Genomic DNA, 57,671 nt, shown 5'->3' with positions numbered 1-57,671 from the left:
GACCGGGCGGGTGCCTCAGTTCTGCGCGGGGCCCTGGCCGTACGGGTACTGGTCGGCGTCGTACCGAGGGCGGGGGTGGCCCTGGGGGTGCTGCTGCGGGTGCGCCTGGCCCTGGTCGTAGCCCTGCTGGTAGCCCTGGTCGTACTGCTGCTGGTCGTAGCCGTAGCCCTGGTCCGAGCCGTACGGCTGCTGGGGCTGGGGCTGGGGCTGCTGGGGCTGGTACTGCTGCTGGGGCTGCCGGGGCTGGTGCTGGGACGGCTGCGGGTGCTGGGGCTGCTGGTACTGCTGCTGAGCCGGGTACGGGTCACCCTGTCGGCCGTAGCCCTGCCCCGGGTTCCCGTAGGGCTGACCCTGGCCCTGGTTTCCGTACGACTGGCCTTGGCCCTGGTTGCCGTGGGACGGGCCCTGGCCCTGATGACCGTACGACTGGTCCTGGCCCTGATGGCCGTACGACTGGTCCTGGCCCTGATGGCCGTACGACTGGTCCTGGCCCTGGTTGCCGTACGGACGGGCCTGGTTCCGGCCGCCGTACGACGAGTCCTGGCCCTCGTGGACCGGCGGCACGCGCAGCGGCCTGGTCGCGTCGTCCATGACGGGCGCGGCGGGGCGGGTGCGGGCGGCCTCGGACGGGTCCGGGAAGGGCTCCTGGAAGTCCTGGAGGTCCTGGAGGTCCTGCGACTCCTCGGCGTGCCGCGACGGGTTCTTCTTGGCCTGGGAACGGGCCCGCAGGAACTCGACGAGGATCGGGATCACCGAGACGAACACGACCAGGATCAGGATCAGCTCGATGTGCTTGTTGACGAACTCGATCTTGCCGAGCCAGGAGCCGAGCAGCGTCACGCCCGCGCCCCACAGGACGCCGCCGATGACGTTGAAGGTGAGGAACGGGCGGTACCGCATGCTGCTGACGCCCGCGATGATCGGCGTGAACGTGCGCACGACGGGCACGAAGCGGGCGAGCACCAGGGACTTGGGACCGTACTTCTCGAAGAACTCGTTGGCCTTCACCACGTTCTCCTGCTTGAACAGGCGGGAGTCCGGGCGGGTGAACAGCGAGGGACCGACCTTCTTGCCGAAGAGGTAGCCCGCCTGGTCGCCGAGGATCGCGGCGAGACAGATCAGCGGGACCGCCGCCCACAGCGGGAAGTCCATGGCGCCCGTGGCGATCAGCAGACCGCAGGTGAACAGCAGCGAGTCACCCGGCAGGAAGAAGCCGATGAGCAGGCCGGACTCGGCGAAGACCACCAGCAGCAGGCCCCAGATGCCGAAATTGTCCAGGAGCGTGTTCGGATCCAGCCAGCTGGGACCGAGGGCAAGCGTCATCACGGGTCCGGGCTCCTGAGGGGTGAAGGGAGTTACGGCGGTCCTGTACGGCCGGCCAAAGCTATCAACGCAATGTGTCAACGCCAGGTTCCACCCGTGACTCCAGGATGCACTGTGCGACGACTGGGACAAAGCTGTGGACCATGGGCATCGATGAATACGGCGGCGGCCAGCGTCCCCACGCGGACGTCCTGGTCGTGACGACGAACGACGTTCCCGGCCATCGCGTCGAGCAGGTCATCGGCGAGGTCTTCGGCCTCACGGTCCGCTCACGCCATCTGGGCAGCCAGATCGGCGCGGGCCTGAAGTCGATGATCGGCGGTGAGCTCAAGGGACTCACCAAGACACTGGTGGAGACCCGCAACCAGGCCATGGAGCGGCTCGTCGAACAGGCACACGCGCGTGGTGCCAACGGCGTGCTCATGTTCCGCTTCGACGTCTCCGAGGCGGCGGACGTGGGCACGGAGGTCTGCGCCTACGGCACGGCCGTGGTCCTGGTGAAGGAGTAGACACGGCCCGCGACGCCCGGCGTCGGTAAGGGTCACGCGCCGGTAAGGGCGTGCATCGGTGAAGGCTTGCACCGGTAAGGGGCGCCCGCAGTGGCGGACGCCCCTTACCGATCAGGCTTCCCCGGGATGCCGGGCGGCGTTCGCCGTGATCGCGTCCCTCAGGTGTTCGGCCAGCCCCGGCCGCATGGAGTCGTAGAACGCCTTGAACCGTTCGTCCACGACGTACATCTCACCGAGTCCCCGGTGGATCTCGTACGTGCAGGTGTAGAACCACTTGGTGATGTGCTGCCGGTGTTCCTCGGCCATGTCCATGGCCCGCGCGCCGTCCGGCCGCTCCCCGTCCGTCATCAGGGCGTCGTACCGCTCGCCCCAGGAGGCCACCTCGGCCTGCACGCGCTTCCAGTCGTGCTTGGTGTAGCGGGCGGTGCGGCGCTGCGACTCGGCGTACGTCTCCGTGCCGCCCCAGCGGCGTTCGGCCTCCTCCGCGTGCTCCTCGGGGTCCTTGTCGCCGAAGACCTCGAACTTCTCCTCGGGCGTGAGATTGATGCCCATCGTGCGTGCCTCCATGGCGTGCTCCACGGCCGCGGCCATCTTCTGCAGTGTCTCGATCCGGGCGGTCAGCAGCTCGTGCTGGCGGCGCAGATGCGCGCGCGGGTCCGCATCCGGGTCGTCGAGCAGGGCGGCGACCTCGTCGAGCGGGAAGCCGAGCTCCCGGTAGAACAGGATCTGCTGCAGCCGGTCGAGATCGGCGTCGCTGTAGCGCCGGTGGCCCGCGTGACTGCGTTCGCCCGGCGCGAGCAGACCGATCTCGTCGTAGTGATGCAGCGTGCGCACCGTGACTCCGGCGAATCCGGCGACCTGGCCCACTGAGTAGCCCACTTCCGCTCCTTCCTCGGTACGCCCTTCACGATGGGCCCTGACGTGACGTGAGGTGCAAGCCCGAAGTGCCGGGCCCGGCCGGGCCGGTGACGCCGCTCGGGATGTTATGTCCGATTCGCGCGTTTAGGGTGAGCCCGTGACCCACGAAGCGGCTCCCCCGGGACCGGCCCCCGCCCGGGCGACGCCCGCACGGACGCTGCTGCCGCTGTTCCTCCCCGCCGTGGTCGTCGGCGGGGTCTCGAGCCTTCTCTACGTCGGGGTGAGCAAGCTCGCCGACCAGCTCAAGGACGTGTTGTGGACCGACCTGCCGGACGCGCTCGGCATCGGCGGATACTCCTCGCTCTGGATGATCGTCATGCTCACCGTCACCGGTGTGCTGGTCGGTCTGGTGGTGTGGAAGGCGCCGGGTCACGCGGGCCCCGACCCGGCCACGCTGGGCCTCCAGGCGGAGCCGATGGCCCCTTTCATCCTGCCCGGGCTGCTGGTGGCGACCGCGCTGATGCTGGCGGGCGGCCCGAGCCTCGGCCCCGAGAACCCGATCATCGCCACCAACGTCGCGCTGGCGTTCTGGGCGGGCCGCCGGTTCGCGCCCGCGGCGCCCGGCGTGCTGTGGGTGACCCTGGCCGAGGCGGGGACGATCGGCGCCCTGTTCGGTACGCCCGTCGCGGCGGCGCTGGTCATCTCCGAGGCGCTCGCCGGGCGGCAGATGAGGGGGCTGCTGTGGGACAACCTCTTCGCGCCGCTGACGGCCGCCTCGGTGGGCTCGATCACCACGGCACTGCTGGGACACGCGAGTTTCGACCTGGATCTGCCCCCGCTCGGGAGCCCGGGCTGGGCCGATGTGCTGTCCGCGCTGGTGGTCGCCTCCGCCGCGGCGGTCCTCGGCATGGCCGGGGTCTACGCCTTCCCCTACGTCCACAAGGCCTTCGGCCTTCTGCGCCATCCCATGGCGGCCCTCCCTGTCGGCGGGCTCGTCCTCGGCCTGCTGGGCTGCCTGGGCGGGCCGCTGACGTTGTTCAAGGGCCTGGACCAGGTCGCCGAGATCGCCCATGACCCGGACGGCTGGTCGGCGGGCCGGTTCGCCCTGATGGCCGTGGTGAAGCTGGCCGCCCTCGTCGTCGCGGCGTCCTGCGGATTCCGCGGCGGCCGGATCTTCCCCGCCGTCTTCATCGGCGCCGCGTTCGGTCTGTGCGCCCACGCGCTGGTGCCGGCGGTCGAGCCGTCGCTGGGACTGGCTGCGGGGGTTCTGGGCACACTTCTCGCGATCACCCGCCAGGGCTGGGTGAGCCTGTTCACGGCAGCCGTCCTGGTGGCCTCGCCGTCGATCATCGCCCTGCTCTGCATCGCCTCCCTGCCCGCCTGGCTGCTGGTGACCGGGCGGCCGCAGATGCAACTGCACAAGGACGGGAGCTCGGTCCGGTGAACCGCCGGGGCGCCCTCATCCGATGAAGAAATGGGACGCCCGTCCCGCAGACCGTTGGGAGAAGCCCGTGCCGCTCCACCAGGGCCAGCAGCAGCCCGATGCCCACCCCCACTCCGTCAACCCCTTCTACGGCGAGGCCAACCCGGTCAGCGGCATGGTCGAGGCACCGCCCAAGCATCGGCTCCCGGACGGCCCGCTGCCGCCGACAACCGCGCTCCAGCTCGTCCACGACGAGCTCATGCTGGACGGGAACTCCCGGCTGAACCTCGCCACCTTCGTCACCACCTGGATGGAACCGCAGGCGGGCATGCTGATGGCGGAGTGCCGGGACAAGAACATGATCGACAAGGACGAGTACCCCCGGACGGCCGAACTGGAGCGGCGCTGTGTGTCGATGCTCGCCGCCCTGTGGAACGCGCCGGACCCGTCGGCCGCGGTGGGCTGTTCCACGACCGGGTCGAGCGAGGCGTGCATGCTCGCCGGCATGGCGCTGAAGCGGCGCTGGACCCTGCGCAACGCGGACCGTTACCCGGGCACCCGGCCCAACCTCGTCATGGGCGTGAACGTCCAGGTGTGCTGGGAGAAGTTCTGCAACTTCTGGGAGGTCGAGGCCCGCCAGATCCCGATGGAGGGCGACCGGTTCCACCTCGACCCCGAGGCGGCGGCCGCGCTGTGCGACGAGAACACGATCGGGGTCGTCGGCATCCTGGGCTCCACCTTCGACGGGTCCTACGAACCGATCGAGGAGCTGTGCGCGGCGCTGGACCGGCTCCAGGAGCGCACCGGACTCGACATCCCGGTCCATGTCGACGGCGCGTCCGGCGCGATGATCGCGCCGTTCCTGGACGAGGACCTGGTCTGGGACTTCCGGCTGCCCAGGGTGTCGTCGATCAACACCTCGGGCCACAAGTACGGCCTGGTCTACCCCGGCGTCGGCTGGGCGCTGTGGCGGACGGCGGCCGAGCTGCCGGAGGAACTGGTCTTCCGGGTGAACTATCTGGGCGGCGACATGCCGACCTTCGCGCTCAACTTCTCCCGCCCCGGCGCGCAGGTCGTCGCGCAGTACTACACGTTCCTGCGGCTGGGCCGGGAGGGCTACCGAGCCGTGCAGCAGACGACCAGGGACGTGGCACGCGCCCTCGCCGAACGGGTGGACTGCCTGGGCGACTTCCGGCTCCTCACCCGCGGGGAGGAACTGCCGGTGTTCGCCTTCACGACGGCGCCCGAGGTGAAGGCGTTCGACGTGTTCGACGTGTCCCGGAGAATGCGCGAGAAGGGCTGGCTGCTGCCCGCCTACACCTTCCCCGAGAACCGCGAGGACCTGTCCGTACTGCGGGTGGTGTGCCGCAACGGCTTCTCGTCCGACCTCGCCGACCTCTTCATCGAGGACCTGACCCGGCTGCTGCCCGAACTGCGCCGCCAGCCCCACCCGCTGACCCACGACAAGGAGGCGGAGACGAGCTTCCACCACTGAAGCCCGGCCCGGATCACCTTGCGCGGCGGCCGGCTCCGGGCCGGGCCACCCGAGGCCGGAGTGCACCCCCAGGCAGCCCGGCGGCCCGACTGCCCGGCAGCCCGACTGCCCGTCGGCCCGGCCTCGCGGCCTTCCGTCAGCGGCTCATGCGGGCGAAGCGCCGTACGGCCAGGGGGAAGAAGACCGCGAGCAGGGCCAGGGGCCACAGGATCGCGGGGCCGATATGGCCCGGCTCGCCGCCCGGTCCGCCGAGCAGTTCACGGACGGCCGTCGCCGTCTGGGACATGGGGTTCCAGCCGACCACCGTGCCCAGCCAGCCGGGCATGGAGTCGGGGGAGGCGAAGACGTTGGACAGGAAGCCGACGGGCCAGACCAGGATCTGTACGGCCTGCACCAGCTCCGGCTTCCCGGCCACCATCGCCAGGTGGATACCGATCCACAGCATGGCGAAGCGGAGGAGCAGGAGCAGCCCCATCGCTCCGAGGAACGCGCCGGGGGTGGTGTCGGGGCGCCAGCCGAGCGCGTACCCGACCCCGGTCAGCACGGCCAGGCTCGCCACCGACTGGACCACGTCGGCGGCCGAACGGCCCACGAGGACGGCCCCGTTGGCCATCGGCAGGGAGCGGAAGCGGTCGATGACGCCCTTGCCGAGGTCCTGGGTGACGGCCAGCATCGTGCCCTCCAGGCCGAACGCCATGGTCAGGGCGAGCATGCCCGGCACCAGGTAGTCGACGTAGTCGCCCTCGACGTCCCGGCCGCCGCCGATCAGATAGCCGAACATCAGGAGCAGCATCACGGGGAAGACCAGACCGACCGCAGCCTGGACGGGCTGCCGTGCCCAGCGGGCGAATTCGCGGCGGGTCATCGTCCAGCAGTCGGAGAACAGCCTTGCTCCCGCGCCGAGTTCGAGCGGCCCACGGGGTCCCCCCGGCCGCCCGGACGCCCGGTTCCCTTCGCTGACGGTGTCGTACGTCGTGCTCACACGGCCTCCTTGGTTCGCGATGTCTCCCCGGTGAGGTGCAGGAACACCTCGTCCAGCGTCGGGCGCCGCAGCGCGATGTCCTCCGCCTCGATCCCGGCCTCCTCCAGAGCGCCTACGACCGCGGCGAGGGCCGCCATGCGGTCGGTGACCGGAGCGCTGAGCAACCGGCGGTCCGCGTCGACCGAGACCCCCTCCCCCGCGAACGGCGACAGGGCCACGGCGGCGCCCAGCAGGCCCGCGTCGCGCAGCACCACGTCGATGCGTTCGCCGCCCGTCCGGGACTTCAGTTCGTCGGCCGTTCCGTCCGCGATGAGCTGTCCGTGGTCGACGACCGAGATGCGGTCGGCGAGCTGATCCGCCTCCTCCAGGTACTGGGTGGTGAGCAGCACCGTCGTGCCGCCGCCGGCCAGGGAGCGCACCGCCGCCCACACCTCCGCCCGGCCGCGCGGGTCGAGCCCGGTCGTCGGCTCGTCCAGGAACAGGACCTCGGGATCGGTGATGAGCGACGCGGCCAGGTCCAGGCGACGGCGCATGCCGCCGCTGTACGCGCGGACCGCCTTGCGGCCTGTGCCGGCGAGACCGAAGCGCTCCAGGAGTTCGTCGGCCCGTGTCCGCGCGGCGCGGGAGCCCAGGTGGTGAAGGCGTCCGAACATCTCCAGGTTCTGCCGGCCCCCGAGCTCCTCGTCGAGCGCTGCGTGCTGGCCGAGCAGGCCGATGCGCGACCGCACCCGTCGGGCCTCGCGCACCACGTCGTGCCCGGCGACCTCCACCCTGCCGGCGTCCGGGCGCAGCAGCGTCGACAGGACCCTGACCAGGGTCGTCTTGCCCGCGCCGTTGGGGCCGAGCACCGCGTGCACCGTGCCGCGCCCGACCAGCAGGTCCAGTCCGTCCAGCGCGTGATGGTCCCCGTACCGCTTGCGTACGCCTTCGACGACGATCGCCCCGGTCATCCCGCTCCCTCCGCTCCGGCCCGCTTCCGAGCCGGTCTCCAGCCGGTCCTCCATGCCAGTAATCAAACTTGACTACCGACTCACGCCAACGGAGGGTAGGCCCGGCCAAGGCATTAGTCAAACTTGATGAGTGACGGGGCCAGCGCGGGTCAGCGCGCGTCCTCCGGGTGCCGCTCCCCCGTCGCGTACGGGTTCTCCTGGTCGTCGCGGAGGACCCCGACGAACGGTTCGCCCTCCCCGGCGAAGGTGTAGGCGCCTCCCTCGACACGGGCGATCAGGCCCCGGGTCCACGCCGCGTCGGCGTCGGCGGAGTGGACCCAGAGGTCCATGATCTCGCCGATGTGCCCGAGCTGGGCGGGGCCGTCCTCGGGCACGTAGTGCTCGGTGACGGCCGTACGCCACTGCTCGATCCCGCGGATCCGCTCCTTCAGGAGAGCCACCGCCTCGTCCCTCGGCAGGTCGACGATGAAGCCGATGCCCGCCGAGCGGACGTCCATCTTCTGGTCGTACGACGTCAGGGACTCGCGCAGCAGCGCCAGGAACTCCTCGGTCCCCGCAGCCGTGATCTCGTACTCGGTGCGCGGCGGCCCCCCGGCGGTGGACGGCGCGATCTCGTGGGCGCGCAGCAGTCCCTGCTTGGCCATCTGCTTGAGCGCGTGGTAGATCGAGCCGGGCTTGGCGCTGGACCACTCGTGCGCGCCCCAGTACTCCAGGTCGTTGCGCACCTGATAGCCGTGGGCCCGCCCGTGCTGACGGACCGCGCCGAGCACGAGGAGACGGATCGCTGACATGCCGTCCAGCCTAGGGGTGCCGCGGTCAGCCCCAGGTGGAGCCCTGCTCCAGTGCCACGAGTTCGAAGGCCGTCTTGCCGTCCAGGGACTCGCGGATGATGTCCGCGTGTCCGGCGTGCCGGGCCGTCTCGCGGATCAGGTGGAGGGCCAGCCAGCGCATCGAGACGCGGCCCTCGGGCGGGAACCAGGGGTCCGGCGGAAGCGCGAAGGTGTCGTCCAGGCTCGGCACCGAGCGCAGGAAGGCCTCCGTCTCCGCGGCGACCTTCTCCCAGTAGGCGAGCTGCGACGCGACCGTCTCACCCTCGGCGAGGACGAAGCACTCGTGCCAGTTCGACTCGTCCCGCTGCACGGCGGGCGGCTCGCCCTTGGCCCGCGCGATCCAGCCCTGCTCGACCTCGGCGACATGCTTGAGCAGTCCGCCCAGGGACAGTTCGCTGGCGCTCGGCCGGCTCGCGGCCTGCTCCTCCGTCAGCCCGAGGAGCGACCGGCGGATGCCGCCGCGCTGCTCCTCGATGAACGCGAGCAGTGCCCCGCACTCGTCGCCCCGCTCTTCCGCTCGCACATGCGTGACCATGACCGGCCGCCTTTCATCGGGTCCTTCCGACTGACACCGACGACGCTACGGACCCTTGCGGTCAGTTTCTGTCCGCAAGGGTCCGGGCACGCTGAACGATCACGCGAAGACGGCTCAGAAGGGGAAGCGGCTCCGCCCGTGCTGCACCGAGATCCACTTCGTCGTGGTGAAGGAGTCGACCGTCGTCTCGCCGTTCAGGCGACCGATGCCGGAGTGCTTCTCGCCACCGAAGGGGACGAGGGGTTCGTCGTGAACGGTGCCGTCGTTGACGTGGAACATGCCGGTGTCGATCTGCTTGGCGAAGTTCACGCCGCGCTCGATGTCAGCCGTGTGGACGGCGCCCGAGAGGCCGTAAGGGGTGTCGTTGACGATCCGGACCGCCTCCTCCTCGCCGTCGAACGGGACGAGGAAGACGACCGGGCCGAAGACCTCCTGGCGCAGCAGGTCCGAGTCGGCGGGGACACCGGTCAGGACGGAGGGCTCGACCAGGTTGTCCGTGGTGGTGCCGTGCACCAGGGCGGTGGCGCCCTCGGTGATCGCCTGCTCGACGACGCCCGCCAGCGCGTCCGCCTGGGAGGAGTTGATGACGGGCCCGATGACCGTCTGCGGGTCCCTCGGGTCGCCGGTCTTCAGCGTCCTGACCTTGGCGACGAACTTCTCGGTGAACTCGGCCTCGATCGAGCGGTCCACGAGGACGCGGTTGGCCGCCATGCAGACCTGGCCCTGGTGGACATAACGGCTGAAGACCGCCGCGTCGACCGCGTAGTCGATGTCCGCGTCCTCCAGGACCACCAGGGCGCTGTTGCCGCCCAGTTCGAGCACCGAGCGCTTGAAGTTCGCGGCGCAGACCGTGGCGACGTGCCGGCCGACCTTGTCGGAGCCGGTGAAGGAGATGACCTTCGGGACCGGGTGCTCGATGAAGGCGTCGCCGATCTCGGCGATGTCGGTGATGACGACGTTGAGGAGACCGCCGGGCAGGCCCGCCTCCTCGAAGACCTTCGCGACCAGCGAGCCGCCGGCGATCGGGGTGTTCTGGTGCGGCTTCAGGACCACGCCGTTGCCGAGCGCGAGCGCGGGGGCGACGGACTTGACCGACAGCAGGAACGGGAAGTTGAAGGGGCTGATGACGCCGACGACACCGACCGGTACGCGGTAGAGGCGGTTCTCCTTGCCGTCGACCGGCGAGGGGATGATCTTCCCCTCGGGGCGCAGCGCGAGCTGGACCGACTCGCGCAGGAACTCCCGGACGAGGTGCAGTTCGAAGGCCGCCTTGAGTCGGGTGCCGCCGAGCTCGGCGATGATCACATCGGTGATCTCCGCCTCGCGCTCGTCGATGACGGCGAGCGCCTTCTCGAAGACCGCGCGGCGCGCGTACGCGTTCGTCGCGCCCCACTTCTTCTGGGCGCGCTCGGCGGCACGGTAGGCGTCATCGACCTCTTCGACCGTGGCTATCGTGATCGACGCCAGCTTCTCGCCGTCGTACGGGTTGAAATCGATGATGTCCCAGGAGCCTGTTCCCGGGCGCCACTCGCCGTCGATGTACTGCTGGGCCAGGTCGGTGAAGTAGGACGACATGTGCTCCCTCAATCCCTGTGCTGCCGAGGCAGTCCTTGGCCCGGGTCAGCAGACATCCGATCACGGTCTGATCACACGTCATCGTACTTGTGTTTCAAGGGAGTTGAGAGAGACCGGAGAAGTCCGTGGCCGCTCTCGGGAAAGTCAGGAGAGCTGGAGCAGCCCGCGCAGCAGATCACGGCTCTCGTCCGGTCCGGGGCTGTCCTGCTGGAGCTGCTTGAGCGCGCCCTCGTACTGGTTGACGTCCTCGCGCTTGTCCAGATAGAGCGCGCTGGTGAGCTGTTCCAGATAGACGACGTCCGACAGATCGGACTCGGGGAAGCTCAGGATGGTGAACGCGCCGCTCTCGCCCGAGTGCCCGCCGAAGCTGAACGGCATGACCTGGAGACGCACGTTGGGCCGCTCGGAGACGTCGATCAGGTGCTGGAGCTGTCCGCGCATCACCTCGCGGTCGCCGTACGGGCGGCGCAGCGCGGCCTCGTCGAGGACGATGTGGAACTCGGGGGCGTTCTCGGAGACGAGGTACTTCTGCCGCTCCAGCCGCAGGGCCACACGCCGGTCGACGTCGGCGGCGGAGGCACCCTTCATCCCGCGCCGGACGACAGCGTGCGCGTACGCCTCGGTCTGGAGCAGGCCGTGCACGAACTGCACCTCGTACACCCGGATCAGGTGGGCCGCGCCTTCCAGGCCGACGTAGGTGGGGAACCAGCTCGGCAGGACGTCGGAGTAACTGTGCCACCAGCCCGCGACGTTGGCCTCCTTGGCGAGCGAGACCAGGGAGGTGCGCTCGGCCTCGTCCGTGATGCCGTAGAGCGTCAGCAGGTCCTCGACGTCGCGGGTCTTGAAGCTCACCCTTCCCAACTCCATACGGCTGATCTTCGATTCGGAGGCGCGGATCGAGTAGCCGGCCGCTTCACGGGTGATGCCACGCGCCTCACGCAGGCGCCGCAGATGTGACCCCAGCAGCATGCGCCGCACCACCGAGCCGCTCGACTCACCAGCGCTCACGTTCGTCAGCCTCCCCAACCGTCTTCCAGACGCCGCAGTCTGCCACTAAAACACTTCAAGCAGTACTCGTTCAGTTACGGAAACGGAAAGCGGCCAAAGCAGATGCACAGGAAAGGATCAGTGAAGCGTCGAGAACTGAGAATAAGGTGAAGGAAGAAATGAGCAAGAAGTAGGAGAGGAAGGTCCAATTCGGGCGCGTGCACGTGCATCTGCCCTTGCATCTGCTGTACGCATTCGGAACCATGGTCCCCGCGCCACCGCTGCATCGCAACGACCGCGAACACCCGGGAGTGCCTCGCATGGGGACGAATGGATCGACCATGCTCGAACCCTTACGGCAGGGACTTCCGCCTCTCGATCCCGCGGCCGTGTCCAGCGCCGCCTCGTGCGCCTTGCCCGCCCGCTACGAAGCGGTGCGCGAGGCCCGGCAGTTCACCCGCGGAACGTTGGACCAGTGGGAGATCGGCGACCGTTTCGACGACGTCTGCCTGGTGGTCTCCGAGCTCGTCACCAACGCCCTGCGGCACGCGCTGCCCGCGGACACGCCCCGCAAGGACGACCAAGGGCCGCCCGTACGGCTGCACTTGATGCGGTGGAGCTCACGACTGGTGTGCGCGGTGCGCGACCCCAGCCACGAGAGTCCGGTCGCCGGCGACTCGGACGACTTCGCGGCGGAGTCGGGGCGCGGCCTCTTCCTGGTCGACTCGTTCTCGGACAGCTGGGGCTGGCACCCACTCGCCGGGACGCTCAGCGGCAAGGTCGTTTGGGCGCTGTTCCGGCTGGGCGCGCAGCCGGACACGACCGGGCTCTCCCCCGAATAGCAACCGCGGCGCCTTTCGGCGCCGCGGTTCTACGCGCGTTACGGAACGCAGAGTGAAGTTCACCCTCGGTTTAAGCCGCCCGCACCGTCGCCGGCTTCCCGTGACCCATCGGTTCGGGACGGCTCGGTTCTGGACAGCTCGGGATCACGGCGTCAGCCCGCGATCAGGTGGTCGAACTCGCCGTCCTTGATGCCCAGGAGCATGGCCTCGATCTCGGCGCGCGTGTAGACGAGCGCGGGCCCCTCGGGGAACCGCGAGTTCCGCACGGCCACGTCACCGCCGGGCAGCCGCGCGAACTCCACGCAGGAACCCTGTGAGTTGCTGTGCCGGCTCTTCTGCCAGGCGACACCGTCGAGCTCGGTGGCGGCCATGCCGTTGTACACGAATTCAGCCATACCGTCGTACACGTCATCCACGTCGAACACGTCGTGGTCCACAGGTCGCTCCCCGGTCGTGCAGTGGCTGAGGTGGCCATAGATGCAGTAGTCAACTGACTCGGATCATAGCCCTGTTCATGTGCAGATGCATGGGCAGATGCACGTGCACGCGGGGTGGTCCTGCGGTTACAGCTTTTACCGGCCCTTGACTACCGGTTGTCGTACGCCTGACTACGGTCCGCACCTCACCGGAGTGCGGGTGCGGCCCTCATCCGGTCCAGCGCATTCCCCGGAGATCGCATCACATGCGACCGCCGGCCCCCCGTCCATGATCTTCCGCGCCATCATCCGTGCGGGATCGTCCGGATCGGATCCCGCGTGTACTAGGAAGAGACGCGTACCGCGCCCTTCCTGTTCCAGTGTCCGGGTAACGGGCCAGTCCGTGGGCCGCCGCGCGTTCACGTCGACCCGGCGGACGCTCAGCCTCCGCTCGGGCTCCGCTCGGGCTCGAAGGCGAGAACGCGCACGTCGACGGTGCCGGAGAAGGTCGCGTCGGGACACGGGACGGCGGCCGGCGTGTTCCGGTGACCGACCTCGGGCCGGACGTTCTCGGACCCCGGCATCTGCCACCGCGCGAGCAGAGCAGGCCGGTGAGCGCGCACTGCGCAAGCAGTCCGGGCCCGGTGAGCGCCCGCCGGACCTCGGCGGGCGGACGCGGCAGGAGCCGAGGCGACGCGCTTGGTCGCCGGATTCCCTGAGGGGGTCCCCAGGTCCTCCTGATAGCTTGCTGCGATCGTCCGGGCGACCCGCATCCATCCCACCCTTGGGGGCTTCAGTGACTACGGCGACCTTCCCGTCCCGCCACGCGCGTATCGCGGCCGCGGCCGCGGGACTGGCGGCGGCGGCCGTGCTGACCGGCTGCAGCAGCGGAAGCGGCGACTCCGGGGGGCCGTCGGCGACCCCGAGCGCGTCCGCGACGGACGGCGCCGGTACGGGCGGCGGTTCCGGGGGCACGTCCGCGGCGAGCGGCAAGCTCCAGGGGAGCTGGCTCACGACCGCGGGCGGCAAGGCCGTGGTGCTCATGATCAACGGCAAGCAGGCCGGCCTCTTCGCGACGGGCGGCACGGTGTGCAGCGGCACCTCGTCCGACGAGGCGAGCATGCAGATGATCCGCCTGGCCTGCACGGACGGCAGCAAGAAGCGCGCCGTCGGCATGGTGGACTCCGTCAGCGGTACGACTCTGACGGTCACCTGGCAGGGCGGCGTCGGCAAGGAGACGTACACCAGGAGTCAGGGCGGAAAGCTGCCCACGGGGCTGCCGACGGCGAGCCTGGGTTCCTGATCGCCGGATCAGCCGCGATCGCCCGACGCGAACCCCACGGGATCGCGTCGGCCATCCCGACAAGGTGGGAACGTCCGCGGACAATATCGGGCGATACCCGTCCCGTGCGGGTGAACAGCGAGGGGTGCGCAACCTCGGTGGACCCGAGTGCGTGATGATCCATGCACATCGTCACGACTCCCAGGGGAACCCATGCGCGCTCTGCCCATCGCCGTCACCGTCCTCGCGGCGGCCCTCGCCCTGACCTCATGCGACGGCGGCGGCTCCGGCAGTTCCGAGAAGTCCGGTGACACGGCCGGCTCGGCGAAGAAGGCGACCGTCGCGGCCTGCGCGATCGCTGACACCGCGATCCAGGTCGGCCCCGCGAACGCCGCCACGGCAGCCGGGGACACGGGCAACATCCCCGTCACCCTCACCAACAAGGGCGCCGGGTGCACCCTGAAGGGCTTCCCCGGACTCACCGTGGAAGCGGGCGGCACCTCCGCGGACATCGAAGGGGACAAGTCCGCGGCGCCGGAACCGCTGACCCTCGCCAAGGGCGACACCGCGACCTTCACCATCACGTACGTACGGGGTGCGGAGGGCGACGCCAAGACCCTCGCCGTGAAGACGCTGAAGATCGCTCTGCCCGGCGCCGGCACCACACAGAGCTTCCCGTGGTCGTACGGCCCGGTCGCCGGGAAGGGATCGGCGAGCGAGCCGAACGCCTCCGTGACACCGTTCCAGCACGCGGGCGACTGACGTACGGCACCCCTTCGCGGGCGCCCGCCGACGACCGTCTCCCCCCTCCGGGAGGGGCGCCCCGCCGACCAGCTCGGCCGCACTGCGGGAGCGCGCACCCCGCCGACCCCCTCGGCCGTACGCGGGAGCGCGCAGCACCGTCGGCGGCCATGGCTCGGGCCTAAGGGAGCGGGCGTCTGCCCCGGACCTGGGCGCGGTCCGCCGCCGCGGCGCCCTCGTGCCATCCGGCCTCGTCGGTGATCCCGCGCATCCTGGTCGTCCGCGTCTCCGGGAACATCCGGTCCAGGTGGTCCGCGACGGCCACGTCACGGGCCGCCAGGACCGGCAGCAGCGCCCCCTCCGTCTCCGCGGCGGTCACCTGCTCCTCGGCGACCGACGCGAGCCGGTCGCCGATCCGGTGCGCGTACGCGGCCAGGAACGACTGCCGGAAGGTCTTCGTGCGCTTGCGGCCGCCCGCCCGCTGCGCCGCCTCCGCCTTCGTCATCGCCGCCGTGGCCTGCACGAGGAGCGAGGTGTAGAGGAGCTCGACCGCCTCCAGGTCGGGTTCGAAGCCGACGACGGTCGAGAAGCAGAGGGCGTCGTCCCACACGGCCCGACAGCGGTTCGCCCCCGCGACCGCGTCCAGGAGCACCGCCTTGGCCGTCTCGTAGGGCGGCTCGACGCCGATGCGGCAGGCGCCCGGCGCGTCCTTCGCGTGGGTCCGGGCCGCCAGCAGCGCCTCGTCGATGGTGTGCCGCGCCATCAGCTCCTGCGCCTTGGCGCTCAGCGCCTCGGCCTCCTCCGGGAACCCGGTCGCCTCCGCCTTCGCGAGGAGGGCGCGGATGCGGGTGAGCATGCGTGTCTCCTGCGGGGCACCGGCCGTCGCCGGCGCCCGGGGCGGGTCCAGCGGCTCGATGGAGGGCAGGCGCAGGAGCAGCCGGTAGAGCTCCAGGGTCGCGGTGGCGCGTGAGAAACGGTCGGTCCGGAGGTCGTGGGGTTCGGCCCCCAGCTCGTCGAGCTGGGCCGCCCAGCGTGCGCCCCGGAGCTCGCGGTCGCCCTCCCGCTCCGTGAGGATCGAGGAGATCACCAGGTGTACGTGTACGTCGTCCAGGTCACGCCGCACGATCCGTACGACATCGGCGGGCTGCCAGCCACGCCGCCAGGCCGCCGCCACGAACTCCTCACCACGCCGGGCGAGTTCGGCGTCGGAGGCCGGGTCGGCCGCGAGCACGGAGGCTCCGGTGTCGAGCGCCGTGTCGGTGTCGGCGTAGAGGGCTGCCGCGAAGGCGCGCTCCACGGTGCTGGACGTACTCATCCCACGATCGTGTCACGGGCGGACCGGGGGCCGGTGTCCGCCTCGGCGCCGCGGCCGCCGGCTCGTCCACACCCTGTGGACAGTGCGTCGGCCGTCGGCATCGGGGTCGCCGGAAACAGCGCGGACGCCGGGCCGCCGACTGTCAACTTCGGGTTGACAGTCCGAGGCTGTCAACCTACCGTTGACACATGACGACGAACTCTCCCGGCAAGGCGTCCGTGCGTCTCGACGACCTCATCGAGGCCATCAAGAAGGTGCACAGCGACGCGCTCGACCAGCTCCAGGACGCGGTGATCGCGGCGGACCACCTGGGCGAGGTGGCCGACCATCTGATCGGACACTTCGTGGACCAGGCACGGCGTTCCGGGGCGTCCTGGACGGACATCGGCAGGAGCATGGGCGTCACCCGGCAGGCCGCGCAGAAGCGGTTCGTGCCCAAGGCGGAGACGGACCTCGACCCCAGCCAGGGCTTCGGCCGTTACACCGATCGGGCCAGGAAGGCCGTCGTGGTCGCGCACGACCGGTGCAAGGCCCTGGGCGGGACCGAGGGGCTGCCCGAGCACCTCGTCCTCGGCCTGCTCAGCGAGCCCGACGCGCTCGGCGCACGGGCCATCACCGCGCAGGGAGTCTCCCTGGACGCCGTCCGCGAGGCCGCCGTCGCCGCGCTCCCGCCGGCCGCCGACGAGGTCCCCGAACTGGTCCCGTACGGACCTGCCGCCAAGAAGGTCCTGGAGCTCACGTTCCGCGAGGCGCTCCGCCTCGGCCACAACTACGTCGGCACCGAGCACATCCTGCTCGCCCTGCTGGAGTTCGAGAACGGCGAGGGCGTGCTCAGCGGCGCGGGCGTCGACAAGACGGCGGCCGAAGCGCACATCGGACGCATGATCACGGAGCTGGTGAGGGAGAAGGCGGAGGCGGAGGCTGGGGCGAGAACAGCGGCGGAGGAAGAGGCGAAGGCGGAGGGCGCGTCCTAGGTCGTGTCCGCAAAGTAGGGGCCACGACCTAGGGGCAGCCGTCGGGGCGCCGCTCGGAGGGGGCGCCTGATGAGCAGCCGCTCGGTCGGAACGGCCTCGTCGAAACGGCGTTGTCAGACCCTCCTGCGAGACTCGGAGGCATGACCGAGCGCTGGGCTCTCGCGCCGGCCGAGGACGGTGGCGTGGAGCTCGCCGCCCTCGGCCCGGACGGGCTGCCCAGGGGAGGGGTCCGCCGGGAGGCGGACCTCGCGGAGGCCGTACGGGCCCGGCCGGACGTGAGCCGGTGGGTGTGGCGGTCGACGGCCGATGTCTATCCGCGACTGCTCGCCACGGGGGTGCGAGTGGAGCGGTGTTATGACATGGAGGCCGCCGAGACCCTGCTGCTCGGACACGAGGGGCGGCTCGGCGAGCCCCGGTCGGCGGCCGCCGCGCTGGCGAGACTGCGCGGCGGCCCCGTGCCGCCGGACCCGCCGCAGCGTTCCGCCGAGCCCGGTTCGCAGTCCTCCCTCTTCGAACCCCGCCCGGTGCACGTGCCGCTGGCGGACCTCCTCACGGTCTACGCCGACCAGCAGCGTCGGCACGACGCGGCAGCGCACCCGGACCGCATGCGGCTGCTGACGGCCGCCGAGTCCGCGGGGATGCTGGTCGCGGCCGAGATGAACCGGGCCGGGCTGCCGTGGAGCGCGGACGTCCACCGGGACGTGCTGCACGAACTGCTCGGCGAGCGGTACACAGGCGGCGGTGAGCCCCGGCGCCTCGCCGAGCTCACCGACGAGGTGTCCGCCGCTTTCGGACGACGGGTCAGACCCGACCTGCCGGCCGATGTCGTCAAGGCGTTCGCGCAGGCCGGGATCAAGGTCAAGTCCACCCGGCGGTGGGAGATCGAGACGATCGACCATCCGGCCGTGAAACCGCTCATCGAGTACAAGAAGCTGTATCGGATCTGGGTCGCCCACGGCTGGTCCTGGCTCCAGGACTGGGTGCGCGACGGGCGGTTCCGGCCCGAGTACCTGCCGGGCGGGACCGTCACCGGACGCTGGGTGACCAACGGCGGCGGCGCGCTCCAGATCCCCAAGGTGATCCGGCGTGCCGTCGTCGCCGACCCCGGCTGGCGGCTGGTCGTCGCCGACGCCGACCAGATGGAGCCGCGCGTCCTCGCCGCCATCTCCCGCGATCCCGGCCTGATGGAGGTCGCGGGCCGGGAGAGCGACCTCTATCAGTCGGTGTCGGACCGGGCGTTCTCCGGCGACCGGGCGCAGGCCAAGCTCGCCGTGCTCGGCGCCGTCTACGGCCAGACCTCCGGCGACGGCCTGAAGAACCTCGCCCTGCTCCGCCGCCGTTTCCCCACGGCGGTCGCGTACGTGGACGACGCGGCCCGCGCGGGCGAGGAGGGGCGGCTGGTGCGGACCTGGCTGGGGCGGACGTGCCCTCCGGCCGCCGGGTCGGGCGACGACGGCGGGGAGGAGGCGGGCATCCCGCAGGACGATCCCGTGGACACCGCCGCCGACCAGGGCTGGGTGCCGGGGTACGCGTCCTCCGACTCCCGCGCCCGCGGACGGTTCGCGCGCAACTTCGTCGTGCAGGGCAGCGCCGCCGACTGGGCCCTGCTGATGCTGGCGGCGCTGCGCCGCACCTGCTCCGGGCTCGCCGCCGAGCTGGTCTTCTTCCAGCACGACGAGGTGATGGTGCACTGCCCGGCCGAGGAGGCCGACACCGTGGTGGCCGCCATCCGCGACGCGGCCGAACTCGCGGGCCGTCTCACGTTCGGACGGACGCCGGTGCGTTTTCCGTTCACGACGGCGGTCGTACGGTGCTACGCGGACGCGAAGTGACGCGGTCGGCCTGTCGCCGGACGGTGCGGGACGCCCGCGCCCGGGCCGGTCGGGACGCCGGAGGACTTCACGGTCCGCCCGCCACCACCGCTCTGCCTGCTCCGTCTATTCCGTCTGCTCCGTCTGCTCCGTCTGCCAGCAGATTCCGCAGTTCGCCCGTCACCGGGCTGTCCGTCTCCGCCAGTGCCTCCAGAGCCGACGTCCACTCCGCGTAGGCCGCCTCGGCGTCGCCGCGTTCCCGCAGCAGCAGGCCCGCCTGGTGACGGGCGAGGCCTCCGGTGTACCGGTCGGCACGGCGGTCGGCACGGCAGCGCAGCAGATCGCACTCGCGCGCGGCACGTTCCCAGTGACCGACACCGCGCAGGGCCCGCACCAGGCCGAGCCTGGTCTGCGACTCGCCGTGCCAGTCGCCGTGGCCGCCGAGGATGCGCAGGCTCTCCTCGAAGTGCGGTACGGCGGCGGCCGGTTCGCCGAGCGTGAGGTGGGCGTAGCCGATGTTGCAGTGCGCCGAGTGCCGGATGATCACGTCCTGCACGGCGTCGCCGATCGCGAGACTGCGCTTGTGGTGATCGATGGCGGCCCGCGGGTCGGTGTGCTCGTACAGGTTGCCGAGGTGGCTGTAGGTGATGGCCTCCATGTGCGGGTCGCCCAGCTCCCGCGAGAACTGGAGACTTTGGAGCAGAGCCTCACCGGACTCGGCGTGGCGGCCGAGGGATTCGAGGAGCATGCCCCGGTTGTTCAGGGCCCGCCGCTGGCAGGAGCGCACCCCGAGGCGGCTCCAGATCGCGAGTGCCTCGTCGTTCAGGGTGAGGGCTTCGCCCACGCGGCCCGTCACGAAGTGCAGACCTCCGAGGTCGCCGAGCGCGTACGCCTCCGCGGCCTCGTCGCCGAGCAGGCGCGCCGCGTCGAGCGCGGCCCGCTGAAGGACCTCCGACTCGGCTGCCCGGCCACTGCGTTGGACGTACGGGTTGAGCAGGCGGGCCAGCAGGGGGAAGTACGGCGAGGCGTGCGCGTGCCGCTGCGCGAGCGCGACCACGTTCGCCAGTTCCGTGTCGCCCCAGGCGAAGGCCTCCCGCCCGGAACAGAACGGGGGTGTGGCCGCCACGTCCGCCGCGTGCCCGGCCGGCTGCGAGGCGGTCGGCCTGCTCCGGTCCTCCCTGTCGAGGCCGGGTTCGAGAATCGCCTCCAGGGAGCGGGCGGCGACACCGGCGTACCAGCGCAGGGCGCGCTCGGCGACGGCGGCGTCATGACCGAGAGGTGCGGACCCGGTCGCCACGAGACCCGCGCCGGTGGCGGCATCGGCGTCGGCGTCGGCGGCCAGGGGCGTTGTCGCGAGGACGCACTCCGCCTCGCCCGCGATCTCCCGGGCGAAGTCCCGTACGAGGTCGTGCGGCGCGTACCGCCCGTACGCGGTCTCCTCCAGGAGGGCGACGTCGACGAGGCGGTCGAGCGCGGCCTCGGCGCGGCGTTCGCCGGTGCCGGTGAGGCGGGCGACGAGGGCGGCTCCGTACGCGGGCAGGTCGAGCGCGCCGATACGGCACAGGGCGAGCGCCGCGTCCCGGTCGGCCTCGCGTTCGGAGGCGCGCAGCGCGTCGTGCGCGACGGCGAGCGAACGGCGCACGCTCAGGTCGTCGTACTCCAGATGGTGCAACCGGCCTTCCGTGGCTGCCAGTTGACCGGCGAGAACATCGGGGGTCAGCGCGCGGCGGGCGGCGAGCCGGGCCGCGACGACCCGGAGGGCCAGCGGCAGCCGGCCGGTGAGTTCGACGAGGGGGTGGCCTCCGTCGAGTCCGTCCTGGCGGCCGGAGACCGCGCGGAGCAGGGCCGCGCTGTCCTCGTCCGTCAGCGGCGCGAGCGGGAAACGGTCGGCGCCGTCCAGGGCGGTGAGCGGTGAGCGGCTCGTCACGATCACCGCGCAGCCGGCGCCGGCCGGCAACAGCGGGCGCACCTGGGCTGCGTGCGCCGCGTCGTCCAGCACCATGAGGGTGCGGGTGGGCGCGAGCATCGACCGGAGCAACGCCGCTGCGGCGTCGGGGTGTTCGGGGATGCGGCGGGGTTCCGTCCCCAGGTCGCGCAGGAGCGCGGCGAGCGCCTGACCGGCGGTGAGCGGGGTCATGCCGGGGGTGGCGCCGTGCAGGTTGACGTACAACTGGCCGTCGGTGAATCGTTCCCGCAGTCCGTGCGCGACGTGCAGCGCGAGCGCGCTCTTGCCGACGCCCGCCATGCCGCTGATCACCGCTACGCGCGGCAGCACGGTGGTGGGTTCACCGCCGAAGGGCCGGCCGTGCGCATCGCCCCGGGCGCCGTCACCGGACCCACCGGCGGACGCCCCACCGTCAGTTGCCCGGCCGTCAGTCGCCGGGCCGCCGGCCGTCCGGTCGGCCGCCTGGGCTGTTGTCCGGCCGGGCGACCCGGCGAACGTCGTGACACCGGGCTTCCCGCTGTCCGCACGGGCGGATGCACCGGCGAACACGCCTGCGGATGCTCCGCCGTCGGGGCCGCCGATCGAGTGTGCCGGGTCCTCCGGGTGCGGGCGACGCGGGACGCTCTCCGGGTCCAGGACTCGGAACAGGCGGTCGCGGACGTCCTCACGTCCGGTGAAGTGAGCTGGAGGCGGGGGGAGTTGAGCGGGCCGGGGAGGCGAGGCGACGCCCCGGCCACCCCGGGCGCCGTCGCCATCGCGATCAACGCTCCCGGCAACGCCGGTACCGCCGTCGCGGCCGGCAGCCCGGGCGCGACCCACGTTCGCGTCGCGGCCGACAGTGTCGTCCCGGCCCTCATCGCCACCGCTACCGGCACTCCGGTACCGGCCACCGTCGCCGCCTGTGCCGTCGTTCCGGCCGGCACTCCCGTCCCGCCAGGCACTCCCGGCCCGTTCGACGTCCCCATCCCGGCCACGGTCACCGTCACGGCCGACGCTCCCGGCCCCGTCGTCAGTCCCGGCCCTGTCGCCGTCGCTGCTCCAAGCCCGATCGCGACCCCCGTCGGTGTCGCCGCCCGGGATCTGGTCGGCGCTCCCTGCGCGGTCGCTGTCGCCCTCCGCCCGCCGGTCCCGGCTCCGGCCGTCGTCCCGGCGTCTGTCGCCGCCCCTTCTCCGGTCCGTTCCCACGCCCGGAATCCAGGCGCTGCCCTCTTCGCCACTCCCGATCCCGCTCACGGCCCGGTCTCCGGCGTGGCCCCCGCCCGGGGGCACGTCGGTGGCACGGGCCTCGCCCGGAACCCGGTCGTTGTCCCGCAGGATCTCCAGGTGGGCCCTGCGCACGGCCGGCCCGGGCTCGATGCCGAGCTCGTCGAGCAGGCGGGCCCGCAGGTCGCGGTGGACGGCGAGGGCCTCGGCCTGGCGTCCGGTGCGGTGCAGCACCAGCATCAGCAGCCGGTGGAACGACTCGCGGAGCGGATGCTCGGCCGTGCGGGCGGCCAGCTCCGGTGCCAGCCGGTCGAGCCGGGACGCCGTCGGATCGAGGCGCAGCTCCGCCTCGTACCCCCACTCCAGGACGAGCAGCCGGCCCTCCTCCAGACGCTGGACGAAGGCGTGTCCGCCGGTCTCGGGCGGCAGGCCGCTCAAGGGGGTGCCACGCCACAGTGCGAGCGCGGCGGTGGACTCGCGCAGCGCCCGCTCCCAGTCGCGTTCGGCGTGCGCGTCACGCGCGGAGGTGGCGTGCCGCTCGAAGACACGGACGTCCAACTCGCCCTCGCCGACCCGCAGGACGTACCCGGGCGGTACCGCGCGCAGCCGTTCGGGATCGTCGAGGAGCCGGCGCAGCCGGGTCGCGTGGTTCTGCAGGGACGCCTGGGCGGAGGCGGGCGGCGCCCCGCCCCACAGCGCGTCCTTGAGCGCGTCCACGGAGACGACCCGGCCCGGTTCGAGGAGCAGCGCGGCCAGCAGGGCACGCATCTTCCGGCCGCCGATCGAGACGACCTCGCCACCGGCGTCGTACAGGACCGGCGGCCCCAGCAGCCCGAACCGCAGCCCGTTCCGCATACGCCGCCCCACTGCCTTTCCGCCTGGCCGCGCCGACCGGGCACCACGGCGGTTTCGCGCCCTCCCAGGACGGGTTCACGCCGGTCAAGTGATCGTCCCCGAGGGAACCGTTGGCCATATGTTAGCGATCCGTTGGCGCGGGCTGATGTGATCAAGCCATCGGATCTGGCCCGACGGTGCGCGCGTACTACGCGTAACTCGGGGGAGTGTCGCCGCCGTGGCCGGATCCGGGGACGTCAGAGGCCCCGGTCGTTGAGGTGATCGACCGGGGCCTCCGTCCGTACCCGGCCCGGTGAACCGCCCCGGACGTCAAGCCGTGCCACTCCGGCCGACAAACCCGTCACTCCGGCCAACCAGCCGTGCCACTCCGACTGACAAACCCTGCCACCCCGAAAGACCAGCCGTGCCACTCCGGCCGGCGAGCGGCTCGGAACGGCGAGCCGGCTCGCGGGACGAGCCGGCTGTCGACGTGCGGGGTCAGATGACCGGCGGGCGGCCGAGACGGGTCAGCCGCCAGACCGTCCGCCACCGCATCGGGCGCCGCTCTCCGCCGGGCCGCCGCAACCCCTCCGCGAATCCGCCGAACCAGGCCCTCAGCCCGCCGGCCGACCGTGTCCGCAGCAGCGTGAGCACGATCCAGATCCCCAGGTGCACGGGGATCAGCGCCAGGGGCAGCCGGCGGCGGGTGAGCCAGACCCGGTTGCGGGCGGTCACGCGGTAGTAGATGGCGTGCCGGGCCGGCGAGGTCTTGGGATGCTGGAGCAGCAGTCCGGGCTCGTAGAGCACGGTCCAGCCGGCGTCGATGGCCCGCCAGGCCAGGTCGGTTTCCTCGTGCGCGAAGAAGAACTCGGCGGGCCAGTCCCCGGTCTCGGCGAGCATCGGCATGGACAGCGCGTGGCCGCCCCCGAGGAACCCGGTGACCGGGCCGCCGCGCATCGGGTCCTTGGCGCCGACCCTCGGCACATGGCGGCGCTGCGTCTCCCCGTGCTCGTCGGCGATGCGGAAGCCGACGATGCCGAGCCGCGGCCGGGCGGCGTACAGGTCACGCACCTTGCGCAGCACGTCGCCGTCGACGAGGAGCCCGTCGTCGTCGAGTTCGACGACCACGTCCACGTCCCCGAACTCACGCAGCCGGCTCAGGCCGACGTTCCGGCCACCGGGGCAGCCGAGGTTGTCGTCCAGCTCGACGCCGGTCACCTCGCCCGGCAGGCCGAGGCGTTCGGCGAACTCGGGCAGCGGGCAGCCGTTGCCGACGATCACGATCCGAGCGGGGGCCACGTCCTGCTTGGCCACGGAGGTGAGCAGCGCGTCGACCTCGACGGGCCGGTTGCCCATGGTCACCACGGCAACGGCGATCCGTGGCCCCTCCTCCGCCTGCGACACGACACCCACCCCATCCCGGCCGACAACTGTGCCGCGATGCTAGTCGTTCACCCGGATAACCCCTCAAGTACGCCGTCAGGTCCGCCGTACGTACGTCCTGATCTCCGCCCATAAGTACAGGATCAGGAGCGCCGGTTCTCCTTGCGGCGGACGAATTTCAGTCCCGACCAGTCCTCCCCCAGGGCCGCCACCTTCACGTCCACGAGTCCGAGCGGCAGGAAGAGGTCCCGCAGATCGTTCTCCGCGATGTCGCTGCGGTGCCCGGCCGCGCGGCGGGGCCAGGCGATCCACAGCATGGCCTCGTCCGCGAGGCCGCCGGCCAGTCCGGCCGCCCGCGCCGCAAGGCCGGCGCGCTCCCGGAAGAAGGCGAGGGTGACATCCGCCCCTTCCGGGCCGCGCTCCCCTACCTCGCAGTCCTCGGGCAGCCCGGGAATCTCCCAGCCGGGCGGAGCCTGGACCAGCCGCACCCGATGCCCCGCCTTGATGCCGATCTTCCGGGCGAGCGGTGTACCGGAGTACCCGCCGCCCGCCGCGCTGGATCCCGTCATCCCCGCAGGATGACACCGCCCGGCCCGGGCGGCCCGCACACACGGCGCCGACGGCTCCCGGCACACGGGAGCGCGAAGGTGTCCGCGCAGGTGTGGCAGCCACCCGGGACACGCTCGACTACCGGTTGTCGGCGAGCGGGTTCATGCTGGTGAGAGCGACCCGGTCCCCCGGACGTCCCCGGTGATTCCCTGGATGTCCGAGGCTCGCGGGCCGGGGACAGCGTGCGCCCGGTCCACCCCCGGCGGGCGCCACCAGGTTCCGGAGGGCGTCATGAGCTCACCATCCGTCCCGCCGCCCGCGCCACTGCCTCCGTGTGGCCCCGGGGCCACGGACAAGGGCCTCAAGAGCGGTGCCCTGGGCCTCTTCTCCAGCACGGTGATCGGGCTGGCCTCCACGGCCCCCGCCTACAGCCTCGCGGCGACCCTCGGCGTGATCGTGGGGATCGTGGGCTTCCAGTCGCCGATCGTGGTCATCCTCGCGTTCGTCCCGATGTTCCTGATCGCCTACGGCTACAAGGAGCTGAACCGGGCCGACCCCGACTGCGGCACCACATTCACCTGGGCGGCCCGCGCCTTCGGCCCCCGTACCGGCTGGCTGGGCGGCTGGGGCATCGTCGCGGCCGACATCATCGTGATGGCCAACCTGGCGCAGATCGCCGGCGCGTACGGCTTCCAGCTCATCGGCGCGGACGGGCTGGCGGAGAACACCTTCTGGGTCACCTTCGTCGGCGTCCTGTGGATCGCCCTGATGACCCTGATCTGCTACATCGGCATCGAGCTCTCGGCCAACCTGCAGAAGGCGCTGCTCACGATCGAGATCGTGGTCCTGTTCCTGCTGGCGATCACCGCGCTGGTCAAGGTGTACGGCGGGACGGCGCCGAACGTCTCCTCGGAGATCTCGTGGTCGTGGTTCAACCCCTTCGAGATCAACTCGTTCGACGACCTGACCAAGAGCATCCTCGCCGGAGTGTTCATCTACTGGGGCTGGGACACCGCGGTGTCCGTGAACGAGGAGACCGTCGACCGCGACCGCACACCCGGCCGCGCGGCCGTCATCTCGACCGTCATCCTGCTGCTCGTCTACGTCCTGGTCACCACGTCCGCGCAGGCCTTCGCCGGGGTCGGCGACAAGGGCATCGGCCTGGGCAACCCGGACAACTCCGGAGACGTCCTCTCCAGTCTCGGCGCCGAGGTCTTCGGCACCGGGGGCTGGGGCACGGTCGCCACCAAACTCCTGATCGTCATGGTCCTCACCTCGGCGGCGGCCTCCACGCAGACGACCATCCTGCCGACCGCCCGCACCACGCTGTCCATGGCCGCCTTCAAGGCCATCCCGCAGCGCTTCTCCCGCATCCACCCCCGGTTCCTCACCCCGACCTGGTCCACGGTGGGCATGGGGATCGCCTCGATCGTCTTCTACATCATCCTGACCAGGGTGAGCGAGAACGTCCTGGCCGACTCCATCGGCTCGGTCGGCCTGATGATCGCCTTCTACTACGGGCTCACGGGCTTCGCCTGCGTCTGGTACTACCGCAAGGTCCTCACGCGCAGCGCGCAGGACCTGTGGACGCGCGGGATCATGCCGGGCCTCGGCGGTCTGATGCTGCTCTACTTCTTCATCAACGCCTGCATCGTGTACGCCGCCGCCGACTACGGCAGCACCTCGTGGACCCTGCCGTTCCCGCCGCACTGGCAGCTCGGCGGCGTGTTCGTCACCGGCATCGGCGCGCTTCTCCTGGGGGCGATCCTGATGTTCGCGTACAACGCGATCCGCCCGGCCTACTTCCACAAGGAGACGATCCCGGTGTCGTCCCACGACCGGGACGGCCACTGACCCGCCCACGACCGGAACGGCCGCTGACCCGCGCGGCAGGGGCGCGGGTCAGGAGAGCGGTGAGCCGCCCCGGCGGCGCGGGGGAAGTGACCACCGGGGCGGTGCTGAGGGGCGACGACGTCAGGCCGACGCGCCCACCGCGACGTCCGTCGAGCCGTCGGAGCGCACTTCGCCGTCCTCGTCGACGTCCGGCGGAATGGTCGACAGCGCGCTGGCGTGGAGATCCTTCGTACGCAGCATCGTGAAGCCGATGACCGCGGCGACGAACCCGAGGATCGCGCTCAGGGTCATGGCACCGTGGAAGGCGCTCATGAACGCGTCCTGCCCGGTGGCCAGCACCTTGTCGCGGAGCGGTCCCGCGGCCTGGGCGACGGCGTCGAGAGAGCCGGCGCTGATGCCGTGCGCGGCCTCCTCCGCGGCGCCGCTCCCCATCTGCTTGCCGACCGCCGAGGACGTGAAGTCGTCGGCCACGCTGTGCTGGAAGTACGCGCCGACGCCGGCGATACCGACCGCGATACCCACCTGCTGGAACGTCTCGTTGATGCCCGAGGCGACACCGGCCTTGGCCGGTTCGGTGACGCCGATGGCCAGCGCCGCACGGGCCGGGTTGAAGGCGCCCATGCCGAAGCCGGAGATGACCAGCGCCGGGACGAGGACCGTCCAGGACGAGTCGGCCTCGGTGAGGTTCAGGAACAGGATGCCGATGGCCATCACCAGGGTCGATCCGCCCAGCAGCACCCGGAAGGGGACCTTGCCGATGAGCCCGCCGCCGAGCGCGCCGGCGACGAACATCGCGCCGGTCAGCGGCAGGAACCTGAGGCCTGTGCCCCAGGCGTCCACGTGCAGCATGTTCTCCAGGTAGCTGGTCTCGAAGAACACCGACGGCAGGGCCCCGGCGTTGCCGATCATGGCGACGAGGGAGATGCCCACGAAGGTGGGGCTGCGGAAGAACGCCAGGTCGATCAGGGCCCGCTCGCCCAGTCGGCGCTCGATGGCCACGAAGAGGACCAGGAACAGCGCGCTGGCCGCGTACAGACCGAGCGTGGTGCCGCTGGTCCAGCCCTCCACCGGCCCGCGGATGGTGGCGAAGACCAGTGCTCCGAGCGCGATGCTGAAGGTGGCCAGACCGGTCCAGTCGGTGGGGTGGGCCCGCTTGTTGAGCGACTCACGGACGCGCAGCGCGCCGACGAGGAGGGCGAGCGCGCCGACCGGCACGTTGATGTAGAAGATCCAGCGCCAGGACAGCGCGTTGATCAGCGAGCCGCCGATGAGCGGGCCGGTGGCGACGGCGAGACCGACGGCGGCACCGAACGCGGTGAAGGCGGTCGCCCGCTCCTTGCCGTGGAACTCGTGGCTGAGCATGGCCGGACCGACCGCGAACATGATGGCGGCGCCGACACCCTGGACGGCCCGGAACCAGCTCAACTGACCGGATCCGTCAGCCAGTCCACAGGCCAGGGAGGCGGCGGTGAAGATGGCGAAGCCGACCTGGAAGACCTTCTTGCGGCCGATCCGGTCGGCGAGCGATCCCGCCGCCACCAGGAAGATCGCCAGCGTGAGGGCGTAGGCGTCGAACACCCACTGGAGGTCGGCGAAGCTGCCGCCCAGGGAGCGATGGATCTGAGGCAGCGCGATGGAGACCACGCTCAGATCGAGCATCAGCATGAACGAGCCCAACGCGACGATCCCGAGTGTCCACCACCTAGTGGGCGACGGAGCGCGTTCTGCGGACATGCGAGAACCTTCCAATCGACAGGATCCTTAGATGATGGAAATCTAGATGATTGGAAAGCCATACGTCAACGTTCGTGACGGTCGGTAGCGGCCGACGCGTCGACCGACGACCGACCTGCCCTTCACCGGAGCACGGTCACCCGTGGTGACGGCCGCGAGCGCGACGGAAGCCCGCGCCGCCACCGAAAGGGCGTCCCCGGGCGCGACGGAAGACGACGCCACCGTCGAAACAGCAGCCCCGGGTACGACAGGAACCCGCTCGCCGGAAGCAGCACCCCTCGGGTACGACAGAAGCCCGCGGCGCCGTCGAAACGGCATCGCGGGCTTCGCGGGGCTTCCGGGAGAGCGGGAAGCGTGGGTGGATGCGCGGAAAGGCGGGTGTCAGTCGGAGCAGACCGAGGCGGGCCAGCGACCGGCCATGAGCATGCCGAGCATCTTGCGCAGCGCCTCGCGCTCATCCTCCGCGAGTGCGCCGAAGAAGGCCGACTCGACCTCCGTGGCCACCCGGTCCGCCGTCGCGAGCGCCGCACGGCCGGACTCCGTGAGGATCAGGTTGTAGCGCCGCCGGTCGGCCGGATTGCGCCGGCGCTCGACATGCCCGTTGCGCTCCATCTCGTCGATCACCGTCACGACGGTGGTCGGATCGAGATTGAGCAGCCGGCTGAGGTCCTGCTGCGAGAGCTCGGGCCCGCCGGCCAGCGCGGCCAGCACGAAGAAGTCGCGGATGCGCATGCCGACCCCGGCCAGCGCCTTCTCCACATCTTCCACCAGCACCAGCCCGGCCTTGTGGAGCAGATAGCCGGGCCGCTCGGCGATGAGGAAGTCCTTCCGGGGGGACGCCCCGTGCTGCTCGGCGTTACCGCTGCGCACCATGAGCCGACTCCTTCGATCGTGGCAGTCTCCACCATCGAAGATACAACGATTCTTCGGCGGACAACCCCTCCCCCTGGCGGGATCCCGGCGGCCGGGTCCCGGCACTCCCCGGCGGCAACCGCTGGAGCGACAGATTCCGGACTGGGGGGAATTCACCCGTCCGCAATCGAAACCGCGGCGCCGCACGTTACATCGATGCAAAATCGAACGGTTCACAGCGGTCCGCGTTCCCGAAATGGAATCGATCATTGTCCAGGAATGGGCGAGGTCAGGCATTTGATGATCAGGTGCGGAGTCGGGCATTCGGACGAGACGACGAGGTGTCGCCTGTGTCTCGCATCACATAGGGTGATGTGGCGCGCCTGCTAGGCTTCTGAATTGCCTGGCCAGAACATCGCTCTCAGCGACTCGAGCCGGGCACGAGGGAAACAAGAGCGCTTCGCGCGACGGGGGAAAATAGAAATGGTTAATTTTTCGATCAGATGCTGTAGCGGACAACGCTGACGCCGGGGAAGGCGCGCCTCTCCGCGCCGATCCCACGCCACTGGTGCCACCGGGCCGGTCCGACACAACCGGCCTGAAATCACTCGTCCGGCGTCCCACACCGGCCTGTTCGGCCGGTCCGGCGTCCAGCACCCGCCTGCCGGCACCGGCACGGCATCCATCACTGATCCGACCTCATCCGACTTCAAAGGTCTGACACCGCGCACTGCGCCGCGCTACGCGCGTCGCGCCCTGTGCTCTTTTGTCACGCACCTCTCCATCACCACGGCCGTTTTTCGGACAGGGCTGCCTTTCGACGCCGCTGTCCTCTCCAGCATGGAATGGAAAAGCTCGATGAAACAATCAAGCACCGCCCTCGCCGAAGCCCTGGAGGACTGGCTCGGCGACCCCGCGGTGGAGCGGAACTCCTTATCGTTCGCCGGGGCACTGGAGCTCGACGAACGCGACGAACTTCCCTCCGCAGGAATCGACCGGGTCCGCGCTTTCGGATTCAGCCGCTATTTCGTTCCTGAACGACTGGGCGGTGATCTCCGGGCCGCCGAGGACATCCTCATGCTGACCAGGGTCATCGCCCGCCGGGACATGAACGTCGCGGTGAGCGAGAGCACCCAGGTCTGGATGATGCTCGCCTGGGTCGGCGGGAACGCCGAGCAGCAGGAGAAGCACGCGGCCACGGTCCTGGCCGGCGGGGTCGTGCCCTGTCTGGCCTACTCCGAGCCGGAACACGGCGCCGACCTCGCCGCCAACCGGTTCACGGCCGCCCCGGACGGCGGACAGTACGTCCTGACCGGCGAGAAGTGGCCCATCAACCGGGGCCGGACCTCCACCCACGTGGTGCTGCTCGGCATCACTGGCGACGAGACCACACCGGCCAAGCGGCAGCAGTCGATGTTCCTCGTGGACCGGTCCCAGATCATCTCCGGCGAGGTGTCCGGGGTCCCCCGCGTCCCGACCTACGGCCTGCGCGGCTGCGACATCAGCGGAATCGCCTTCGACGGCGCCCGGGTGGACGCCTCGGCCCGGCTGGGCGCCGAGGGCCAAGGGCTCGAACTGGCCCTGCGTGGCCTCCTGATCACCCGGACCTTCTGCACCGGCCTGTCGCTCGGCACGGGCGACACCATGCTGCGGACCGTGACCGGGTTCCTGTCGGAGCGGATCCTCTACGACGGACCCGCGACCGAGATCCCGTACGTCACCGAGTCCCTCGCGGGCGCCTACCTGAACCTGCTCGTCGCGGAGTGCGAGAGCCTCGTCGCGATGCGCGGACTGCACTTGTACACCGAGCAGTTCAGCATCTGGGCGAACCTGGCCAAGGTGCAGGTGGCCCGCCTGGTCGACTTCAACAGCAAGGCGCTGGCCCGCACCCTGGGCGCCCGGTACTTCATGCGCGCCGCCGAACACGTGGGCACCTTCCAGAAGATGCTCCGCGACGGCGCCGTCGTATCGGTCTTCGACGGCAGTGAGCCGGTCTGCCTGGACAGCCTCGCGCTCCAACTGCCCGCCCTGGCCAAGGCGCAGGGGCACACCCCGGACGAGGACTGGCGGGCGCTGTACGACCTGCGGGCCGAACTGCCCGACTTCGAGCCGCACCGGGTGAGCGTGTTCGGGCGCGGCAGGGACGCCACGTTCGCGAGCCTGCCCGCGCTGATCACCCGCCTCGCGGAGCTGTCGCCGTCCGCCGGCTGCGACGCGGACCGGCTCGCCGTCCTGCGCGGCCGGGCCGAGGAACTGCGGCGGGAACTCGACGCGCTGCTCGCCCGGGTCCACGAGGTACGGCAGTCGAGCGCCGGGCCGGCCGCGCAGCCGACGGCCTCCGCCAAGTCCACCCCGCCCCGGCTGATCCGGGTGGCGGAGGAACTGAGCGCCCTGCACGCCAAGGTCGCTGCTCTCGGCGTATGGCTGTTCAACCGGGACCACCTCGACGAGTTCTTCGCCGACGGCGAATGGCTCCAGGCCGCGCTGGCCCGCCGCCACGTCCACCAGTACGAGACCGGCGACCTCGACCCGGAGACCGCCCACCGGCTGTTCGCCCAGCTCAACTCCCAGTACGCCACCGACGAGTTCTTCTCGATCCGCCGGATGCGCATGGCCGCGCCCGGCGCGCGCGAGGCCGGCCGGAGCCATGAGTCGAACGCCGCCTGACAACCCCTCACTGCCGAACACCGAAAGGTATCGACCTGCGATGAGCACGACCGACATGACGATCGACGAAGTGAAGCGGGTTCTCCTCGAGGCCGTGGCCACCGAGGCGGGCATCCCGGCCGCCGAGCTGGAGACCGACCGGCCCTTCACCGACTACGGCCTGGACTCCATGGCGGCGCTGACCGTCGGCATGGAGATCGAGGACGTCTGCGGCCTCTCCGACCTGCCCGTGGACCTGCTCTGGGACCACCCGACGGTGGACACCCTGTCCGAGGCGCTGTGGAAGCTGATGAGCGCCGAGCCCGTCTCCGCGGCCATGGACGGCACGCGATGACGACAGCGCGTCCGACGACGACGGCCGACACGACGGCTCCGGAGGGCTCGACGGGCCTCGCGGTCCGGACGGGTGAGAGGGGCTCCACGGCTCCGGTGGGTCCGGTCGACTCCGTGCGTCCCGTCAACGCCCAGCAGGCCGGCCTGTGGTTCATCCACGAGACCGACCCGGGGTGCTCCGCGTACCACATCGTGTTCGGCGCCGAGGTCACCGCCGACGCGGAACTCGGCGTCCAGGCCCGGGACATCCTCGACGGCCTGACCCGTGAACACGAAGCCCTCCGGACCGGCTTCCGGGCCGGCCCGGAGGGGCCCGAGCAGTTCGTGCGCGACGCCGTGCCGCTCGACATCCGTCTCGCCGACGTACGGGGGACGGACCCGCGGGAGCTGCGGGACCTCGTCAGGACGGACAGCCGGACCCCGTTCGACCTGTCCCGGCCGCCGCTGTGGCGCGTGCACCTCTACCGCACCGGCGAGCGCACCTGGGTGTTCACCCTCGTGATGCATCACATCGCGGCCGACTTCTGGTCGCTGGCCCTGCTCCTCTCCGAGGTCCGCGGCCGCCTGGAGGGAACGCCGGGCCGGTTCGCGCTCGACGGCGCCGCCTTCGCCGCGTACGCCGACCAGCAGCAGTCCTTCCTGGCCGGCGAGAAGGCCCGGGCGCTGCGCGACGGCGAGGAGAGGCGGCTGGGCGACGCACCGACCCATCTGGATCTCTACGGCGACCGGCCGCGCCCGCCCGCGCCGTCCTACGACGGCGGCTCGGCACCGTTCGCGCTGTCCGCCGCCACGACCGAAGCGGTACGCCGACTGGCGCGGGAGACCTCGGCGACGCCGTACACGGTGCTGCTGTCGGCGTACTTCGTGCTGCTGAGCCGGCTGAGCGGCCAGTCGGACATCGTGGTCGGCACCCCGACCTCGGGCCGGCTGCACCGGCGGTTCCGCGACGCCCTCGGCAACTTCGTCAACACCGTCGTCGTACGGGGCGAGGTCGACGAGGAGTCGACGTACCGCCGGCTGCTCACGGCCTCCCGCGAGCGGGTACTCGAAGCCATGCGGGCGCAGGAGCTGCCCTTCCCCTGGCTGGTACGGGAACTGGCCCCGCCGCGGGACCCGAGCCGGACGCCGCTGTACCAGGCGGGCTTCGCCTGGGACCGGCTGCCGTTCCTCTCCGACATGGACGCGTTCTTCCTGCTGGAGCCGGGCACGGGCGGTGAGCTGGACATCGCCGGCGCCACCCTGCGGCCCTACCCGCTGCCGCAGCAGGAGGGCCAGACCGATCTGTGGATCGAGATGGGCGCGGAACGCGACGGGGCCTTCGCGGGTGTCCTGCGCTACAGCACGGACATCTTCGGCGCGGGCACGGCCCGGGAACTCGCCGCCACGTTCGTCACCACGGTGGAGACCCTGGTCACCCGCCCGGACGAGCCCCTGCGCGGCCTGGTGCGCGGCGACGAGCGGCAGCGGGCCCGGCTCGCCGCCTGGGGCACCGGACCCGAGCGGGCGATCCCGGAGGCCCGGCTGCCGGAGCTCTTCCGGGACCAGGTCACGCGGACGCCCGGCGCGGCCGCGCTGACCGCCGACGGCGAGGAGTGGAGCTACGCGCGGCTCCTGGACGCTGTCGAGCGGACCGCGGCCGCCCTGCGGACGGCCGGCATCGCGCCGGGCGACCGGATCGCGGTCATGGCCGAGCGCGGCGCACCGCTCGTGGCCTCACTGCTGGCGGTACTGGACGTGGGCGCCGCATACGTCCCGCTCGACCCGAAGCTCCCCGTCGAGCGGCTGACGTACATGGCCGAGGACTCCCGCGCCCGGCTCCTGATCAGCCAGAGCGACCTGCGCGACAGCCGGCTGCCCGGCCTTCCGGTGCTGGAACTGGACGACCTGGCCGCCGGGGTGCACGGCAGCGGCACGGACGGGGCCGAGGACAGGGACGGGGCCCAGGACGGGAACGGGACCGAGGACGAGGACGGGGACAGGGACGAGGACGCAGCGGCGGAGGCCGGCGGCGGAGACGCGACGGCCGCCACCGCCTCCTCCGACCCCGCGGCCGGTACCTCCGACCTGGCGTACATCCTCTACACCTCGGGCTCCACCGGACGCCCCAAGGGTGTGGCGATCCCCCATAGCGCGCTGACGAACCTGCTCCTCGCGATGCAGGACGACACCGGATTCACCGCGTCGGACAGCCTCCTCGCTGTCACCACGATCTCCTTCGACATCGCCGGCCTGGAGCTGTACATGCCCCTGGTGGCCGGTGGCCGGGTCATCGTGTGCGACAGCACGACCGCCGCCGACGGCGCCGCCCTCGCGGCCCGCATCGACGACTCCGGCGCCACCTGGATGCAGGCCACGCCCACCTCCTGGCGCATGCTGCGCGACGCCGGCTGGAAGGGCGGAGCACGCCTCAACGTCCTGTGCGGCGGAGAGGAACTCCCGCTGGATCTGGCCGAGTTCCTGGCCGAACGGGTGGCGAGCCTGCGCAATGTGTACGGGCCGACCGAGACGACCGTATGGTCCACCGCCGGCCGGGTGGAGCCCTCGTCCGGCATCGACATCGGCGCACCCCTCGCCAACACCCGGCTCCACGTCCTCGACCCGCAGGGCCGTGGCGTCGAGCCGGGAGTCCCCGGCGAGCTGTGGATCGGCGGCGACGGACTCGCCCTCGGCTACTGGGACCGGCCGGAGCTGACCGCGGAGCGGTTCGTCACCGGACTGCCCGCCGCCCCGGACCGGCGCCTCTACCGCACCGGTGACCGGGCCCGCTGGACGAGCGACGGCCGGCTGCTGCACCACGGCCGCCTGGACAACCAGGTCAAGCTGCGCGGCTACCGCATCGAGCTCTCCGAGGTCGAGGCCGTCCTCGGAGCGGTGGACGGCGTCTCCACGGCCGTCGTCGTGGTCCACGACGACCGGCTCGTCGCCTATCTGGTCGCCGAGCCCGGGACGGAGCTGAAGACGGCCGACGTCAAGTCGGCCGCCGCCGTGTCGCTGCCGCCGTACATGGTGCCCGGCATCGTCATGGTCCTCGACGAACTGCCCCTGACCGCCAACAAGAAGATCGACCGGAACCGGCTGCCGGAGCCGGTCGTCACCTCGGGCGCCGGATTCGAGCAGCCGCGCGACGCGACGGAGATCGTCCTGGCGCGGATGTGGACCGAGATCCTCAGGATCTCCCAGGTCGGCATCCACGACAACTTCTTCGACGTGGGCGGCCACTCGCTGCTCGCCGTCCGGCTCAGCGCGGCCGTCCGCACCGAGTGGGACGTGGACATCCCGATCTCCGACATGTTGCGCCAGGGCACCATCGCCGAACTGGCCGCCATCGTGCGGTCCGGCGGCCAGGAGACCTCGCGCACCCCCGTCGTCACCCTGCGGGAAGGAACGGCGGACGAGCGGCCCGTCTTCCTGTTCCACCCCTTCGGCGGCACCGTGTTCTGCTACGTCGAACTGACCCACCACCTCCCGCAGGGCAGGCCGGTCCTGGCCATCGAGGCCCCCGGCATCCAGAACGAGGGCGAGGCGGAGATCAGCGTGGAGGCCATGGCCACCCGCTACATCGAGTACCTCAGGGAGATCCAGCCGGCCGGCCCGTACGCCCTCGGCGGCTGGTGCTTCGGCGGTGTCATCGGCTACGAGGTGGCCTGCCAACTGCGCGCCGAGGGCGAGGAGATCGAGTTCCTGATCGGCATCGACAGCCGGGCGCCCGTCGAGGAGAACATCCCGGAGTCCGCGGACGACTCGACGATCCTCTCCTGGTTCGCCCGGGACCTCGCCGTGCCCGCCGGGAAGACGCTCGACATCCCCGCGGACCATCTGCGGACCCTCGGCGGTGACGCCGCGTTCGACCACATCCTCGAACGGGCCGCCGCCATCGGCGTCCTCGCCGAGGACGCGGACCGCGCGCAGATCCTGCGCTACTTCGAGGCCTACCTCGCCAACGGCATCGCCCTGCAGACCTACCTGCCCGAGCCCGCCGAGCTGGACCTCGTCCTGCTGCGCGCGGCCGACGAGCCCGCCGAGTACGGGCCCAAGCTCGGCTGGGAGGCCCTGATCAAGGGATCACTGAACGTCCTGGACGTCCCCGGGGACCACAACTCGGTGATGTATCCGCCGCACGCCGAGACCGCCGCACGGGCGATCGCACCCCACATGGAAGGAACCACCGACAATGGCGACCACTGAACCGGTCAAGGCCGAGTACGCGTTCCGCCTCCCGGTGACGCCCAAGGAGGCGTTCGCGCAGATCTCCGACCCCGCGCAGGACCCCGTATGGCAGGCGGCGTGCGTGGACGTGAAGCTCCTCGACGGGGAGCCGCGGCCCGGCGGCCGGTACGAGATCACCTTCCAGCTCATCGGCAAGCGGATGGAATTCACCGTCGAGATCAGCGAGTTCGAGCCGGGCCGGCGCTCGAAGTTCCACACCCTCGACGGGCCGTTCCACTACGTCGGCACCTACGACTACGCCGAGAACGAGGACGGGACCACCACCGTGCACTGGACGTTCGAGGTGGAACCCGGGGACTACTTCGGGATCATGCCGAAGTCCCTGCTCAGGAAGGTGCTCGTCAACTCGGTGAAGAAGGACTCCGGAAAGCTCGCGGCACGGCTCGGACAGGGAGCGCGCAACCGATGAACACACGTCAGGACAACACCCGCCAGGACAACACCCGTCATGACAAGGCCCGCCAGGACGAAACCACGAAGGTCGTCGTCACCGGCCTCGGGGAGATCACCGCGCTCGGCGAGAACGTGGCCGGCACCTGGGACGCCATGCTGCGGGGCGAGAGCGGCTTAGGCCTGCTGGACGAGGAGTCCTGGGCCGAGGAACTCCCGCCGATGCTCGGCGGGCGGTCGAAGACGGACCCCGGTCTCGGTCTGGAGCACCAGCAGCGCCGGCGGCTGAGCCGCTCCGCCCAGTTCGCGGTGAAGGCAGCGGCGGAGGCGTGGACCGACGCGGGACTCGACGACGCGCCCACGGCTCCGCACCGGGTCGCCGTGGTGGTCTCGGCCGCGCTCGGCGACATGAACTCGATCATCGACGGCTGGGAGGCGCTGAAGACGCGGGGCTGGCGACGCGTACCCCCCATGACCGTGCCGATGTCCATGGGCAACGGCTCCGCGGCCGCCGTCGCCCTGCTGGTGAACGCGCGCCTCGGTGTGCACGCGACGGTGAACGCCTGCTCCTCCGGCACCCAGGCGCTGGTCACGGCGGCCGAACTGATCCGCGGCGGGGACGCGGACATCGTGGTGGCGGGCGGCGCCGAGGCGCCTCTGCACCCCTTGGTCCTGTCCTCGTTCGCGGCCATGCGGGCGCTGTCGCAGCGGGTCGACGACGCCGCGTCCGCATGCCGCCCGTTCGACGCGGACCGCGACGGGATGGTCCTGGGCGAGGGTGCCGGCATCCTCGTCCTCGAGTCCGAGCGGCACGCGCGTGAGCGTGGCGCCCGGATCTACGCCGAACTCGCCGGCGTGGGCATCTCGTCGGACGCGTACCACATCGTGCAGCCCGAACCGAACGGCACCGGCACCGTCGCGGCCGTCCGCGCCTCGCTCAAGGACGCCGGTGTGACCCCCGCGGACGTCGCGCACTTCAACGCCAACGGCACGGCGACCGGACCCGGCGACTCGTCCGAGGCCCGCGCGGTGCGGGCGGTGTTCGGGGACGCGGAACACGGTCCCGCGCTGACCGCGAACAAGTCGATGACCGGGCACAGCCTCGGCGCGGCGGGCGCGATCGAGTCGATCACCACGATCCTCTCCCTGTACCACGGCATGGTGCCGCCGACCCGCAACTTCACCCGCCTCGACGAGGGCCTCTCGGTCGACGTGGTGCACGGCGGCCCGCTCAAGCTGGGACCCGAGCAGAACGTCGCGGTGAAGAACTCCGCCGGGTTCGGCGGCCACAACGTCGCCCTGACCTTCCGGGGCCCGGTCGACCGCGCCGACGGAGAGGCGGACGTGACGTGACGTCGGCCGAAGGCAGGGACCACGGCGCGGTCGTGACCGGGCTGGGCGCCCTGACACCGCTCGGCGCGAACGCGGCCGACGCGTGGCAGGCCCTGCTCGACGGCCGGTCCGGAGTCCGGCGCCTGGACGAGGAGCACGAGGGCTGGCCCGCGGATCTGCCGGTGCGGATCGCCGGGACGGTGACCGCGGACCCGGTCGAGGTGCTCGGCCGGGTCCAGGCCCGCAAACTCGACCGCGGGGAGCAACTGGCCATGGTGGCGGCCCGCGAGGCCTTCCAGGACGCGGGCCGGCCCCCGGTGGAACCGGAACGCCTCGCCGTGGTCGTCGGCACCGGGATCGGGGGCATCCTGAGCGCGCTCGGACAGGACGACCTGTACGAGCGGGCGGGCCTGCGGAAGCTGTCCTCGTACGCCGTCCCCATGCTGATGCCGAACGGACCGGCGGCGTGGGTCAGCATCGACCTGGGGGCGCGGGCGGGGGCCCGCGCCCCGGTGAGCGCCTGTGCCTCGGGCGCCGAGGCGATCGCCCTGGCACTGGACCTGATCCGGCTGGACCGCGCCGACGTCGTGGTGGCCGGGGGCACCGAGGCCAGTCTGCATCCCTTCATGGTGGCCGCGTTCGCGCAGATGAAGGCGCTGTCGCGGCAGGACGGGGACCCGGCCGCGGTGTCCCGGCCGTTCGACGCGGCCCGCTCGGGCTTCGTGATGGCCGAGGGCGCCGCGGTCATGGTCCTCGAACGCGCCGGGTTCGCCCGCGCCCGGGGCGCCCGCGTCTACGGCACGGTGGCCGGCGCGGCCGTGGGATCCAGCGCCCGGCACATCTCGGCGTCCGACACCGAGGGGCAGGTCCTCGCGATGCGGGCGGCCCTGCGGGACGCGCGACTGGAAGCCCGCGATGTCGGCCATGTGCACGCCCACGCCACCTCGACCTCCGGCGGGGACCTCGCCGAGGCCGAGGCGGTCGCGAAGGCACTGGGCGAGCATCCGGTGGTGACCGCGACGAAGTCGATGACCGGTCACATGCTCGGCGCCTCGGGCGCGTTCGGCGCGATGTCCGCGCTGCTCGCGCTCCACGACGGGGTGGTCCCCGCCACCCGCAACCTGGACGAACCCGACCCGGCCGTCCGACTGGACGTGGTCAGCGGCACCAACCGCACGGGCCGGTGGGACGCGGCACTCGCCAACTCCTTCGGCTTCGGAGGACACAACGTCAGCCTGGTGCTGACGCGTACGACATGAGCGGGGTCCGGGGAGACACGTACGGCATGAACGGGGTCCGGGGAGACGCCTACGGCATGAACGGGGTCGGGGGAGACGCGTACGACATGAGCGGGAACGGGGGAAGGGGGAGCACGGTCATGACGATCGGGGTGCTGGGGACGGGCGGGATCGCCGTCACTCTGGCGACGATGTTCGCGCGGGCCGGACACGAAGTACGCCTGGGCCCGGGCGCACCGGGGCCGGTCGGCGTCGTTGACCCGGGGGACGTGAGCGGCGCGACCGGCCTTGGGGGCGAGGGCGGGGCGTTGGTGACCGGTGAGGGCAGGGCGAACGGGGCCGGCGAGGGCGGGGCAACCGTGGCCGGCGGGAGCTGCGAGGAGGTGGTCGCGCGGTCCTCGGTGATCGTCCCCGCCTTCCTCGGCGTCCAGGGAGCGGTGCAGCAGCTCAGGCCCTGGCGGGCAGGTCTGCGGGGGAAGATCCTGGTGGACATCACCAACCCGTTCACCGGCGGTCACATCGACTTCGTGGGCCCCTGGGCGGTCGGCGGCACCGAGGACCTCGCCGCCGCGTTCCCGGGAGCGCGGCTGGTGGGCGCCTTCAAGAACGTGTGGTGGGAGGCGTTCGACGGGTGCCCCGATCCGACCGCCCCCGACATCCACGTGATCTCCGACGACACCGAGGCGAAGCGGACGTTCCTGCGCCTGTGCGCCGCCACCCCCTTCACCTACGTCGACGCCGGCGGCCTGAACCAGGCCCGCCGGGTGGAACGGATGGCGTTGTCGGGGGTGAGCTCCACGGGGGTGTCGGCGGCCTGAGACGACGCAGGGGATCTCCGCGGCCCGAGACGACGAAGGGGCTGTCCGGCCCACGGCCGGACAGCCCCTCTGACAGCCCTCTGGACAGCCCCTCCGGACAGCCTCTCGCCAAGCCCCGGAAGCCGATCCGTGCGAACGGCCCGAGACCAGGGCGGCCGCCCGTCCCGCGAGGCCGCCCCGTCAGTCCCGGCGGATCAGCTCCGGGTCGATACGGCGGCCCACCAGGGGCAGTGACCCCAGCGCCGCCATCGCCACCACCCCCGCCGCGGCGAGCAGGAGCAGGGGAACACCGGCCCCGTCCCAGCGGATCGCGCCGCCGCCGGTGATCAGGTAGCTGGACTCGGCGAGTTTGCCCGAGACCAGGGCCAACACCAGTCCGAGGCCCAGAGGCAGCACGACCTGGGCGCACTGGACGGCCCGCATGGTTCTCGCCCGCGCGCCGATCAGCGTGACGGCGGTGACCTGCGCGCGGCGCTCGACGGCCCGGTCGGTGACGGACACGAGGAACGCCGCCACCCCGATGACCAGACCCATGATCATGCCCAGGGCGAGCAGGGTCTCGACCACGGAGATCTGCTCCAGCCCCTGGATGTTCAGCCCGACCAGCTCGATCTCGGCGATCGGGGTGACGGCGGCGATCCCGTCGAGAACGGCACGCACCCGTCCGGGGTCGGAACTGCCGGCGAGGAGAAACTCCGCGTCGCGGGGACGGGCGTCGGCGGGGAGGGCGGACGGCGGGACGAGAAGTTCGGCGGAGCCGACCGCGGAACCGGAAAACCCGCTGTAGACGACCCGGCCGGCGGGCACGGCGACGCTCAGGCGCTTGTCCCGCCCGCCGCCGTCACGGAAGCGGAAGGGGAAGGACTTGCCGGTCTCCATGTCGGATCCCACGCTCGAATTGGGGTCCACCAGACGCAGCACCCTGCCGTCGACACAGCCCTCGGTGCGCACGGTCATCCGTCGCAGATCGGCGCAGGTGGCCACCAGAGCCGTGGCCGAGGACGCGACGACGCCGGGCTGACTGGCGTCGAGGTCGACCCAGGAGTTCATGAGGAGACCGTGCGCCCGGACCCCGGACACGTCCTCCAGGTCCCGCTGCTCCCGAGTGCCGAGCCCCGACAGGGGCAGGGAGTAGCTCTGTACCGCGCCGGACGGCCGGGTCACCTGCTCGAGCTGGATGAGAACACCCTGGGCCAGCGAGGCGACGTAGACGAGCAGGACGAGACTGGTGACCACCCGCATCGTGCTGCCCGGCTCGGCCTCGTTGCGCCGCATCGCCAGGTTGAGCGTCAGCGACCCGGTGGTCCGCGCCACCCGACGTGCCAGCGCGTACGAGAGCAGCGGCAGGGTCAGCACCAGTCCGACGCCGGTCAGAACGACCCCGGCGACCACCAACAGCGCGTTGACGCCGAGGCTGGAGGCGGGATGCCCCATCAGGCCCGTGGCGCAGAAGCCGCACACGATGCCCAGGCCGCTGAGCAGCAGCAGACCGACCCACTTGGACGGGGGCCGCGGCACCGCCGTACGCCGCACCGCGAGCGGGTTGGCGGTCGCGTCCCGCGCGCTCCTGCGGCTGACGAGCCAGGCGAGGACGGGACAGCCGACCAGGCAGACGGCGATCGTGACGACGGACAGGGCGCCGTCGCCGGGATACCACCTCAGCCCCGGCAGACCGGCCCGGGACATCACCTGGTTGAGCAGCCAGTACTCGCCGAGTCCCAGCACCGCGCCGAGCAGTGCCGCGACGACGGTCTCGGCCGCGTTCACCCGCTGGGTGCCCTTGATGCTCAGGCCGAGCAGACGCAGTGCCGCGAGGCGGCGCATCCGGCTGGCGGCGGAGAGCCGGGCGCAGACCGACAGGAAGATGCCCAGGGGCAGCAGGACCAGTGTGGCCAGGGCGAACCGCACATCGGTGAGGGTCGACGGCTCGACCGCCGGGAAGGGCGCGTAGCTGTACCCGAACCCCTTCAGGGTCCGGCCCTCGTGGGCCAGCTTGGCCCGGTCGGTCCCGACGTAGGCGTAGAGCTCGTCGGGATGGGCGAGCCCGTCCGGGCCGATCACGCCCGCCTCGCGTCCGGGCAGCAGGGCCTTGGCCGCGGGCGCGGACCGCAGCAGGTCATGCACGCGCGGGGAGACGAACACCTCACCGGGAGCGGGGAGTTCGCTCAGCCCCGGGGGAAGCGCACGGGTGCCCCCGGTGCCCTTGGCGACGAACACCCGGGTGAACGACCGGGAGCCGTAGGCGTCGTCGCGCTGCAGGACGAGGGTGCCGTCCGCCGGTCCCTCGGCGGAGGTGACGGGCTGGCGGGCGGCGGCGCGGCCGTCGTGCGCGTCGAGGATCGCCGGGACGGTGAGGACGAGGGCGAGACAGCAGACGCCGATCGAACCGCCGACGGCCATGAGGAGGAAACGGATGCGGTTGCCGCGTCCCGCCCCGAACAGCAGGCGCAGACCGAGCAGGAATTCCCTCACACGGCACCCCGTGGGCTCAGGACTCCGTCGGCCATCGTGTAGCGGGTGTCGGCCTGGGCGGCGACGGCCGGGTCGTGCGTCACCAGGATGACGGCGGTGCCCTGTGACCGGGCCAGGCCCAGGAACTCCTTGAGAACGGCCGAGGCGTTGGCGCTGTCGAGCGACCCCGTCGGCTCGTCCGCGAAAACGATCGCGGGCCGGTGCACCAGGGACCGCGCGACCGCGACGCGCTGGCTCTGCCCGCCGGAGACCTGTCCGGGACGGCGCTCGCGCAGTTCACCGAGGCCGAGCCGTTCGAGCACCTTGCCGGCCGCCGCGAGTGCGGGGCCCTTGCGTTGTCCGGCCAGTCGCAGGGGCAGGGCGGTGTTCTCCTCGACGGTGAGTTCCGGCAGCAACTCGCCGTACTGGAAGACGAACCCGAACCGTTCCCGGCGTAGCGCGCTGATCTCGTCGTCGTCGAGATCACCGAGCGCCCGCCCTTCGAACCGCACCTGACCGCGCTTGACGGGAAGAACTCCGGCGAGGCAGTAGAGCAGCGATGACTTCCCGGACCCGCTCTGCCCGGTGATCGCCACGACCTCCCCGACGGACACCGAGAGATGAGCGTCGAGAACGGCCGGCTGATTGCCGTAGGAGAGGTCGACTCCCGTGGCAACAAGTATTTCTGACATGCTGTTGGCTTCCCCCAAAGAAGCGTGCGGGTCCAGGAGTACGTCCTGGACCCGCGGCCTTGCCCGAGTGACCGACTACCTCTGGTAGTGCTTGGTCGGCGAGCAGTTGTCAGGGTTCAGCGAGCCCTTGTCACGGCAGACGCGTATGTAGGCGTTGCTGGTGTACTGCGCGGCACCGTCCCAGTTGAGCTGGTCGAGGGGAACGGACGTCCGCTGCTTGCCGTTGTAGCGGCTCCAGTCGTAGCCCTCGACCCGCACCTGCACGTAGATGTTGTGCCCGTCACCGTTGTCGGTGTCCTTGAGATTGCCCTTCCACTCGAAGGCACCGTGGTTCTGCCCGGACGGCCAGAACGCGTACTGGCCGTCCTGGAAGGACGCGCCCCCCGTGGTAAGCGTCGGAATGTTGTGCCACGAGACCGCCATCGCGGTCCCGGCGCTCAGGGCGAAGATCCCGCCGGCGAGCACACCGACTGCCAACTTGCGCATTTTTTCTCCCGTTTGGTTGTTCACCCTGGTTGGTCATGGTGCTTCCAGGGCCGTTCATGATCGTATGGAAATCACCGAAGAACGAAACCGAATTAGGCGGACCCGAGCCTGTTTGGCTGGATTCCGACGGTGTCCTGTACTCGTCCCGGACACCCCGGCTGCGGAAGGAACTCCCCCACGGTTCACGATCGAGCGGGATCGAAACTCGTCCCCACGCCGACTCCCGACCCGGCCCTTCGACGTCGGCGCCCCCGGCTCTCCACCCCCGCAAGAGCAGAAACCCGGCTCAGACGCTGTCTGAACCGGGTTCCGACGGAGCACGCTCTCCGGGAGGACTGGGACCGAGGCCGGAGACCGCCGCGCGGCTCGCGCATGCGCCCGTCACCGCATCTGGCAAAAGCAAAAGCCCCAGGTCACGGCGAGTGAGTCCTGAGGCTTCCACAGAGCCGCCTTCGGGATTCGAACCCGAGACCTACGCATTACGAGTGCGTTGCTCTGGCCATCTGAGCTAAGGCGGCGCGCTGTCCACACCTATGGTGCGATCAGCAACGTCGGTAAGTCTACACAGTTTCCGGGGGTGCTCCGCACACCGCCCAGGGCGGGCGCCCCGTGGGTGCCCCATGGGGCTATGAGCAGCGCTTTCCCTTCTCCGGAGGGGTGCCCTGAAGGAGGTAGCGGTTGATCGTGGAGTCGATGCAGGTGCTGCCGCGACCGTAGGCGGTGTGACCGTCGCCGACGTACGTCAGGAGCGTTCCGGAGGAGAGCTGGGAGGCGAGGGACTGCGCCCAGAGGTACGGGGTCGCCGGGTCCCGGGTGGTGCCGACGACGAGGATCGGCGCCGCGCCCTTCGCCTCGATGCGGTGCGGCTCACCGGTGTTCTTGACCGGCCAGTACGCACAGTTCAGCGAGGCCCAGGCCAGACCCTCGCCGAAGACCGGGGACGCCTTCTCGAAGGCGGGGAGCGACTGCTCGACCTGGTCCGGGCCGGAGAAGGCCGCCGGCAGGTCGAGACAGTTCACGGCGGCGTTGGCGGACATCAGGTTCGCGTACCGGCCGTCGGCGTCCCGCTCGTAGTAGCTGTCGGAGAGGGCGAGCAGACCCGCGCCGTCGTCGTTCTTCATGGCGGACGTGAGCGCGTCACGGAGCTGCGGCCAGGCCGTCTCGTCGTACATCGCCGCGATCACACCGGTCGTCGCCAGCGCCTCTCCGAGCTTGCGGCCGTCCGGGTCCCCCGTCGGGATGGGCTCCTTGTCCAGTTGCCGGAAGAACGCCTTCAGGTTCCTGCCCACCTCGTCCGGGCTCGTACCCGCGTCGCCGAGCGGGCAGTCGCTGTGCCGCACGCAGTCTTTCGCGAACGACTGGAACGCCGTCTCGAACCCCGCTGTCTGCTCCTCGTTGAGCTTGCGCGCGTTCAGGGCCGGGTCCAGCGCGCCGTCCAGCACCAGCCGGCCCACCCGGTCCGGGTAGAGGCCCGCGTACGTCGCCCCCAGCAAGGTCCCGTACGACGCCCCCACATACGTCAGCTTCTCGTCACCCAGCACGGCCCGCAGGATGTCCATGTCACGGGCCGCCTCGACCGTGGAGACGTGCCGCAGCAGATCGGGCGACTGCGCCCCACAGCCCTCGGCGAACTTCTTGAAGGCCCCGACGAGCTGATCCGTCTCCCGGCCGTCGTCCGGTGTCGTATCCGTCTGGGTGTACGCGTCCATCGCGCGACCGTTGAGGCATTCGACCGGTTCACTGCGGGCCACTCCTCGCGGATCGACCGCCACCATGTCGTAGCGGGCACGGACGTCCGCCGGATAGCCGATACCGGCGTACGACTGGAGGTAGCCGACGGCCGAAGCGCCCGGTCCGCCCGGATTGACCAGCAGCGAACCGAGCCGCTTGCCCGGCCCCGTGGCCTTCTTGCGGGAAACCGCCAGCCGGACGTCGCCGGAGCCGGGCTTCGCGTAGTCGAGCGGCGCCTTCATCGTCGCGCACTCGAAGCCGGGGACACCGCAACTGCGCCAGCTCAGCTTCTGCTCGTAGTACGGCGCCAGCGCCGACGGCGTGGCGCTCGGCAGCGCGGTGAGCACCGCCTCGGTCGTCGCGGCGGTCGTCGTGGAACTTCCCGAGGAGCAGGCGGAGACGATCAGCGCCGCGGCGGCCAGCAGCACGCCGCTCGCACGGAGGGGTCGGGTCTGCCGTGGGGTGCGCCTCATGTGCATCTCGCGAGCGTAACCGTGCGCGATCAAATGATCGCCTCCAGTCGCGGAAGCGGCCCGTACGAGTGACCCGGTCAACCGGTCACCGGCCGGCTCGCTTCGCTACCAGGTCTACCCCGAGCGGATCGCTCCTCGCCGACCGCACCGGCCGGACAGGCCGCCCTGACCAAGCCCACCGGGCGGCGTCTCCCCGCCTCGGGGCCGGCCGCGCCGGGATCAGCCCGCGCGGAGCGCCATCGTCATCGCCTCCACAGCAAGCAGCGGAGCGACGTTCCGGTCGAGCGCCTCGCGGCACGCGGCAATCGCGTCGATACGGCGCAGCGTCGACTCCGGCGAGCTGCCGCGGGCCAGCCGCTCCAGCGCGTCCTCCGCCTCCGCGTTGGCGATGGCCACGCGGGAGCCGAGCTGAAGAGCGAGGACGTCGCGGTAGAAGCCGGTGAGGTCGATCAGGGCCAGATCCAGGCTGTCGCGCTGCGTACGCGTTCTTCGGCGCTTCTGCCGGTCCTCCAGCTCCTTCATGACGCCCGCCGTGCCCCGAGGCATCCGGCCGCCCTGCGTCGCGCCGAGCGCCGCCTTCAGCTCCTCGGTTTCCTTGACGTCGACTTCCTCGGCGAGCTGCTTCGCGTCCTCCGCCGCCGTGTCGATCAGCTCCTGGGCCGCCTTGAGGCAGCCGCCGACGTCGTCGACCCGCAGCGGGAGCTTGAGGACGGCGGCCCGGCGCTGACGGGCGCTCGGGTCCGTCGCGAGGCGGCGGGCCCGCCCGATGTGGCCCTGCGTCGCGCGCGCGGCGGCCGCCGCCACGTCGGGCTCGATGCCGTCACGACGGATGAGGATGTCGGCGACAGCGTCGACCGGCGGGGTACGCAGCGTGAGCAGCCGGCAGCGGGAGCGGATGGTGGGCAGCACGTCCTCGATGGACGGGGCGCACAGCAGCCAGACCGTGCGGGGAGCGGGCTCCTCGACGGCCTTGAGCAGGACGTTGCCAGCGCCCTCCGTGAGACGGTCCGCGTCCTCCAGGACGATGACCTGCCAGCGGCCGCTCGCCGGGGAGAGCTGGGCTCGGCGAACCAGGTCGCGGGTCTCCTTGACGCCGATGGAGAGCAGGTCGGTACGGACGATCTCCACATCGGCGTGGGTGCCGACCAGGCTCGTGTGACAACCGTCGCAGAACCCGCAGCCGGGGATTCCGCCGAGCGCGCGGTCGGGGCTCACGCACTGCAACGCGGCCGCGAACGCGCGCGCGGCCGTGGAGCGGCCCGAACCGGGCGGGCCCGTGAACAGCCAGGCGTGCGTCATCTTCGACGCCGCGGGGAGCGGGGCTCTCGCGGCGACCGCCGTGACGAGGGCGTCGGCGTCCCGGGCAGCGGCGGCGAGCTGATCGCTCACCTTCTCCTGGCCCACCAGGTCGTCCCACACAGGCATGGGCTCCGCCCTTCCGTCGCACTTTGCCTCGCGTCGTCCATTGTGCGGGTCGCCACTGACAACCGAGGCCACCCGCCCTACCGGAGACCGCACCCCGCGCACCCGGTAACCGCAGACCGCAGACCGGAGACCGGAGACCGGAGACCGGAGACCGGACTAGCGTCGCCGCCCGCCCCGGCCGCGGCCCTGGCCCTCGTCCCAGTCGTCGTCCTCCTCGTCACGCGGGCCCAGCAGTTCGTCCGCCAGCGTCGGGAGGTCGCCGAGCGGGGTCTCCTCGGCCCAGTCGGGGCGGGGCCTGCGGCGCGGGGCGCCCGTCTCGTCCACCTGCGGCAGTTCCCGCGTGCGGTCGGAGGGGCCCTCGGGCCCGGCCGCCGGCCGCTCGTCGCGGAAGAAGCCCCGGGGCATCCGGTCCGTGGGGTCGCCGGACGGCTCGTCGCCCCGGCTCTCCGCACCCCTGTCCCGTACCGGAGGAAGAACGGCCGTCTCGTCGGCCGGACCCGGGTCCGGGGAGACGGGCGGCAGCACCGCCGTCTCGTCCGCCGCCCCGCCCGGAACCGGCGGCTTGGGCAGCGTGGCCGTGTCCTCGACGTCGGCGCGGGAACCCAGACGCTTGCCCGCACGGCGCGCGTCCGGTCGTACGGGCGGAAGCACGGCGGTCTCGTCGGCCGCCCTCGTGTCGGTCACGACCGGTGTGGGCACCGTCGGCTCGTTGTCCTGCGCGGACGGCGCCGCGGCCCCGGAAGACATCGCGGCCCACGAGGGCTTCGAGGTGGCGGCGGGGGAAGCCGCCGGCGACGGAGACGCCGAGCGCGTCGAGGTCTCGCCAGCCTCGGGTGCCTTCCCGGCACCGGCCTGCGAACCCGTCGGGCCGTCGGGCTTCGGGGCCGTCCCGGCGCCCGACACCGCGGCCTCGGCCGAAGCCGCCGCGGCCGCCGAAGCGGCGGCGGCCTCCGCTGCGAGCCGCCGGGCCTCCTCGGCCCTCAGCAGCGCCTCCTCGGCCTTCCGCTGCTTCTCCAGGCGGCGTTCCTCGGCCTCGGCGCGCAGTCGCGCCTCCTCCTCGGCCTGCCTGCGTGCCCGCTCCTGCTCCGCGGCGCGTGCCTCCTCCTCGGCGAGAAGACGGAGCCGCTCCTCCTCGGCACGGCGGCGGGCGTCCTCGGCGCGCTGCCGCGCCTCCTCCGCCTGGCGCTCGGCCTCACGCCGCTGGGCCTCCTCCAGCTCGCGCTGCTTGCGCTCCTCCTCCTCGGCGCGCAGCTTCGCGAGCTGGGCCTGGCGCTCACGCTCCAGGCGCTCCTCCTCCGCCTTGCGGGCGGCCTCTTCCTCGGCCTTGCGCCGGGCTTCCTCCTCGGCCGCCCTGCGCGCCTCCTCCTGGGCCTTCACCTCGGCCTCGGAGAGGGGCAGCATCACGTCGAGCCGGTGCCGTACGACCGTGGTGACGGCCTCGGGCTCCTGCGCGGCGTCGACGACCAGGTAGCGGCCCGGGTCGGCGGCGGCGAGCGTCAGGAAACCGGACCGCACGCGCGCGTGGAACTCGACCGGCTCCGACTCCAGCCGGTCGGGCGCCTCGGTGAACCGCTCGCGGGCGGCTTCCGGCGACACGTCCAGCAGAACGGTCAGATGCGGTACGAGCCCGTCCGTCGCCCAGCGGTTGATGCGGGCGATCTCCGTGGGGGACAGATCGCGGCCCGCGCCCTGGTAGGCCACGGACGAGTCGATGTAGCGGTCGGAGATGACGATGGCGCCCCTCTCCAGCGCGGGTCGTACGACCGTGTCGACGTGCTCCGCGCGGTCGGCGGCGTACAGCAGTGCCTCGGCGCGGTGCGAGAGGCCCGCGGACGACACGTCGAGAAGGATCGAGCGCAACCGCTTGCCGACGGGGGTGGCGCCCGGCTCGCGGGTCACGACGACCTCGTGGCCCTTGGCCCGGATCCAGTCGGCGAGGGCCTGCGCCTGGGTGGACTTGCCGGCCCCGTCGCCGCCCTCCAGTGCGAGGAAGAAACCGCTCGTGGCGGGCACCTGCGCCGGGTCGTCACCGCCGCGCAGCGCGTCCAGCAGGTCCTTGCGCAGCGGCACGCCGGAACGGTCGTCGACCTTGGCGAGCACCAGGGCCGCGACCGGCAGCAGGAGCGCGCCGACCAGCATCAGCGTGAAGGCGGCGCCGCCGTGCGCGAACACGAACTTGCCGCTTTCCAGACGGTGCGGGCCGATCGCCGCGGCGACCAGCGGCGCGACGATCGCGCCGACCGCCACGAAGACCCGTACGACCGCGTGCAGGTGCTCGGTGGTGCGGGCCCGCCGGTAGTCCTCGGTCTCCTGGTCGAGCAGCGCGTGCCCGGTGTTGGCGGCGACACCCGCGCCCACGCCGGCGAAGGCGAGGATCAGCAGCACGGTGGTGACGTCCGGGACGAGGCCCGCGGCCAGCAGCGTGATCCCGGTGAAGGCGATCGCGAGCGCGAGCAGCCGGCGCCGCGACAGCGACGGAAGCAGGGAGGGGGCCGTGCGGATACCGGCGACGACGCCGCCGGTCAGCGCCAGCACCAGCAGTCCGTACATCACCGGTCCGCCGCCCAGGTCGATGGCGTCCAGCACGGCGACGGCGACGGCTGCCGAGATCGCCCCGGCGACGGCCGCGCAGGCCGGCACCAGGAGCGGGATCGCGCCCGTACGGCCCTTGTCGCCGCCGGTGCCCGTCTTCGGGCGGCGCAGTCCTTCGAGCGGCGACCGCGCGCGCGGAGTGCGGGCGTCGGGCAGTTCGAGGAAGGTGATCACCGACAGGGAGGCCGCGAACAGTCCGGCCGCCACGTACGAGGCGAGCGCCACCTGGTGCAGGTGGAACCAGTCGATCCCGGCACCCAGCATGTTGCTGACGAGGGAGACGACGACGAGGGCGAGTGCCGCGATCGGCACCGCGACGAACGCGGTGCGCAGGGACAGCCGTCGCAGGGCGTCCATGTGGTCCGGCAGCGGGCGCACGGTGGCGCCCTCCGGCGGCGGCGCGGGCAGCAGCGCGGGCGCCGCGCTCTCCCGGCACACCGTCCAGAACCGCTCGGCGACCCCGGACACGAAGACGATGACCAGGAGCACCGCGAGCGCGTTGTCCGGGGTCCAGTCGATGAACAGGGGCGCGACGATGAGGAGCGCGGCCCGCAGGCCGTCGGCCACGAGCATGGTCCAGCGCCGGTCGAGCGGTCCCTCGGGAGAGGTGAGCGACGTCAGGGGCCCCAGGAGCACGGCTCCGAAGAGCAGCGTCGCGAGGACGCGCGCCCCGAAGACGGCCGCCACGGCGAGGGCGGCCCCGCGGGCGCCACCGCCGAAGGAGCCCTCGGAGATCGCGGCCTGGAGCGCGAGCACGACCAGGACAAGCAGGGACAGGACGTCCGCGACACCTCCCACGAGGTGTGCGCTCCACAACCGCTTCAACTGCGGTTGCCTCAGCAGTGCGCGGACGGCACGCTCGCGCGAATCCGCGACCAGGGCTTCGTCGGGGGCCCAGTTGTGGGCCGTTGGCTGCTCGGCTCGCGTCATCCTGCCAGCCTATCCGGACCCACTGACTCCCCGGAGGGCTGCCCGAACAAACGGACGCCCCCACACCAAATGGTGTAGGGGCTTCCGCTCTTCGACAGGGTCCGGCGGCGGCTCAGCGGGTGGCTCAGCCTTCCGGGGTCGCCGTCTTCTTCGCGGCGGTCTTCTTCGCGGGCGCCGTCTTGGCGGCGGTCGTCTTCGAAGCCGTCGTCTTCTTGGCGGCGGTCTTCTTGGCCGGTGCCTTCTTGGCGGGCGCCTTCTTGGCCGGTGCCTTCTTCGCGGTCTTCTTGGCCGGGCCCTTGGCGCGCTTCTCGGCGAGCAGCTCGTAGCCGCGCTCCGGCGTGATGTCCTCGACGCTGTCGTCGGAGCGCAGGGTCGCGTTGGTCTCGCCGTCGGTGACGTACGGGCCGAAGCGGCCGTCCTTGACCACGACCGGCTTCTCGCTGACCGGGTCGGTGCCCAGTTCCTTCAGCGGCGGCTTGGCGGCCGCGCGGCCCCGCTGCTTGGGCTGGGAGTAGATCTCCAGCGCCTCTTCCAGCGTGATCGTGAAGAGCTGGTCCTCGGCGGTGAGCGACCGCGAGTCCGTGCCCTTCTTCAGGTACGGACCGTAGCGCCCGTTCTGCGCGGTGATCTCGACACCCTCGGCGTCGGCGCCGACGACGCGCGGCAGCGACATCAGCTTGAGGGCGTCCTCCAGCGTCACCGTGTCGAGCGCCATCGACTTGAAGAGCGAGGCGGTACGCGGCTTGACGGCGTTCTTGCCCGTCTTCGGGGTGCCCTCGGGGAGCACCTCGGTGACGTACGGGCCGTAGCGGCCGTCCCTGGCGATGATCTGGTGACCCGTCTGCGGGTCGGCGCCGAGCTCGAAGTCACCGCTCGGCTTGGCGAGCAGTTCCTCGGCGAGTTCGACCGTCAGCTCGTCCGGGGCCAGGTCCTCGGGGACGTCGGCGCGCTGGTGGTTCTCGTCGTCCTTCTCCCCGCGCTCGACGTACGGGCCGTAGCGGCCGACGCGCAGCACGATGCCGTCGCCGACCGGGAACGAGGACACCTCGCGGGCGTCGATCGCGCCCAGGTCGGTGACGAGTTCCTTGAGACCGCCCAGGTGGTCGCCGTCGCCGTTGCCCGCGTCGGCGGCGCCGGCCGCGTCGCCCTCGCCGAAGTAGAAGCGCCTCAGCCACGGCACGGCCTGCGCCTCACCACGGGCGATGCGGTCGAGGTCGTCCTCCATCTTGGCGGTGAAGTCGTAGTCGACGAGCCGCCCGAAGTGCTTCTCCAGGAGGTTGACCACGGCGAACGACAGGAAGGAGGGCACCAGGGCCGTCCCCTTCTTGAAGACGTAGCCGCGGTCGAGGATCGTGCCGATGATCGACGCGTACGTCGACGGGCGGCCGATCTCGCGCTCTTCGAGCTCCTTGACCAGGGAGGCCTCGGTGTAACGGGCCGGCGGCTTGGTGGCGTGGCCGTCGACCGTGATCTGCTCGACGGACAGCGGGTCGCCCTCGCCGACCTGCGGGAGCCGGCGCTCACGGTCGTCGAGCTCGGCGTTCGGATCGTCCGCGCCCTCGACGTACGCCTTCAGGAAGCCGTGGAAGGTGATCGTCTTGCCGGACGCGCTGAACTCGGCGTCCCGGCCGTCGGCGGACGTACCCGCGATCTTCACAGTGACGGAGTTGCCGACCGCGTCCTTCATCTGGGAGGCGACGGTGCGCTTCCAGATCAGTTCGTACAGCCTGAACTGGTCGCCGGTCAGTCCCGTCTCGGCGGGGGTGCGGAAACGATCACCCGAGGGGCGGATCGCCTCGTGCGCCTCCTGCGCGTTCTTGACCTTCCCGGCGTACGTACGCGGCTGTGCAGGCAGGTAGTCGGCGCCGTAGAGCTGGGTGACCTGGGCGCGGGCGGCCGTGACGGCCGTGTCCGACAGGGTCGTGGAGTCCGTACGCATATAGGTGATGAAGCCGTTCTCGTACAGCTTCTGCGCCACCTGCATGGTCGCCTTCGCGCCGAAGCCGAGCTTGCGCGAGGCCTCCTGCTGGAGCGTCGTCGTACGGAACGGCGCGTACGGCGAACGGCGGTAGGGCTTGGACTCGACCGAGCGGACGGCGAAGTTCGTGTCCTGGAGGGCGGCGGCGAGCGCGCGGGCGTTCGTCTCGTCCAGGTGGAGCGTGTTCGCGCCCTTGATCTGGCCGAGCGAGTCGAAGTCGCGGCCCTGGGCGACACGCTTGCCGTCGACCGAGGTCAGACGGGCGACGAGGTTGGCCGGGTCGCTCGCGTCACCGGTGCGGCCGGTGCCGAAGGTGCCGGTCAGGTCCCAGTACTCGGCGGAACGGAAGGCGATGCGCTCGCGCTCCCGCTCGACGACGAGCCGGGTCGCCACGGACTGGACGCGGCCCGCCGACAGCCGCGGCATGACCTTCTTCCACAGGACCGGCGAGACCTCGTAGCCGTAGAGGCGGTCGAGGATGCGGCGGGTCTCCTGCGCGTCGACCATGCGCTTGTTCAGCTCGCGCGGGTTGGCGACGGCGCTGCGGATCGCCTCCTTGGTGATCTCGTGGAAGACCATCCGGTGGACGGGAACCTTGGGCTTCAGGACCTCCAGGAGGTGCCACGCGATGGCCTCGCCCTCGCGGTCCTCATCGGTGGCGAGGAAGAGCTCGTCGGAATCCTTCAGCAGGTCCTTGAGCTTCTTGACCTGGGCCTTCTTGTCGGCGTTGACCACATAGATGGGCTGGAAGTCGTTCTCGACGTCGACGCCGAGGCGGCGGACCTCGCCGGTGTACTTCTCAGGCACCTCCGCGGCGCCGCTGGGAAGGTCACGGATGTGCCCGACGCTCGCTTCGACGACATAGCCGGGGCCGAGGTAGCCCTTGATCGTCTTCGCCTTGGCAGGCGACTCGACGATGACGAGTCGGCGGCCGCCGTGTGCGGTGTCGCTGGTCGGGGACAACTTCGCTCTTCTCTCCGGTCGACGCGGAATCTCCTCGGGGCTTTGCTCCCGAGGTGTCGGGTCATGCTGACGCTGCGGAGTGTGACGGTACATCCCGCCCCCGTGTCAAACGGGAAAAGCCCGCAACGGCCACTCGAACGGTAACCCGACTACCGCCATTCCTGCCGCCCGGAGTGTCGACCCGCTCTTCCGGGCCTATCCGGAGGGTAACTTCCCAGTTACCGAAGCGGTGCTGCTCACGCGCGCTCTCACAGGCGCGTGAAGCACCACACCCCGAGTGCCAGCGCCCCGCTTCCGGCGACACTCGCGAAGGTCGCCGATGCGACGCGGTTCACACCGTGGGCGACCGGCTCGCCCTGCCGTACCCGGATCACGGTCCAGGCCAGGATTCCGCCTCCGAACAGGGCGAACACCATCCCCGCGAAGATCGCCGGCCCGTTTTCCATGGCTCTGTCCTTTCACGCCGGGTCCCCAGGCTCGGGAGGCTGACACGCCCCGACAGCGGGCATACGAACCCACGGTGAACGCCGGGCAACCGGCGCCCCATGAGCCTCTCCCGCCGCACCCGACGCCACGGTCCGCCCCACCGCCCCCCGTCCGCGGACGGGGCCTCCCCGCGCCCCCGACTGTGGCGAATCCGTCGTTCCCGTCCCCTCCGGACCGGCGGCCGGCGGTCTCCGCCCGGCGCTCCGCCCGCTCCCGGCTCACCTCGACCCGCGCCGAGGAGTGCCCTCCCCCGCAGCCGGACTCTTTCTTTCTCGCCCTTTTCCACGGAGCCTTTCCCCTGGCCTGAGTCCGTGTCCCCGTCCGTCCACCCATCCATATCCGTCATGCGGGCCGGCCATTCATATCGGCCGGCCCGTCCACCCTCGCCCGGGCCGCATAGTTACGCTGGGTAACCACACCCGACGATCACGGCCCCGGCGAAGCCCGCCGCAGGTTGGCCGGTTTCCCTCCCGGGCGGACAGCACCGAAGGAGTTCGGGCGGAACACGAACCAGGAGGGCGGGGCCCCGCTCCCTGCGGCGCGAGCGGGCGAGGCGAGGGCCGGCCGCCTCCTCGCAGCCCTCCCCGCCGCGCCGGAGCGGGGTGCCCGGCGGTCGGTCCGGCGGTCCGCCCCCGCTACTCGACCGGCTCCAGGAATCCCTGCTCGACCAGCAGGCGGATCTGGGCGGGTGTGCGGTCCCGCAGCAATACCGGGTCCTCGCCGACCAGTTGGGCGATGGCGTCGAGGATCCGGCCCGCGCTCAATGTGCCGTCGCACACGCCGGCGAAGCCCGCGCCGACCGTGTCCACCTTGGTGGCCCGGCGCATGCCCCGGTGCTGACGCAGCACCACATGCTCCGGGTCCTCGGCACCGGGCAGTCCGACCTGCTCCTGCACGACCTCCGCCACCAGTCTGAAGTGACCGGCCAGCAGACCCGCGTCGTCGTGCCGTCTCAGATAGTCGACCCGGTCGAAGTGCTCACGTACGGCGTCGCCGAGCGGCTGCTCCACGGAGTGCGGCCACTCCTCCACCGTGATCGACGGCTCGGCCGCCGTCGTCCTGCGCAGGGTGATCCACCCGAAGCCGACAGCCTTCACCTTGCGGGCCTCGAACTCGTCCAGCCACGCGTCGTACCGCGCCTGGTAGTCGGCCGGGTCGGCCCGGTGATCGCCCGAGTCGCGCAGCCACAGCTCCGCGTACTGCGTGACGTCCTGCACCTCGCGCTGCACGATCCACGCGTCGCAGCCGCGCGGCACCCAGGAACGCAGCCGGTCCTGCCAGTCCTCGCCCTCCACGTGCTGCCAGTTGGCCAGGAACTGGGCGTACCCCCCTTCGTTCAGCCGGTCCCCCGCCTCTTGAACGAGCGTGCGGCACAGATCGTCCCCGCCCATTCCGCCGTCGCGGTACGTCAGCCGGGCGCCCGGCGAGATCACGAAGGGCGGGTTCGAGACGATCAGGTCGTACGTCTCGTCCGCGCGGACCGGCTCGAAGAGGGAGCCCTGGCGCAGGTCGGCGGCCGGGGCGCCGGAGAGCGCGAGGGTGAGCGCGGCGATGTGCAGGGCACGGGGGTTCAGATCGGTCGCCGTCACGCGTGTGGCGTGCTGCGCGACGTGCAGGGCCTGGATCCCGGAGCCGGTGCCGAGATCGAGCGCGGAGTCGACGGGCCGGCGCACGGTGATGCCGGCGAGGGTCGTCGAGGCGCCTCCCACTCCGAGGACGACCCCTTCGTCCCGGCTGCCGATGCCGCCCGCGCCCCCGACGGCGCATCCGAGGTCGGACACGATGAACCAGTCCTTGCCATCGGGCCCGCCGTAGGGCCGGATGTCGACGCTCGCCGCGACCTCGTCCCCGCCCGTCCGGGTCAGCCAGCCGCTCTCCAGGGCGTCCTCGACGGGCAGCACGTCCGCCACGCGCGCGTACGGCACGGGCTGCTGCAGCAGGAACAGCCGGACGAGCGTCTCCAGCGGTGTGTCCCCGCGGGTCGCCCGGAGCGCGGGCACGGTCTCGCTGCGTGCCAGCGCGGCGTACGCGGGAGCACCGAGCAGGTCGAGGAGACCGTCCGCGGTGAAGGAGGCGCCGAGAAGCGCGCTCCGCAGCCGGGCGGCGACGTCGGCACGATCGGACGAGGGCAACGGTGGCAGGCTGGTGTGACTCACGCCTCCCATTGTGTCCGCTATCGCCCACGAGCACCCACACCTGTGGACAGAGCCCCGCCTGTGGACATCCCCACCTGTGGACAGAGCCCCGCCTGTGGACATCCCCACCTGTGGACAGAGGTTCACCTGCCGACCACGGCTCGTCCGTGGACAGCGGCACGCCTGCCGACCACGGAGCGTCCGTGGACATCGGGTCGGCACGCGCCGCGGGGGCCGAGAGCCCGGCGCGCCTGCGTGCCGGGCTCTCCTTGGGGCCTGCGGACGGTCAGCCGTTGGCCGCCGCCGGGGACCCGGACGCCGACTTGCAGCTCTCCTGCTGCGCCATCGCCTTGCCCACGTCGCCCTCCTCCAGCTTCTTGAGGGCGTCGTTCCCGCTCTGGCTCAGTTTGCCGAGCTGGGTCGCGATGCCCTTGAGCCCCTCGGCGAACTTGGCCTGGTCCTTGGTGTCGAGCTTGGCGACCTGCGTCTTCAGCGCGGTGTACGACGCGGAGATGCCGTTGAGCTCCTTGACGGCGTTGGCCTGCTTCGTCTTGCCGTCCTCGACGTCCGGCGGTCCCGCGTTGTCGACGGCGGTACCGATGGCCTTGTAGGCGTCGGACATGTCCTGGAAGGCCTGTGCGTCGGTCTTCTGGACGGCCTCCGGCGTGCTGTTGTCCGAGGTCTGCTTCTGGATCGCGGCGTTCGCTTCCTCGATCTTCTGCGCCTGCGGCTTCACCGCGTCACAGACCTGCTTGGCCCAGGAGTTCAGCTTGTCGTTGCCACTGTCCCCGCTGCTGCCGCATCCCGACAGCGCGAGCACCAGTACCGCACCGCCGGACAGTGCGACCGCGAGCTTCTTGTTCACCGGTTTGGTCCCTTCCATGGCTCTCGGCCCCGGAACATACACGCCATGTGGGCGACACCCACATGGCGAAGGCCCGCTATGACAGCTTTTGAAGCCATTTGCACCAAGCGAGAGAAGGCTCACGACAGCAACGTGAACACGCACAGGGCGGGCGCGCGGCACGTCAACACTCCGACCTGGCCGCACACGCCCTCACCCAGGCTCTGACACAAGCACGACTGGATCCGGGCGACATTGACCTGCTGCTGTTCGCCGCC

41 protein-coding genes and 1 tRNA gene are annotated in these 57,671 nt (G+C 71.4%); 16 read left to right on the top strand and 26 right to left on the bottom strand.

The genetic code is table 11. From position 1 onward, the window contains the following. Positions 1–15: 15 nt before the first annotated feature. Positions 16–1,326, bottom strand: coding sequence for a DedA family protein (locus ACWEBX_RS14905; protein ID WP_451885259.1), 1,311 nt, complete (start codon positions 1,324–1,326; stop codon positions 16–18). A 140-nt stretch (positions 1,327–1,466) separates the two neighbouring features. On the opposite strand from ACWEBX_RS14905, the gene ACWEBX_RS14900 reads away from it, so the two are divergent. Then, positions 1,467–1,832, top strand: coding sequence for a YbjQ family protein (locus tag ACWEBX_RS14900; protein ID WP_451885258.1), 366 nt, complete (start codon positions 1,467–1,469; stop codon positions 1,830–1,832). Positions 1,833–1,943: 111 nt separating this feature from the next. Here ACWEBX_RS14900 and ACWEBX_RS14895 read toward each other — a convergent pair whose 3' ends face one another. Further along, positions 1,944–2,711: a MerR family transcriptional regulator gene (locus ACWEBX_RS14895; RefSeq protein ID WP_451885257.1), complete on the bottom strand. Its 768-nt coding sequence runs from the start codon at positions 2,709–2,711 to the stop codon at positions 1,944–1,946. 136 nt (positions 2,712–2,847) lie between these two features. Here ACWEBX_RS14895 and ACWEBX_RS14890 point away from each other — a divergent pair, with 136 nt between their 5' ends. Both ACWEBX_RS14890 and ACWEBX_RS14885 read left to right on the top strand, forming a co-directional pair. Further along, positions 2,848–4,134, top strand: a complete 1,287-nt coding sequence (locus ACWEBX_RS14890) for an ion channel protein (protein WP_451885256.1) — start codon at positions 2,848–2,850, stop codon at positions 4,132–4,134. 67 nt (positions 4,135–4,201) lie between these two features. Then, positions 4,202–5,608 carry a glutamate decarboxylase gene (locus tag ACWEBX_RS14885; RefSeq protein WP_451885255.1) on the top strand — a complete coding sequence of 469 codons (1,407 nt, stop codon included), beginning with the start codon at positions 4,202–4,204 and terminating at the stop codon, positions 5,606–5,608. 136 nt (positions 5,609–5,744) lie between these two features. Here the strand turns inward: ACWEBX_RS14885 and ACWEBX_RS14880 are convergent, their stop codons facing one another. The 6 genes from ACWEBX_RS14880 to ACWEBX_RS14855 all read right to left on the bottom strand — a co-directional run bounded on the left by ACWEBX_RS14880 (position 5,745) and on the right by ACWEBX_RS14855 (position 11,449). Next, complete coding sequence (locus ACWEBX_RS14880; RefSeq protein ID WP_451885267.1) at positions 5,745–6,473, bottom strand: ABC transporter permease; 729 nt, start codon at positions 6,471–6,473, stop codon at positions 5,745–5,747. A gap of 113 nt (positions 6,474–6,586) precedes the next feature. After that, on the bottom strand, positions 6,587–7,540 hold the full coding sequence (locus ACWEBX_RS14875; protein WP_451885266.1) for an ATP-binding cassette domain-containing protein: 954 nt from the start codon (positions 7,538–7,540) through the stop codon (positions 6,587–6,589). A gap of 149 nt (positions 7,541–7,689) precedes the next feature. After that, on the bottom strand, positions 7,690–8,331 hold the full coding sequence (locus ACWEBX_RS14870; protein ID WP_451885254.1) for a PadR family transcriptional regulator: 642 nt from the start codon (positions 8,329–8,331) through the stop codon (positions 7,690–7,692). Positions 8,332–8,356: 25 nt separating this feature from the next. Beyond that, complete coding sequence (locus tag ACWEBX_RS14865; protein ID WP_451885253.1) at positions 8,357–8,905, bottom strand: DinB family protein; 549 nt, start codon at positions 8,903–8,905, stop codon at positions 8,357–8,359. A 114-nt stretch (positions 8,906–9,019) separates the two neighbouring features. Continuing rightward, on the bottom strand, positions 9,020–10,480 hold the full coding sequence (locus ACWEBX_RS14860; RefSeq protein WP_451885252.1) for an aldehyde dehydrogenase family protein: 1,461 nt from the start codon (positions 10,478–10,480) through the stop codon (positions 9,020–9,022). A 144-nt stretch (positions 10,481–10,624) separates the two neighbouring features. Then, complete coding sequence (locus ACWEBX_RS14855) at positions 10,625–11,449, bottom strand: helix-turn-helix domain-containing protein (protein WP_355766589.1); 825 nt, start codon at positions 11,447–11,449, stop codon at positions 10,625–10,627. Positions 11,450–11,787: 338 nt separating this feature from the next. Here ACWEBX_RS14855 and ACWEBX_RS14850 point away from each other — a divergent pair, with 338 nt between their 5' ends. Further along, on the top strand, positions 11,788–12,309 hold the full coding sequence (locus tag ACWEBX_RS14850) for an ATP-binding protein (RefSeq protein WP_451885251.1): 522 nt from the start codon (positions 11,788–11,790) through the stop codon (positions 12,307–12,309). A 152-nt stretch (positions 12,310–12,461) separates the two neighbouring features. Here ACWEBX_RS14850 and ACWEBX_RS14845 read toward each other — a convergent pair whose 3' ends face one another. Beyond that, on the bottom strand, positions 12,462–12,746 hold the full coding sequence (locus ACWEBX_RS14845) for a DUF397 domain-containing protein (protein WP_037625978.1): 285 nt from the start codon (positions 12,744–12,746) through the stop codon (positions 12,462–12,464). 775 nt (positions 12,747–13,521) lie between these two features. Here ACWEBX_RS14845 and ACWEBX_RS14840 point away from each other — a divergent pair. Together ACWEBX_RS14840 and ACWEBX_RS14835 are read left to right on the top strand one after the other, a co-directional pair. Beyond that, positions 13,522–14,028 (top strand): hypothetical protein, encoded by a 507-nt coding sequence (locus ACWEBX_RS14840; RefSeq protein WP_451885250.1) that lies wholly within the window; start codon positions 13,522–13,524, stop codon positions 14,026–14,028. A 192-nt stretch (positions 14,029–14,220) separates the two neighbouring features. After that, a complete protein-coding gene (locus ACWEBX_RS14835) occupies positions 14,221–14,769 on the top strand; it encodes a DUF4232 domain-containing protein (RefSeq protein WP_451885249.1) in 549 nt (182 codons plus the stop codon). 160 nt (positions 14,770–14,929) lie between these two features. On the opposite strand, the gene ACWEBX_RS14830 is transcribed toward ACWEBX_RS14835, so the two are convergent. Next, positions 14,930–16,063: a DUF2786 domain-containing protein gene (locus ACWEBX_RS14830; RefSeq protein ID WP_451885248.1), complete on the bottom strand. Its 1,134-nt coding sequence runs from the start codon at positions 16,061–16,063 to the stop codon at positions 14,930–14,932. A gap of 188 nt (positions 16,064–16,251) precedes the next feature. Here ACWEBX_RS14830 and ACWEBX_RS14825 point away from each other — a divergent pair, with 188 nt between their 5' ends. Beyond that, positions 16,252–17,037: a Clp protease N-terminal domain-containing protein gene (locus ACWEBX_RS14825; protein ID WP_451885247.1), complete on the top strand. Its 786-nt coding sequence runs from the start codon at positions 16,252–16,254 to the stop codon at positions 17,035–17,037. A gap of 140 nt (positions 17,038–17,177) precedes the next feature. Continuing rightward, positions 17,178–18,869 (top strand): bifunctional 3'-5' exonuclease/DNA polymerase, encoded by a 1,692-nt coding sequence (locus ACWEBX_RS14820; protein ID WP_451885246.1) that lies wholly within the window; start codon positions 17,178–17,180, stop codon positions 18,867–18,869. A gap of 67 nt (positions 18,870–18,936) precedes the next feature. On the opposite strand, the gene ACWEBX_RS14815 is transcribed toward ACWEBX_RS14820, so the two are convergent. The 3 genes from ACWEBX_RS14815 to ACWEBX_RS14805 all read right to left on the bottom strand — a co-directional run bounded on the left by ACWEBX_RS14815 (position 18,937) and on the right by ACWEBX_RS14805 (position 24,782). After that, on the bottom strand, positions 18,937–22,851 hold the full coding sequence (locus tag ACWEBX_RS14815) for a BTAD domain-containing putative transcriptional regulator (protein ID WP_451885245.1): 3,915 nt from the start codon (positions 22,849–22,851) through the stop codon (positions 18,937–18,939). A 477-nt stretch (positions 22,852–23,328) separates the two neighbouring features. Beyond that, on the bottom strand, positions 23,329–24,186 hold the full coding sequence (locus ACWEBX_RS14810; RefSeq protein ID WP_451885265.1) for a glycosyltransferase family 2 protein: 858 nt from the start codon (positions 24,184–24,186) through the stop codon (positions 23,329–23,331). Positions 24,187–24,356: 170 nt separating this feature from the next. Continuing rightward, positions 24,357–24,782, bottom strand: coding sequence for a DUF3052 domain-containing protein (locus ACWEBX_RS14805; RefSeq protein WP_451885244.1), 426 nt, complete (start codon positions 24,780–24,782; stop codon positions 24,357–24,359). A 271-nt stretch (positions 24,783–25,053) separates the two neighbouring features. Here ACWEBX_RS14805 and ACWEBX_RS14800 point away from each other — a divergent pair, with 271 nt between their 5' ends. Continuing rightward, positions 25,054–26,616, top strand: coding sequence for an APC family permease (locus ACWEBX_RS14800; RefSeq protein WP_451885243.1), 1,563 nt, complete (start codon positions 25,054–25,056; stop codon positions 26,614–26,616). Positions 26,617–26,736: 120 nt separating this feature from the next. Here the strand turns inward: ACWEBX_RS14800 and ACWEBX_RS14795 are convergent, their stop codons facing one another. Next, entirely contained in the window at positions 26,737–28,350 is a 1,614-nt protein-coding gene (locus tag ACWEBX_RS14795) for an MFS transporter (RefSeq protein WP_451885242.1), read from the bottom strand. A gap of 381 nt (positions 28,351–28,731) precedes the next feature. Next, the gene (locus ACWEBX_RS14790; protein WP_451885241.1) at positions 28,732–29,223 is read right to left on the bottom strand and encodes a MarR family winged helix-turn-helix transcriptional regulator; all 492 of its coding nucleotides are present in this window, start codon (positions 29,221–29,223) and stop codon (positions 28,732–28,734) included. A gap of 837 nt (positions 29,224–30,060) precedes the next feature. On the opposite strand from ACWEBX_RS14790, the gene ACWEBX_RS14785 reads away from it, so the two are divergent. Genes ACWEBX_RS14785 through ACWEBX_RS14755 form a run of 7 tightly spaced genes read left to right on the top strand, consistent with a single transcriptional unit; the run spans position 30,061 to position 40,207 of the window. Further along, positions 30,061–31,869: an acyl-CoA dehydrogenase family protein gene (locus tag ACWEBX_RS14785; protein WP_451885240.1), complete on the top strand. Its 1,809-nt coding sequence runs from the start codon at positions 30,061–30,063 to the stop codon at positions 31,867–31,869. Between the two features lie 40 nt (positions 31,870–31,909). Further along, positions 31,910–32,203: an acyl carrier protein gene (locus ACWEBX_RS14780; protein ID WP_451885239.1), complete on the top strand. Its 294-nt coding sequence runs from the start codon at positions 31,910–31,912 to the stop codon at positions 32,201–32,203. Continuing rightward, positions 32,200–36,387, top strand: coding sequence for a non-ribosomal peptide synthetase (locus tag ACWEBX_RS14775; protein ID WP_451885238.1), 4,188 nt, complete (start codon positions 32,200–32,202; stop codon positions 36,385–36,387). Before ACWEBX_RS14780 ends, ACWEBX_RS14775 begins: the two co-directional genes overlap by 4 nt. After that, entirely contained in the window at positions 36,374–36,838 is a 465-nt protein-coding gene (locus tag ACWEBX_RS14770; protein WP_451885237.1) for an SRPBCC family protein, read from the top strand. Before ACWEBX_RS14775 ends, ACWEBX_RS14770 begins: the two co-directional genes overlap by 14 nt. Further along, positions 36,835–38,172, top strand: coding sequence for a beta-ketoacyl-[acyl-carrier-protein] synthase family protein (locus ACWEBX_RS14765; protein WP_451885236.1), 1,338 nt, complete (start codon positions 36,835–36,837; stop codon positions 38,170–38,172). Before ACWEBX_RS14770 ends, ACWEBX_RS14765 begins: the two co-directional genes overlap by 4 nt. Further along, positions 38,169–39,410 carry a beta-ketoacyl-[acyl-carrier-protein] synthase family protein gene (locus ACWEBX_RS14760; RefSeq protein WP_451885235.1) on the top strand — a complete coding sequence of 414 codons (1,242 nt, stop codon included), beginning with the start codon at positions 38,169–38,171 and terminating at the stop codon, positions 39,408–39,410. Before ACWEBX_RS14765 ends, ACWEBX_RS14760 begins: the two co-directional genes overlap by 4 nt. A gap of 26 nt (positions 39,411–39,436) precedes the next feature. Beyond that, positions 39,437–40,207, top strand: coding sequence for an NADPH-dependent F420 reductase (locus tag ACWEBX_RS14755; RefSeq protein ID WP_451885234.1), 771 nt, complete (start codon positions 39,437–39,439; stop codon positions 40,205–40,207). Between the two features lie 180 nt (positions 40,208–40,387). Here the strand turns inward: ACWEBX_RS14755 and ACWEBX_RS14750 are convergent, their stop codons facing one another. The 11 genes from ACWEBX_RS14750 to ACWEBX_RS14700 form a co-directional block, all read right to left on the bottom strand. After that, positions 40,388–42,679: an FtsX-like permease family protein gene (locus ACWEBX_RS14750; protein ID WP_451885233.1), complete on the bottom strand. Its 2,292-nt coding sequence runs from the start codon at positions 42,677–42,679 to the stop codon at positions 40,388–40,390. After that, the gene (locus ACWEBX_RS14745) at positions 42,676–43,350 is read right to left on the bottom strand and encodes an ABC transporter ATP-binding protein (RefSeq protein WP_451885232.1); all 675 of its coding nucleotides are present in this window, start codon (positions 43,348–43,350) and stop codon (positions 42,676–42,678) included. Before ACWEBX_RS14745 ends, ACWEBX_RS14750 begins: the two co-directional genes overlap by 4 nt. Before the next feature lie 75 nt (positions 43,351–43,425). Continuing rightward, the gene (locus ACWEBX_RS14740; protein WP_451885231.1) at positions 43,426–43,836 is read right to left on the bottom strand and encodes a hypothetical protein; all 411 of its coding nucleotides are present in this window, start codon (positions 43,834–43,836) and stop codon (positions 43,426–43,428) included. 444 nt (positions 43,837–44,280) lie between these two features. After that, positions 44,281–44,354 (bottom strand) — tRNA-Thr (locus ACWEBX_RS14735). A 108-nt stretch (positions 44,355–44,462) separates the two neighbouring features. Continuing rightward, entirely contained in the window at positions 44,463–46,046 is a 1,584-nt protein-coding gene (locus tag ACWEBX_RS14730; RefSeq protein ID WP_451885230.1) for an alpha/beta hydrolase, read from the bottom strand. A 213-nt stretch (positions 46,047–46,259) separates the two neighbouring features. Then, positions 46,260–47,465, bottom strand: a complete 1,206-nt coding sequence (locus ACWEBX_RS14725) for a DNA polymerase III subunit delta' (protein ID WP_451885229.1) — start codon at positions 47,463–47,465, stop codon at positions 46,260–46,262. Between the two features lie 156 nt (positions 47,466–47,621). Beyond that, entirely contained in the window at positions 47,622–50,987 is a 3,366-nt protein-coding gene (tmk, locus tag ACWEBX_RS14720) for a dTMP kinase (protein ID WP_451885228.1), read from the bottom strand. Positions 50,988–51,111: 124 nt separating this feature from the next. After that, on the bottom strand, positions 51,112–53,928 hold the full coding sequence (gene topA / locus ACWEBX_RS14715) for a type I DNA topoisomerase (protein WP_451885227.1): 2,817 nt from the start codon (positions 53,926–53,928) through the stop codon (positions 51,112–51,114). 248 nt (positions 53,929–54,176) lie between these two features. Then, positions 54,177–54,374, bottom strand: coding sequence for a hypothetical protein (locus ACWEBX_RS14710; RefSeq protein ID WP_451885226.1), 198 nt, complete (start codon positions 54,372–54,374; stop codon positions 54,177–54,179). 675 nt (positions 54,375–55,049) lie between these two features. Continuing rightward, positions 55,050–56,579 carry a DUF7059 domain-containing protein gene (locus tag ACWEBX_RS14705; RefSeq protein ID WP_451885225.1) on the bottom strand — a complete coding sequence of 510 codons (1,530 nt, stop codon included), beginning with the start codon at positions 56,577–56,579 and terminating at the stop codon, positions 55,050–55,052. A gap of 256 nt (positions 56,580–56,835) precedes the next feature. Further along, the gene (locus tag ACWEBX_RS14700) at positions 56,836–57,432 is read right to left on the bottom strand and encodes a small secreted protein (RefSeq protein WP_355759434.1); all 597 of its coding nucleotides are present in this window, start codon (positions 57,430–57,432) and stop codon (positions 56,836–56,838) included. Between the last annotated feature and the right edge of the window lie 239 nt (positions 57,433–57,671).

The organism is Streptomyces sp. NPDC005070 (genome assembly GCF_053600395.1).
Note: the sequence above shows the minus strand (reverse complement) of the source record. Positions and strands in the feature narration are given on the sequence as shown.

Bases quoted from the DNA above. Each gene is read 5' to 3' on its own strand.
- ACWEBX_RS14700 (WP_355759434.1), bottom strand. From the start codon at position 57,432: ATGGAAGGGACCAAACCGGTGAACAAGAAGCTCGCGGTCGCACTGTCC.
- ACWEBX_RS14860 (WP_451885252.1), bottom strand. From the start codon at position 10,480: ATGTCGTCCTACTTCACCGACCTGGCCCAGCAGTACATCGACGGCGAG.
- ACWEBX_RS14805 (WP_451885244.1), bottom strand. From the start codon at position 24,782: ATGACGGGATCCAGCGCGGCGGGCGGCGGGTACTCCGGTACACCGCTC.
- ACWEBX_RS14765 (WP_451885236.1), top strand. From the start codon at position 36,835: ATGAACACACGTCAGGACAACACCCGCCAGGACAACACCCGTCATGAC.
- ACWEBX_RS14740 (WP_451885231.1), bottom strand. From the start codon at position 43,836: ATGCGCAAGTTGGCAGTCGGTGTGCTCGCCGGCGGGATCTTCGCCCTG.
- ACWEBX_RS14730 (WP_451885230.1), bottom strand. From the start codon at position 46,046: ATGCACATGAGGCGCACCCCACGGCAGACCCGACCCCTCCGTGCGAGC.
- ACWEBX_RS14870 (WP_451885254.1), bottom strand. From the start codon at position 8,331: ATGTCAGCGATCCGTCTCCTCGTGCTCGGCGCGGTCCGTCAGCACGGG.
- ACWEBX_RS14780 (WP_451885239.1), top strand. From the start codon at position 31,910: ATGAGCACGACCGACATGACGATCGACGAAGTGAAGCGGGTTCTCCTC.
- ACWEBX_RS14850 (WP_451885251.1), top strand. From the start codon at position 11,788: ATGGGGACGAATGGATCGACCATGCTCGAACCCTTACGGCAGGGACTT.
- ACWEBX_RS14815 (WP_451885245.1), bottom strand. From the start codon at position 22,851: ATGCGGAACGGGCTGCGGTTCGGGCTGCTGGGGCCGCCGGTCCTGTAC.
- ACWEBX_RS14705 (WP_451885225.1), bottom strand. From the start codon at position 56,579: ATGGGAGGCGTGAGTCACACCAGCCTGCCACCGTTGCCCTCGTCCGAT.
- ACWEBX_RS14900 (WP_451885258.1), top strand. From the start codon at position 1,467: ATGGGCATCGATGAATACGGCGGCGGCCAGCGTCCCCACGCGGACGTC.
- ACWEBX_RS14800 (WP_451885243.1), top strand. From the start codon at position 25,054: ATGAGCTCACCATCCGTCCCGCCGCCCGCGCCACTGCCTCCGTGTGGC.
- ACWEBX_RS14775 (WP_451885238.1), top strand. From the start codon at position 32,200: ATGACGACAGCGCGTCCGACGACGACGGCCGACACGACGGCTCCGGAG.
- ACWEBX_RS14755 (WP_451885234.1), top strand. From the start codon at position 39,437: ATGAACGGGGTCCGGGGAGACGCCTACGGCATGAACGGGGTCGGGGGA.
- ACWEBX_RS14745 (WP_451885232.1), bottom strand. From the start codon at position 43,350: ATGTCAGAAATACTTGTTGCCACGGGAGTCGACCTCTCCTACGGCAAT.
- ACWEBX_RS14790 (WP_451885241.1), bottom strand. From the start codon at position 29,223: ATGGTGCGCAGCGGTAACGCCGAGCAGCACGGGGCGTCCCCCCGGAAG.
- ACWEBX_RS14770 (WP_451885237.1), top strand. From the start codon at position 36,374: ATGGCGACCACTGAACCGGTCAAGGCCGAGTACGCGTTCCGCCTCCCG.
- ACWEBX_RS14810 (WP_451885265.1), bottom strand. From the start codon at position 24,186: ATGGGCAACCGGCCCGTCGAGGTCGACGCGCTGCTCACCTCCGTGGCC.
- ACWEBX_RS14830 (WP_451885248.1), bottom strand. From the start codon at position 16,063: ATGAGTACGTCCAGCACCGTGGAGCGCGCCTTCGCGGCAGCCCTCTAC.
- ACWEBX_RS14795 (WP_451885242.1), bottom strand. From the start codon at position 28,350: ATGTCCGCAGAACGCGCTCCGTCGCCCACTAGGTGGTGGACACTCGGG.
- ACWEBX_RS14835 (WP_451885249.1), top strand. From the start codon at position 14,221: ATGCGCGCTCTGCCCATCGCCGTCACCGTCCTCGCGGCGGCCCTCGCC.
- tmk (WP_451885228.1), bottom strand. From the start codon at position 50,987: ATGACGCGAGCCGAGCAGCCAACGGCCCACAACTGGGCCCCCGACGAA.
- ACWEBX_RS14710 (WP_451885226.1), bottom strand. From the start codon at position 54,374: ATGGAAAACGGGCCGGCGATCTTCGCGGGGATGGTGTTCGCCCTGTTC.
- ACWEBX_RS14820 (WP_451885246.1), top strand. From the start codon at position 17,178: ATGACCGAGCGCTGGGCTCTCGCGCCGGCCGAGGACGGTGGCGTGGAG.
- ACWEBX_RS14785 (WP_451885240.1), top strand. From the start codon at position 30,061: ATGAAACAATCAAGCACCGCCCTCGCCGAAGCCCTGGAGGACTGGCTC.
- ACWEBX_RS14875 (WP_451885266.1), bottom strand. From the start codon at position 7,540: ATGACCGGGGCGATCGTCGTCGAAGGCGTACGCAAGCGGTACGGGGAC.
- ACWEBX_RS14725 (WP_451885229.1), bottom strand. From the start codon at position 47,465: ATGCCTGTGTGGGACGACCTGGTGGGCCAGGAGAAGGTGAGCGATCAG.
- ACWEBX_RS14880 (WP_451885267.1), bottom strand. From the start codon at position 6,473: ATGACCCGCCGCGAATTCGCCCGCTGGGCACGGCAGCCCGTCCAGGCT.
- ACWEBX_RS14855 (WP_355766589.1), bottom strand. From the start codon at position 11,449: ATGCTGCTGGGGTCACATCTGCGGCGCCTGCGTGAGGCGCGTGGCATC.
- ACWEBX_RS14865 (WP_451885253.1), bottom strand. From the start codon at position 8,905: ATGGTCACGCATGTGCGAGCGGAAGAGCGGGGCGACGAGTGCGGGGCA.
- ACWEBX_RS14825 (WP_451885247.1), top strand. From the start codon at position 16,252: ATGACGACGAACTCTCCCGGCAAGGCGTCCGTGCGTCTCGACGACCTC.